This is a genomic window from Kribbella sp. CA-245084, assembly GCF_050942355.1.
Lineage (GTDB): Bacteria > Actinomycetota > Actinomycetes > Propionibacteriales > Kribbellaceae > Kribbella.
In genome coordinates, this window is sequence record NZ_CP192053.1 from 4,009,156 (window position 1) to 4,066,022 (window position 56,867).

The window sequence follows — 56,867 nt, forward strand, 5'->3', positions numbered from 1 at the left end:
GGTCTGCCCGGGGATCGCCAGCGGGACGAGTTCGTGTCCCGAAGGGCCGGCCATCTCCTGGAAGGCGACCGCACGGTTCGCGGCACCGAGCAAGGACTCCAGTGTCGTCTGGTGCATCCGGACACCGGCGCTCCGCAACAGGTCAGGTCGGCCGAGACGTGCGACGGCCGCGTCGAACAGAGCGTTCTCGGGCGGCGCATCGGGCTGGTGGGGGAGCGTGCCGTCGACGAGATAGTTGTCTGGCAGCCTGACGGCCCGATGGTCGGCGACCTCTGGACCGTCCTGTGCAGGGGCCGAGTGGAGTACGGACGCCGGCACCGACAGGCTGATGCGCCCGGAGGCTTCCCGTCGAGTCACGGCCCTCGGTCGGCCGCCGGGCTCCGCGGAATCCTCGACCTCGATGACGACCTGGTAGTCGCGCTCGATCCGGACCGTCGACAGCGACAGACCGGTGCTGATGCGCGTGTTCAGCTCGCTGCTCGACGACGTCGTCGACGTAGCGAGCTCCGCGCCGGCCCCGATGGTCGCGGACGCCCCTTCGGTGGCCGAGACACCGACCTGACCGCTGTACGACGTACCTTCCGTCACGCTCCGGGTGCGATCTCGCAGGCTCCACAGCTGCTGCAGGCCGTACCCGTTGCCGCTCTGCCCTTCCGTCCCGCCCGCCTCGGTGGTCACCGGGCCGACGAACCGCACCTTCACCCGGACCCGGAGGTTGCGAGTGCCGGCACCGTCGCGGACCGGCAACTCCCGGACGAAACCACGCGGGTCGAGCATCTCGTCTAGCTGGTTACGCCATCGCGTACCGCTCAGATCACCGCGCAACGCATTGGTCAGTACGGCGTCGTCCAGCGCCTGCGGCGAATGCTCCGCGACCGTGGCGCAGACCTCGCGGAACATGTCGCTGTCGTTGCCGTCCTTGTCCTGCAGCGACGATCGGTCGACCTGGGCGGCACCCAGCATCTGCTCGTAGTTGCGCGGCATCGGCACCTCGACCCGCAACCGCGCCAGGACCTCCGCCTCCACGAGCGCGGCGTCCAGCCCGGTCCCGCGCGGAGTCGAGAGACCCGTTGCCTCGCGCAACTTCTTCGCGAGCCGCTCGTCGGTGTGCGTTGCCGCCAGCCCGCCGGCTCCGGCCTTCTCGAGGCGATACCGACGCAGTAACGCGGTCGTCGTACGGCGGGGGAGATCGAGGTTGTCGTCGAGCAACCGCTCGACCGCATCCGACACCTGGTGCAGAGGAAGGTCCAGCTCGTTCCGCCCGTACGCCCGGAGCGCGTCGCCCTCAGGAAGTGTGAGTACGACGGCACCTGTGTCCAGCGGGATCGTGCGAACCGCGGCACTGCCGGACCGGAGCTGAGCTTCCAGGACCAGGTCGCCCCAGAACTGGTAGTGCTGCCCGTCCCGCATCAGCGTCCGCTCGACGCCGCTGGTGGACGTCTCCGAGCCCGACGAGGAGACGGTGCTCGACCGGTTCAGCCCGATCGATCCGCTGTGTCCATGCCCGTCGGCCGACACCGAGCCGGTGCCTGCACTCACGCCGGCCGTTGCGCCGGTGGAGACACCCGATGTACTGCCGGTGCTCGCCAGCGTCACGTTGAGCTCGGCGAGGATCGGGTGCCCGCTGCCGACGTACCTGAGGTTCTCCACGCGGGTGGTGACGCTGAGCGCAGTACGGCGTGGGCTCAGGCCGCGGCGTCGTATTGCCTCGAGCGCGTCGGAGGGCGCCGGGCTGACAGCCAGACCGGTGCGGTACTCCGTGGTGAGCAGCTCCGGCCGGGAGATGAGGTTCCGCGGCGCGAGGAAAGCGCTGAGGTGGTGCTGCGCAGAGCTGTCGCCCCGCCCGAGCTCCGGCACGGCCTCGATCAGTCGACCGATCGGATCACGTGCGTCGACATGCTGGACCGTTGCGGTCTGCAACAAACCCGGATCGACCCGATCGCGTACGGCGGGCGCCGGCTGCTCAGGCCCGGCGCAGAACTCGCTGTCGAGACAGACCCGCGCGCTGCCCTCCGACGTCACGATCGGCACCGACTCGCCGTCGTCGGTGATCTCGCTGATCGTGATCGTGTGCGGTACGTCGAACACCGCGACCTGGGCGCTCGACTCGGACACCGTCATCCGGTACACGCCCCGGCTCGACGACGAGGTGAGGGATCGGCCCATCGACGACCGGCCGACCGACGCCCGCGCCTGCGGCGTACTGCCCGACTGCCCAGCCGCCGGAGCGTTGCTGACCCCGAGGTTGGCCGACCACGGCAGGCTCCGCGACTGGCTGCTGGAGCGACCCGACGTACTCACGCCGATGTCCACGTTGACGACCATGTCGTCGTCCGCGACACCGATCGGCGTCGCACGATCGAAGTGCTGTTCGATGGCGATGCGATAGGACCGGACCCGAGGCGGGTGGCCGGTGCGGTGCTCGGTGAGCTGGAACGTCAACCGGTCCTGCGCCGCATGGTCGTACCCGGTCTCGAGGCGATGCCTGGCCAGCTGCTGGCAGGCGCGCTCCCAGTTCTCCGTCCGGCTGAGCAGGACAGCCGGATCCTCACCTGCAAGGCCCTGGGGCAACGGGTGGCCGTCGGCCAGCGGTGGAACCATCGACTGTCGGGACAGGTGCGCGAGGAAGCCTTGCAGGGCCTCGTCCGCTCCGGTCAGCTCCCGGATCATCGCAGGCCCCGCGCCACGCAGCTGGCCTGGTCCGTTGCCGAGCCACGCCGGCAGGTGGAGCGGGGTGTCCGTCGGGTGTGGGTCTCCGCGCAGCAACAGCCGGCCGTCGGCGCTGCGGCGCAGGCGACCGTCTTCGCGGACGAGCGCCGCTGCGGGCACCGGCAGGCCGTACCGGAAGGCGTCTCGCTCCGCCATCCGCAGGTACGCGTCCCCCTCGCCCTCGGTGGTGAACGACTCTGCGCGGTCGAGGCGGTGCACGGTGACCTTGTGCCGCAGTCGCAGCTTCACGCCGACGGTCGGCGCTACTCGTTGGGTGCTCCAACGACTGCCGAGATCGGCAGTGGACGCGGTGTCCTCCTGACCGGTGTTCCGGCCGGCGCGGACACCCGGGGCAACGTCGACGGTCGACGAGCCGACATCGGACAACGCGGTCGTCGCCGTGGCGCTGAGCGTGCGGGAGTTGCTGAAGCCCTGTGTACCGGACGTGCCGGAGTTGCCGACCCGCCAGATCTCGAGCTTGTGATCGGGGGAGCTGTCACTGACCAGCTCCGCGGTCTCCAGCTCGGCGACGGTCTCCAACTGCGCCCAGGCGACCGGCCGCCCGCCGTTCGTGATCAGTCGCCAGACACCGCCGGGCCGGGTCGTCTCGTCCAGCCGGGTCATCGCGTCCTCGGCGACCAGGCTGCGGATCCGGTCGTGGCCGACGCGGTCCAGCGATCCGAGGCGCCGACGCAGGTCCGCCACCGTCCGGTCGCACAGGTCATTGAGCCCGTCGACGCGGGTCGCCATGTGCTCGGGCATCGCCGTACTGCGTTCCGCCGACAGGCCGAGCGTCTCGAGGTCGGTCTGGTCGGCCGGCGGCGGCACTGTGTAGGTGTGGATGTATCCGAGGTCGAGGGTGGCGGTGTCGTGCTCAGCGCCGGAGTCGACGACGTGGACAGGGGACCAGTCGCCGGCCGCCGACTCACGGATCCGCCAGCTCCAGCGTGGCTGCGTCGACCGGTACCGGAGGATCTCGCCGCGGAGCGCCTCGACCGCACCGCTCTGCGCGTACTCCGTGGCCCCGCCGCTGACCGTGAGGCCGCGCCCGGTCGCTGACTCCACGCCGGGCGAGACGACCTTCGCGACCGCCTTGAGCTTGCTGGTGTCCGGCAGCGCCTCGGTCATGACACGCAGATCGGCGCCGAGCGTCGTACCGGAGGTCTGGATCGCCGAGGTGGCGACGTTGTACCCGCCCTGGACCACCTGCCCGACCTGGGCCTCGTCGATGGTGAGCGGACTGTCCAGGACCTCCTGCAGCTCACCGGGATCGAGCTTCAGGTGGAACTGGATGAGCCCGTCGACGTCGGCGCGGGGCTCGTTGCCGATGGTCAGCACGAAGCCGTCCGGCGAGAGGATCCGGCGACTCTCCGCCCGCAGCGTCCGATGCAGAACATCCGGGGTGAAGCTGTACGGCGACTTGCGGTCGGCCAGGGCCTGGTTGAGCTCCCGGCACAGCCTGGTCAGATGCGGCAGCCGACCGGACGGAAGCCCGTTGTGCAGCACGCCCTCCGCCGGGAGCGTTGCCGCCGTCGCCTTCTGGTAGGCCTCGACCTGCGAGGCGGCCGCCTGCGTAGCGGTCTGCAGGTCGTCCGACTCCAGCAGGTTTCGGTAGGCGTCGGCAGCTGCACGCGCCTGGTCGGCGGCGGTGGTGCAGTACTGCGCGATCTGGGCGTGGCGTTCGGCGACGCGCAGCCGGCGTACGCCCTGGGCGCGGATCCGGCGGGCGCGCTCGTGGGCGGACGCATCCTGGCTCGCGGCTTGGCGGTCTGCCGCCGCGAACAGGTCGGTGGCCTGGTCACCCGCGGTCGCTGCGCTACGAGTGCGTACGTCGGCACGGTGGGCCTGATCCGCGGCGGCGGAGTCGAGGTCAGCGATCTGCCGGCGTACGTGCGCTCGGAAGCTGTCGTCCGGTCCGTGCTGGACATCAGGGACAACCACCTGCACCCCAGCCGACGGAAGGCGCGGCGCGGGATGACCGTTACGCCGGATCGCCTGCGACAGGGTCTCCAGGTCTCGCTCGATGTCTTCGAGCGGACGGCTACCGGACCGCTCACTCCACTCGCGGCTGAGCTGCCGAAACTCCTCGTACTGCGCTTCGGCCCGGCGATCACGCGTCTCGCGATATCCGTCGGCCGCCGTACGACTCTCTTGCACAAGCCGGCGGAAGAATCCGCGCGACGGGGTGTCTGGGCTGCTTGCAACTGGGACGGTCGGCGTTGGTGTTCGCAGGAGGCGTTCGGCGTCGCGGGTCAGGGACTGCGACTCGGCGATGAGGTCCGCCGCCAGGGGGCGGCCGGGGGAGTGGCGGCGGGCGCAGACGTTGGTCAGGCGGCGCAGGTCGGCGTCGGTAGTGAGCTGGTTCCCGTCGAGGACGTCCTGGAGCAGCGCCTGCGTCTCCGCCCGCTGGGACTCGGGCAGCCCGGGCAGGTCGAGCAGTGCGTCCAGCGCTCGCGTCGCGCCGTCCGCGCGGGACCCACCGCGAACGCGATCGACCTCGGCACCGACGAGCGCCACCGCCTCGGCGATGAGCCGGTCGTCGGTGATCTCACCCGCGCGGCGGGCCAGCCTGCGTTCGAGCCGGCGCAGCATCTTCCGGGCGAACCGCTCCCGGGAGTGCCGCAGCCGGAAGGTGCCGTCACGAAGGGCGATCGCCTCCGGAGCCGCGATACCGAACGCCACCCCGAGCGCCTGACGCGCACGACCCTGCGGGTCGTCCACGGTGATCGCGGCAGACGTCAACCCAGCACTCCCCGTTCAACGTGCCGGTATTTTCACCAGCTGTGAGCGGGGACATTAGCAACCTGATGTTCAGGTTTTCGCCATGTTTCTCACCAGTAGAGTAACTTTCTGCCGGTGGCCTTCGTCACATCAGGATCGCTTGTACAGCGCGCGGAAATCCTCCAGCGTGCCGCGGTAGTACTCGAGATCGTCGACGAGCTTCGCGCGGCTGACCAGATGCGGGTGCCGAGCCTTCGCCGCAGTGCCGTATTCCGACCAGATGTCGGCGTCGGGAACCTCGTCCGCATCGTCGGGCAGGAACTTGATCGCCTCGCTGACCGCGTCGGCGGCGAACTCCCAGTTGAGCTCGACGATGGTGCGGTCCTGATCCGGCGCGCCTGTGTAGGCCATGTCGGCGTCCAGCGCGCGGCGGGCGAACGACGCCGAGACGATCGCCCACTGCGCCGCGTCGATCAGCTGCGACTTGCCCAGGCCGAACCGCGCGCCGACCGCGGTGGCCGCACGCTCGGAGGCGTACGGGATGGTGATCTCGCCGGCCTGCGACGCGAAGACCCACGCGTCCGTGCCTTCGGTGACATTGACTCCCGGCTCGGGCCTGGCCGGCACGAGCGCAGGCGCCTCGGGGTCGGCCGCGGTCACCAGGCTTACGTAGATCTGCGCCTCGGTCAGGGTCCTAGCGGTCAGCATCGGTTATCTCGCTCCTAGCTCTCGGCCAAGCTCGTCGTACGTGTCACGCGCTATCAGCAACCGCTCCAGCCGGAACCGCCCCGGCTCCGCGTCCCGGACCGCACGACCTTCCCGCGTCCAGAACCCGTCCTGCGGTACGGCGTCCGCGCCGGGCGGCACGAACTTGATCACCTCGTCCACGGCTGCCCGCGCGACGGCCAGCACCTTACCGGCCTCGGCGGGGTCCGCGGGGACTTCCGAGGCGGCGGCGTCGGCGACGTCCAGCCACTGGCCCGCATCCAGCACCTCCGACGGCTCCGGTCCGCCGAACGTGGGCCAGCCACGCACCGGCGTCTCCCGAACCGGTAGACCGAACAGGTACTCGCGTTGCGCGTTACAGCCGGGACAGCTCGCGGCGTAGCTGGACGTCAGCTCACCGTCGACCTCGATCAGCGCCTGTTCCCAGGGCGCGTCGATCGACCCGCAGTCCGGGCAGGGATGCAGCTCCAGGTACAGCTGCGCCTCGTCCCGGGTCCGCGCCACCGCGAATGCCATACCGCCCCTCTCGCTCTCCGGAAATCATCGCCTTCAAGGTCCGCTCATCGTCTGGCCGTGGCCGGTCGGTGCAATGGTTCGGCCACCCGACGGATGGTGCACGGTCGGAGCGGCCGCCGGCGTCATCGTGCGCGCGGCGGTGGTGTAGTCGAGCGCTTTGAGCACATCCCGCGGTACGCCGGACTTCTCCAGCTCGGCCGCGACCTTGCCGCTGAAGCTGCCGTCCGGCGACGACGTGTTGTAGAGCTCGCGCAGGTCGACCCGGCCCTCGGCCATCCGCGCCAGCTGACGATTCAGCGTCGCGAACGCGGAGGCGAAACCGCCGTCGTTCACCCCGAGCAGGGTCGCAGGTCTGTTCCGGGCGGGATCGCCCGGCAGGGCCTGGTACTTCCGCTCTGTGCCGTTGGCCTCCTTGACCAGCAGGACGACGGGCTTCTGTGTCGCCTGCGCCTTGTCGATCGCCGCCAGCAGCGGCCGGTACGGCTGGTAGAGCGCCGCGTCCTGTCCCTCGCCGTACTCGGTCATGGTGATGTCCGGCCGTCCCAGCTTCTCCGGCACGGCCTGCAGCCGCGAATCCGCGAGGACGGAGTCCAGCGCCGCGCCCTGCTCGAGCTGCCGGAGGCCCTCGAGGTACCGGTGAGCGAGCATCCGCACGAACATCTGACCGTTCGCGAGGTTCGGCACATGGGCGGTCTTCTTCGTGACCTGCTCGCCGCGGCCGTTGTCGGTGCTGGTGCGGATCGTGGCGTCGTACACGACCGGGATCCGGACCGTGACCATCTGGCCCTCGAGGAAGCGGCTGAGCTCGAGCCGGCTGCCGTTCGCGTCGCCGGTCTGCTCCTTGACCTGCTCACCCATCGAGCCGCTGACCGACGCGATCCCGCCGTCCAGCCCGCCGGTCGCGGTCAGCGGCGTACGACGGTTGCGCGCGCTGCCGGAGCGGGCCACCCGCTGACTACGCCAGACGTGGCCCTCCTGACCCGGTGACGGGTCGCCGTCCAGCTCCCAGCCGACCGGGACGGCGTTGACCGTCACGTTGATCATCGTCTTCCCGTTGCCCGGCTTGGCCATCGGCACCAGGTCGATGCCGCCGTCGAGCAGCCGCCCGATCTTCGCCTTCAGCGCGCTCGGCTTGAGCGTCGCCCGGATCAGGTGCCGGAAGTCGGCCAGACCACGCCGGCCGAGGAACTGCGGCTGCCGCAGTACGGCGCTGAGGTTGTCGAACAGCTGGTCCTGCTTCTTCTGACCCCGGCCGAACGGCACCGAGCGCAGCGGCATCGCGCCCTCCGGGAGCCGGACCGTGCGGTGGTCGGGTCGGTCCTCGGCCAGCTCCGCGGTCTGCGGCGTCGGGCCGTCCTTCAGTTCGCCTTCCGGCATCATCGTGTACAGCGTCGCGGTCAGCTCGCGCGGCGCGGACCGGGTGACGTTGGCGTCCGGGTCGAGTCGGCGCAACTTCGCGCTGGTGCTGCTCATGGCCGCCGCGCCGGCGTTGTGCAGCCGGACCACCTGGGTGGTGAAGACGACCTTCCGCTCGGCCAGGTTGCGGACGAAGTTGCCGTGCCGGCGCAGGATGGTGTTCTGGTGCCCGTCGCCGAGGGTGTCGGTCGTGGTCAGGTCCGTCGCGACACCGGCCGTGGGGCTGACGCCGCCCGCCCCGGGAACACCGCCGTCGGCGCCTACCGAGATCGACTTGGTCCGGCTCACGGACCGGTCGCGCTGCTCGTAGTCGTACGCCTGCTCGGCACCGCCGGCCTGTTCCGGCGCGAGCTTCGGCCGGCCGTGCTCGTCGGTGAGGATGTTGCCGTCCTTGTCGGTCAGCACCGTTCGGACGATCACATCGCCCTCGAAGCGTGCCTGCACCACGCCGAGCATGACGTCGGGATGCTCCCGGCCGTCGAGCGGGGCCTCGAGCGGGATCTCGATTCCGGCCGGGCCGAGCATGTCGTCCAGCTGGCCGCCGAGGTTCTCGGGTTTGAAGCCGATCTCCAGCCCGGCTTGCAGCACCGGACTGGCGTTCCGCAGGCCGGGGGCGATCTCGTCGATCTGGGCCGCGATCTGCGGAGCGAGGTCGGCAGGCCGGGTCAGCTGTCCCGAGACCACCACGAGCTTCTCGACCTCCGCCGCGCCCAGGCTGTCCTTGTACGGCCCGGTGGCGTGCATGGTGCGGCCGGTCTTCGCCAGCTCGTCGGACTGGTCGATGCTCGCGGTGAGCTTCTCGTCCTCGGTCTGGTACTGGTCGGCTGCGGTGAGCCCTTCCGCACGGAGCTTCGCAGCGAATCGGTCGGTCGTGTGCGTCGCCGCGAGACCAGTGGTGACGCCCTGCTTCTCCAGCGTGTAGCGCCGGACGAAACCGCCGCGGACGCGCGGACTGAGCGGAAGCTTGTCGTTGAGATACCGCTCGGCCGCGTCGCTGACCGCGCTGAGCGGCAGGTCGAGCTTGCCGGACGCGTAGAGCTCCAAAGCCCGGCGCTCGGCCATCAGCTTCTGCACGGTCGCGTCGGGCAGCGGCACAGTCTTGACGACCTGCCCGTTGTGCACGATGTCCGCGAACATCCGGTACTGCTCGAGGAACTGGTGGTGCGTTCCGGCATTGATCAGCAGACGCTCTTCGCCTGACGTCTCGCTGACCGTGGTCGATTGCGCCGTACCGCCGGTCCGTCCGAGCGACAGGCCTCCGGAGTACGCCGAACCGTCCGCGGCGACCGGACCGCCGCCGGCCCTACCGCTCACGCCGCCAGAAGTGGACGTCCCCGACGTGTAGCCGACATCGCTCATCGTGAAGTTGATGTCGACGCTGTTCTGCTGCGTTATCGCGACATGGGTGAGGCTGACCGCCTCGCCGCGGATCTGCACCTGGTACTGCTGCGGGAGGATCGTGCCGTCCCGGAGGGCTTGGACCGGGTTGCCCGGCGCCTGGACCACCATGAACGTCGGCTTGTACGTCCCGTTCATCCAGTCGCGGTTCGCGACCAGGCTGGTCGGGGCCAACGCCGCATGCAGCGCCGGCAGCGCGGTGGAGTCGGCGCGGATCGCCGGGATCGCGTCGACCAGCGCATCGGCTGCGTTGCCCGCGTCGACCGCGACGGGCATGGCCTGCTCGACGGCCTCCGCGGTCGGCACCTGAGCCTGCCCGAGCATCGGCGTACCGGCTCGGGCCAGCGGGCTGTCGTAGGCGAGCTCCATGCTGCCGAGGACATCGGCCAGCGGTGTGGCATCGCCGTTGTCGGTGATCTCCGCGAACTTGATCCGGATGTTCTGCCTGACCCGGTCCAGCGGTTCGGTGCTCTCGCTCAGCGTGACCCGGTTGATCCGGAGTCCCGCCGTCCAGCTCATGTTCCGCATGAACGCGGACCGGCTGGCCTTCACCCCGAGCTTGGCGGCCCAGCCGCGGACGCCCTTCGCCGGTGCGATCCCCGCTTCGATCCCGGCCGAGACCGGGACCGAGCTGCTCCGCCCGATCGTCCGGCTGGAAGCCACCGAGCTGATGCCGAGCGGCACCTGGTTCTCGTTCGTGCTCGTGCCGCGGCCCTCGGAGATGAAGGCCCCGGTGTTCTTGTCGTACTCCTGGTCGACGGTCAACCGGTACGGACGCCAGCGCGGTGTGCCGGCGAAGCCCTCGTCCTCCAGTACGACGATCAGGCCGCCCTGGCAGGCCTCGTTGATCCCCGCTCCGAGCCGCGCCGCATTGATCGCCTGTACGACGCGCTCGTGGTTGGCCAGCTGGGATCGCGTCGCGGGCCGGTCGCCGCGCGGGCGGTCGTACTCGTCGAGCTCCGGCACCAGGCCCTGCGCCCTGAGCCCGACCAGCGCGTCGTGGCAGGCGACGTCGGCGCCGACGATGTTCTGGACCAGGCCCTGGCCGACTCCGCGGATCTGGCCCGGGCCGCGACCCATCCATGGCGGCGCGGTCTGCGGACCGGTCGGCGGCTCCGGGTCGGTGCGCAGCAACGCCCGGCCGTCCTTGTCCGTCCGGATCGCGTCGTGCTCGTCCCGCTGGACCGCCTTCGCATCCGCGCGTCCACCGGCCCGCAGCAGGTCGCCCTCGGCGACACGCATGTGCGCCGTACATGCGCCGTCGGCGACGATCGGCGGTTTCCGATCGCCGACCCGGCGCAGTGTCGCCGTCGCCCGCAGCGGGACCTTGACGCCCTGCGTCCCCATGAACCGGTGGACGACGGGCGAGATCGTGGTGTTGCTGATGTTCTGGCCGCCCTGGCGGGACACGTTGCGCCCGGCCGAGACGCTGGGCGAGAGGTTCACGCCGGAGCCGCCGACATTGTTCAGCGCCGTCGCCGCGCCCAGCGGGTGGGCCGCGTCCCGTACGCCGGGGAAGGAGAGCGATCCGGTGCCGGTGAGCGACGCGCCGTACGTCTGGCTCGCGTTGCCGCCGAGGAAGCCGACCGGAACGTCTTCCATGCCCATCTCGAAGCTGAACTCGCCGACGAGCTCGGCCTTGCTCCAGTCCGGGGTGAGTTCCCAGGTGAGCTCGTACTCGTTGTTGTCGGCCGCCCGGAAGCTCCGCGTGACACCGCCCGGCCGGCTCATGTCGTGGATCAGCCGGGGGGTGTCGGTCACGATCAGGCCGGAGATGTGGCTGGCGGTGACCTCGTCCAGGTCGCCGTACCGCTCGTGTGCCTTGCGCAGGACGTCCGTGGCGACGCCGCGCAGACCGTCGACGCTGTCCATCGTGTAGCGCGGGAACTCGCCGGTGACGTCCTGGGCGCGGCCGAGGCCCGCGAGTGTGACCGTCTTGGCCGCAGACTTCACGGTGTACGGACTGGCCACCCAGGTCTGCTGAGGGCCCGCGTCGATGCTCCGGACCGGGGACCACGGCTCGGTGGGGGAGTTGCGAACCTCCACCTCGAGGACGCCGTCCCACTCCACCAGCAGCGACTCGCCCCGGTGGACGGCAACCCTGCCGCGCATGTGATAGCCGGACTCGCCGGCGTTGTCCGCGAGGGTGTGGCCGTGGGTGACCTCGAGCTTCGGCTTGGTCAGCTGGGCGGCCGCGTGCAACGGCGTACCCGGTGCGGACAGCGCGATGATCGGCTGCAGGTTCAACCCGACGGTGGTGCTGCCGGAGTGCGTGTTCGTGGTGCCTGCGCTGATACCGCCTTCGCCGAGTGTGCCGGACATCTGCTCGGCCATCTCGAAGTCGCGGCGGGTGATCTCCCGGATGTTGCGGGCGCGCATCCGGACCCGGACCTCGGGCATCTCCGAGATGCTGCTGTCGCCGTCACCCGGGACCGGGAACACCATGCCGTCCTGCGAGAGCAGCAGGCGGTACTCCGCACTCTCCAACGGCAGCGGCCCGGTCCGGGGCAGCTGACGGGAGGCGCCGCTCGCGGCCAGTTCCTCGTTGATGACGTCGACGGGCAGCTCGACCGGAGCACCCTCCGGCGTGCCGGTCATCAGCACATCGGCGACCGGCATCGCGGCGTTGCAGCTCTGCTCGTACTTGGTGACCTGACTGCGCGCAGCGTCGGCCAGCGCCTTGAGTTGGCCTTGCGACCCGCCCGAGTCGATCCCGTCGAGCAGCGTCCGGTAGGCCGTCAGCGCCTGCCGTCCCTCGGCCGCGGCATCGCCGTACGCGGCGCTGATCTCCTTGTGCCGGGTGGACTTGTTCTCAGCGGCCGTGGCTGTGACCCGGAGCATCCGGGCGCGTTCGCCGGCGCCGACGTCGAGGCCTTGCTCCTCCTCGTCAGCCTTCAGCTTGGTCTCTTCGGCCGACTCCGCAGCGGTCCGCGCAGTGTCGGCCTTGGTGGCCGACTGCGACTGGAGCTCGGTGACTGACGCCTCGAGCGACTGGATCTGAGCGAGGACCTCTTCGCGGAGGTGCGCGACCGAGTGCGGCGCAGGCCGCTCGTTGGCGCGTGCTGCGGCGACGCCGAACGCGGTCGCCTCAGGTCCTGCGATCGCCTCTGCCGACCAGGGGAGGACAGGCTCCGCGCCGCCGTGACGGCGGATGGTCCTGGCCAAGCCGTTGAGGTCGCGTTCCAGCTCCGGCAGGCTGCGCGGCCCGCTCGGAGCGCCGTTGGCGAGCGTCTCGGCGCGAGCCTGCTGCCAGTCCCGCACCATGACTTGGTACGCGGCGTGGTCGGCGTGGAGCCGGCGGTCGCGCCGCTCGTGGCCGAAGACCGACTTCAGCCGGCGAAGTACGCCGCGCGGCCGGTCCGCCTGCGCGGCCGCGATCTCCTGTGTCATCAGGGAGAGCTGGTGGGTCCACACGTGACGCAACTGCTCGTCGGCGAGCCGCGGCGAGATCTGCAGGATGTGCGGGTCGTCCGCCGTACCGGATCGGATGATGCCCTGCGCCATCGCGCCGAGCGTGGTCTTCCCGATCTCGACCCGGACATGCTGCGGTACGTCGGTGGCCGTCGTCCGCAGGATCGCCTGGTCCCTCTGGAGGTCGACGGTCGGCTGGTCGGTCACCGACGCAGCCAGATCGACCTGGTTCATCGCGGCAAGAGCCGTCAGCGCATCAGATCCGGTCAGGTCGGTCTGGCCACTCGGTCGTCCGCCGGCACCGGTCACCAGGCCCGTGCCGCGAACTTGCGAGGTCCAGACCCGCCGACCTTCGGCACGTCTGTGGTTGCTGCCGACCGGAGCGCGATGTCGCCGGCCAGCTGAGTGGTTCGGTGGCCCGTTCACCGGTCCGTTCACGCCGAGAACGAGGGCATCGCGGCTGATCGTCGCCGAGGCCGACACGATCGTCGACAGCGCGACGGGTCGCGTTGATCCGGGCAGGCGGTCCAGCCTGGCTGCGGCCTCCGGGTCGTCGGGGGCGGCACTGGTCAGCGCGTATCTGAGCAGCGCCTCAGCCTCGGCACGGCGGGACTGGTCCAGTCCCGGGCCGTGCAAATACTGGTCGAGCGCTCCGACCGCACCGCGAGCCGGCACCTGACCGCGGGCCCGGGCCACCTCGGCCCCGAGTACGCAGATGGCCTCGGCCAGCAGACGGTCGTCGGCGGCACGATCCGCGGCCCGGCGAACAAGTTGCGCCTCCAGGGCCCGCATCACGTTCGCCGGGACCATGTCGTCGCGACCGGTCAGCCAGACCCTGCCGTTACGCAGCGGAACGGCGGACGGGTGAAGGATCCCGAGCGCGGTTCCTACTGCCCACCGGGCGCGAGTCGTCGGATCGGCGGCGGACGAAATGGGTGTGGTCAGCCGACTCACCCCCTCCCGTTGGGTGTCCAAGTGCTCACCAGTTGTCACTAGGACGTCCTAGTTCCGGAATCTAGCAAACAATCGGTTACTCGCCAGCAACTCGAATCACCCGAACTGTTAACGATTTACGCCTGGCAGCCCACCTAGGATCGAATCCATGGTCGAACGGCTGGGTACATCGCAGTGGAGCGTCTCCGAGGCGCGCAGCATGGTCGCCCGGCTGCGGCACGTGGCCGGCGACGGACCGGAGTACGACGGCATCGAGTTGTTCACCGCGCTGTGTTCGTACCTCGATCAGCTGCACGGGAAGTTCGGATTCGACTACGTCTTCACCGGAGCCGAGCGGCAGGCGCTGGCCGATGCGGTCCGGGAGGTCCGCGGGCCGAGCGGCGTGGGGGATCCGGAAAGCGATCGACTGGTCCAGCCGGTCAACGCGGCGGTCACGCTCGTCGAGGGACGGGAACTGGTGACCTGGCTGGAGGAGCAGAGCGGGTGGCAGCAGGACCTCGGCAAGGCGCTGCGCGCGCTGTACACCTATCTAGACCAATTGTATGGCGGTCCGGGTGCCTTCAACGAGCTGCTGACCACCTTCGAACGCAAGCGGGTCGCGGCGCGGTAACGGCACCGGCCTGCTGGCGTGAGTGGTACCTCGCTGCCATTACGGTAGGCGCGTGAGTCTCTCGTCCTCCACGCGAACCCCTTCCCAAGGCGCCCGGGCAGCGGGCCGATCGTCGGGTGGTGGTCCGAACCGCCTCCCGAGCAGCCGGGAGCGGCGTCCGGCGCTGGCCGCGCTCGCAGTGATCCTGATCCTGCTCGGTGCCGCCGGGTCCGCGCTGATCGCGCTGAACAGCGGCAACCGTTCCGACTTCGTCGCGATCTCCGCCGACAGCCTCCCGCCCGGGCACAAGCTCGAGCCCAAGGACCTGTCCCGCGGCGACCTGGCCGGTGCGACCGGTGGTCTCATCCCGTGGTCCCAGGCGACCAAGTACCTGGGCCGCTACACCACCACCTGGCTGTACAAGGACCAGTTCGTCACGCCCGAGAACTTCACCAAGGACGGGCAGCAGCCGATCCCGGCCGGCGCCGGCCTGGTCGGTATCAGCCTCGAGGCCGGACGCGCGCCGTCCGACGGGCTCGACGTCGGCGACATCGTCTCGATCACCCGCGTACCCACGGCCAACCAGGACGGCGGGTCGCCGGTCACGCTGGTCAAGGCGGCCCAGGTGACCTCGAGCGCAGGCGCCATTACAGACTCGAAGACCAGCGCGAACAGCACGCTGAACGTGACCGTGCTGGTCCCGGCCGACCAGATCACCACGGTCGGCGCGGCCGCGGCCTCCAAGTCGCTGATGGTGGCGAAGCTCGCGCCGGGAACCAAGACGGACGTGGAGCGCAACGGCGGGGGCAACTGATGGCCCTGGTGGCATTCGCGAGCGCGAAGGGTTCACCGGGAGTCACCACAGCCAGTCTGGTCATCGGTGCGCTCTGGCCGCGGCAGGTGCTGCTGGCCGAGTGCGACCCGGCCGGCAGCGACGTGGCGATCCGGATGACCGGGCCGGGTGGTTCGGCGCTCAACTCCGACCGCGGGCTCGTCAGCCTGGCCGCTGCGAGCCGGAAGGGCCTGGGCGACGAGGTGATCCTCGCGCACAGCCAGCAGCTCGACGGCGGTCTCGACGTACTGCTCGGTGTGCGTTCTCCGGAGCAGGTCGGCGGCATGGGCGGTCTGTGGCATCCGCTGGGCATCTCGTTCAACCAGATGCAGAACAGCGACGTACTGGCGGACTGCGGGCGGATCGGTGCGTCCTCGCCGCAGCTGCCGGTCATCCAGTCCGCACGTCTCGTCGTGATGGTCTGTACGGCGACTGGCTCGTCGGTTGCGCATTTGCGCGAGCGGCTGTCCACGCTGGTGCACCATGTCGACGCGCAGCTCGGCGTGATCGTGGTGGCCGACCCGAAGCGGCGCGACGGCGTGAAGCAGGTCTGGACCGTGCTGGACGCCATGTCCGTGCCGGTGCGGCACCGCTGGCACCTGGCGTACGACCCGGCCGGTGCGGCGTTCTTCGACGGGCGTGGCCACGGCCGGCTCGACAAGACTCCGCTGATCCGGACCGCGACCGACATCACCGCGGAGATGGCGTCCCTGGTGTCCGCACCGCCGCCGCAGGACTTCGACATGGCCAACGCGGCGTTCCCGCCGGGTGATTATCGGTGAGCGCTGACCAGGAGCTGGTCCGGAAGCTCCGCGTCCAGGTTGCGGAGCGGCTGAACGAGCAGCGTCGCCGCGACCAGGTGAACGGCGTACCTCCGATGAGCGCGGAGGACGAGCGGGAGTACGCGCGGTCGCTGATCGTGCAGGTGCTCGAGGACCACGCCCGGTACGAGTTGGCCGAGGGCCGGACGCCGCCGACCCCGGACGACGACGCGCAGATCGCCGGCGCGATCCACTCCGCGCTGTTCGGCGTCGGCCGGCTGCAGCCGCTGATCGACGACGCCGAGGTCGAGAACATCGACATCAACGGCTACGACCAGGTCTTCGTGCAGTACGGCGACGGCCGCGAGGAGACGCCCGGTCCGGTGGCCGAGAGCGACGACGAGCTGGTCGAGCTGATCCAGGTGCTGGCCGCGCACGCGGGTCTGACCAGCCGCCCGTTCGACTCGGCCAACCCGCAGCTGGACCTGCGCCTGCCGGACGGCTCCCGGCTGTCCGCGGTGATGGGCGTGACGTCGCGCCCGGCGGTGTCGATCCGGCGCGCCCGCCTGGGCAAGGTGTACCTCCGCGACCTGGTGGCCAACGGAACGATCTCCGACGACATCGGCTCGTTCCTGCGGGCCGCGGTCGCGGCGCGGAAGAACATCATGATCGCGGGCGCCACGAACTCCGGGAAGACCACGCTGCTGCGCGCGCTGGCCAACGAGATCCCGCCGCACGAGCGCCTGATCACGGTCGAGCGCTCGCTCGAGCTCGGCCTGGGGGAGTTCAAGGACCTGCATCCCAACGTGGTCGCGTTCGAGGAACGGCTGCCGAACTCCGAGGGCGTCGGCGAGGTCACGATGGCCGATCTGGTCCGCCGCTCGCTGCGCATGAACCCTTCGAGGGTCATCGTGGGTGAGGTGCTGGGCGACGAGATCGTGACGATGCTGAACGCGATGAGCCAGGGGAACGACGGCTCACTGTCGACGATCCACTCCAACAGCTCGATGGAGGTGTTCAACCGGATCAGCACCTACGCGATCCAGGCGATGGAGCGGCTGCCGATGGACGCCACCCAGATGCTGATCGCCGGTGCGCTCGACTTCGTCGTGTTCATCCGCAAGCACAACGACTACCAGCGCGGCGGCGGTCTGAGCCGGTACGTCGAGAGCATCCGCGAGGTGACAGGCTGGGACGGCCGGGTGCTCTCCGGCGAGGTGTTCGCCGCCGGGCCGGACGGTCGCGCTGCGGCGCACGCGCCGATCGCCTGCATGGACGAGCTCGAGCACTTCGGGTACCAGCCCCTCGTCCACGGAACGTGGGCGTGACGCGATGAATGACCGGACCCTGCTTGCGCTGCTGTGCGGTGCGGTGGTCGGCGGCGCGGTACTGCTGCTGATCGTCGCGATCCGCGGCACCGAGCCGAAGGACGAGACGCCGTCGCTGTTCCGCAACCGCAGCGCCGACAACCGCCGGAACCTGATCCGTCTCGGCGCCGGCATCGCAGTCGGCCTGGTCGTGCTGGTGGTGACCCGCTGGCTGGTGCTCGCCATCGCGCTCGGTCTGCTGGCCGGTATGGCCGACCGCTTCTTCGGCGGCACCGGTGAGGAACGTCGCGCGATCGACCGGCTGGACGCGCTGGCCACCTGGACCGAAGCGCTGCGCGACACGATCGCCGGCGCGGTCGGTCTGGAACAGGCGATCCCGGCAACCGCGGTCAACGCGGCGCCCGCGATCAAGCCCAGCCTGAACCTGCTCGTCGACCGCCTGCGTATCCGCGAACCGTTGCCCTCGGCCCTTATGCGGTTCGCCGACGACCTCAACGATCCATCCGCCGATCTGATCGTCGCGGCTCTGGTACTCAACGCCCGGCTGCGCGGACCCGGTCTGCGTGAGGTGCTGAGCGCGCTGGCGGACTCTGCGCGCGAGGAGCTCGACGTACGGCGGAAGGTCGCGGCGGAACGGCGATCCACGCGGCGCAGCGTGCAGGTGGTCGTAGCGATCACACTGATCATGGCCGCGGGCCTGGTGTTGTTCAACCCGACGTACATGGCGCCGTACCGGAGCTTCATCGGGCAGGCCGTGCTGACCGTCGTGATCGGGCTGTACGCGCTCGGCCTGCTGTGGCTGCGGCGACTGGCGAAGATCGAGGTGCCGGAGCGGTTCCTGATCGGCATGAGCACCGACGGCCGGTTGAACCGATCGGGTAACGACCGGATGGAAACGGTGAGCGGATGACCTGGGCCTTCATCACCGGCGGGCTGGCGGGCCTCGGCGTGTACGTCGCGATCCGGATCTTCATCAAGCCGCGCACCAACGTGCTGTCGACGATCGCGCGGATCGACGCCGGGCGCGGCGGGTACACCAGCGGTGCGACGGCGAGCGCGGCCGGCGAGCGCGTGCTCGGCGGCGTCGACCGGGCCCGGGAGACGCTGGGCCGGCGGCTCGAGGCCGAGGCGAACGCGCGCGGCTGGGCGTTCGGCAAGCTCCGCCGCGACCTCGCGGTGATGAACCAGCCGTTCGCCGCAATGCTTGCCACCAAGGTGTTCTTCGCCCTCGGCGCGCTGATCCTGATCCCGATCGTGCTGTTCCTGTTCTCCGCGATCGGGTTCGCCGCACCGGGCGCGGCGCCGGCGATCGTGACGCTGGCTTTCATGGCGCTGGGGTTCTTCCTGCCGGATCTGGCCTTGCGGCAGGAGGCGGAGAAGCGGCGGCGCGACTTCCGGCACGTGGTCGGCAGCTTCCTCGACCTGGTCGCGATGAACCTGGCCGGCGGCCGCGGCCTGCCCGAGGCGTTGATGACCGCGTCCACGATCGGCGAGCACTGGGCGATGGCCCGGATCCGTCAGGCGCTCGCGAACGCGCGCCTGATCGGGATCACGCCGTGGGACGCGATGGCGTTGCTCGGCGAGGATCTCGGCGTCGAGGAACTGCGGGACCTCGCGTCGGCGCTCGCACTGGCCGGCGACGAGGGCGCGAAGATCCGTTCGTCGTTGCTCGCGCGGGCGGCATCGCTGCGTCGTAAGGAGCTGGCGGACGTGGAAGGTAAGGCGGGTGAGCGCTCTCAGTCGATGCTGGTTGCGCAGCTGGTCATGATCTCGGCATTCTTCCTGTTCCTGGCTTTCCCGGCCGGTGTGGCCATCCTCGGAAGTTAGGGAAAACAGTGGCCAGGGCACGGGATCCGCGGGACCGCGTAGCCCGTCGTACAGGGCATACTGAGGCCTGCTTCGGCCTCACGATCTGGAAGGCAATCGGATGACCTCGGAGTTGATGTTCTGGCGGACCATGGCCCGCTACGCGTTCGCACGGGCGCAGGCCCAACGGGCCCGGGCGCGGCAGGGGCACACCGAGCTGGGCGCCTCCGCACTCGAGTGGGCGATCATCTCGGGCATCCTGGTCGTCGCCGCACTGGCGATCGGCGTCGTGGTGAAGCGCGTGATCAGCAAGCACACCGCCGATATCGACACGGGCAGCTGACGGTCGCAGCTATGCGTTCGGGCTGGAAGAAGCTGCGTCTGCGCCTGAGGCGGTCGGAGCGGGGTGTCAGCACGCTCGAGCTGGCCATCCTCGCGCCGGCGATCCTGACGCTGATCTTCCTGTCCATCCAGACGGCTCTGTGGCTGTACGGGCGTTCCGTCGCGCTGAACGCCGCGGAAGAAGGCGTGTCCCGGCTCCGGCTGGTGCAGCCGACCGTCTACACCACAGCGGTGGGGGAGAAGGTCCGCTCGGACATCCAGTCGTACGCGGCGCAGCTCGGCGGCACGACGTTGCAGCACACCGACGTCCCGTTCCCCGCGTACAACAGCCCGGAGGGCACTGTCTCGTTCACCGTCACCGGGGACTCCGTCTCGCTGGTTCCCGGCCTGAAGCTGAAGGTGAGCCGGACCGCCACCGGCCAGATCGAACAGTTCGAAGCCGACAAGTGAGCGTGAGGATGAAACTGGGGAAGCGCGGGCAGCTCGGACGGCCCGGGCAGCGCGGCACGATGGCGCTGGAGATGGTGATCCTTGCGCCGGTGCTGCTTCTGCTGTTCATGTTCCTGCTTGCCTGCGGGCGGTACTTCCAGACGTCGTCGCTGCTGGAGAGCGCGGCCCGGGACGGCGCCCGCAGCGCGAGCCAGGCGCGGTCGTTGCCCGAGGCCCAGAGCCGTGTCGACCAGGCCGTGAGTACGACGATGAACCAGGCGATCAAGTCCTGCAAGACGACCGCTTCGGGCTCGATCACCACCGGGTTCGTCGCCGGATCGCCGTTGTCGGTCGAGGTCACCTGCACGATCAACTACCGCGACCTCGGGCTACTCGGCCTAGGCGGCGACACCACGATCACCAAGCGGTTCACCTCGTCCCTCGACCCGTACCGGGGGGTGCGAGGTGACGGCTCCTGAGCGCCAGCGGTCGCGGGTAGTTGAATTCTTCCGGATCGATGCTCCCGGCAACCATCGGCTCTTCTCGCGCGGTGCGTTGAGCCCCGCGGTCGCGATCCTCGCGGTGATGATCTTCACGCTGGCCGGCCTGGTGATCGACGGCGGGCGTCAGCTCGGCGCACGGTCCCGCGCGGTCGGGTACGCCCAGGAGGCCGCCCGCGTCGGCGCCGCGGCGATTCAGTTGAACGTCGCCGAGGCGAAGATCGACACGACGAAGGCCGCCGCCGCGATCTCCGGGTTCTGCGCCCAGGTGCGCAACAACGACCCGGCCGTCACCTCCTGCGGTCCGACCACGCTGACCGACAAAGAGGTCGACATCCAGGTCGACATCGCCAACAAGACCACGTTCCTCGGCTTGATCGGCAAGACCTCGTTGAAGGCCAGCGGCACCGGCCAGGCGCACGCCGAGCAAGGCATCGAGAAGGCCGACGACAGCCCGACGATCCCGCCGATCGTGGTGAACCCGACGACCGACGGCCCCGGCGCGCCGACCTCCGTCGCCCACCCGCCGACGATCGACCTGCCCTGCCCGACCTGGACCGTCGGCTCACCGACCCCGATCTGGACCCTGTCACCGTTCCCCTTCCCGGCCACCTGCTCGCCGAACGTGACACCCACCCCGGACCCGTCCGGCACACCCCCGACCGGGACGCCGCCGACCGGCCCCACCAGCACGCCGCCGCCGAGCGGCTAGACATCGGAGGATTGTTCTTCGTGCGTAGGTATGCCCTCCCCGTCTTCCTGGCCGGCGCCCTGCTGCTGACCGCCTGCAGCAAAAACTCCAACGACGGCACGCTCCCAGTCCCTGCCGGTGGCTCAGACACAAGCTCCTCCAACACCCCGTCCACCGAGCCCACGCAGCCGACCAGCGCCCCGACCCAGCCCGCCACCACGGTCGCCAAGCCGACCACGGCGCCCAGTGGCCAAATCATCATCAAGGCAGGGAACTTCGCCTCGAACCCCGCCGTCCAAGGCCTCGTGACCAGCTACCCGCTCTACTTCCAGGCGCTGGTGTCGAAGGACGACACCGTGCTGAAGAAGAAGTTCCCGTCGTTCTTCTACTCCGACGTGTCCGAAGGCATCTTCGACGCGCAGCGCAACGGCTGGATCATGAAGCCCCCGGGCAGCGTGGTCATCGTCGGCGCCAAGCGGACGGCCGACGGCACGGTCGCCGTACAGACGTGCCGCTCCCAGACCACGCAGTACTGGGACCCGAAGGCGAAGAAGTGGACGGTCGTGACGCCGAACGGTTCGCCCGAAGTGATCGAGATGATCCAGACCGGCATCGGCTGGCTCCCGTACCGCCTGGCCACAACGACCGGCGTGAAGTGCACCGGAGTCCACTATCCAGCCTAGACCGGAACCGGGAAATTCACATTCCGAATAGGTGACGGGGCACTGGGCAACGGGCATGATGCCCCTGGTCGAAGATAATCTGCGGGAAGCCGAGTCTGGGGAGTGAGGATGCACAACCGAGTAGGCCGCGGACTGCTGGTCCTGAGCGCCGTGCTCGCACTACTCATGGCCGGCCCGGTCACCACGGCCGCCGCGGACACCATCCAGACCGGCAACACGGTCTGCAGCATGTACGTCAACTCCGTAGGCTTCGGCTCCTACTGCAGCTCGGGCTCGGCCTACCTGGGCGACGGGCAGCCGCCGCCCACCTGGCGAACGCGGCTGGCCGGCCGTCCGTTCGTACCGTGTCGCGACTTCCCGATCCCGGAAGGGATCCGGCTGCCGCAGGCTCCGGAGGGCAAGAAGTGGGTGATGCGTGTGACGATCACCGACTACGAACTCGATACCTACAACGGTGGCCGGAACGCACACCTGGAACGTGCCTACGTGCCGGTGGATGCGGCCGACGAAGCGCAGTGCCCGTTCCCGAACTACATGGAGCAGTTCTGGCGGCACTTCCAGACGAACTATCCGCCGCCGGCGCTGGTGGTCAAGCCGACGTTCACTCCGCGAGTCAACGTACCCGCCTTCTTCTCCCTCACCGTGGAGAGCTCGCAGGCCTACGAACTCGATGGACGGCAGAGCAGTTACTACAGCCCGGGGCACAACCTGACGATGCGCGGCATGGTCGAAAAAATGACGGTGGATCCCGGCGACGGAACACCGCCGTTCGACTGTCTGATGGGGACGACCCCGGTCGATGACCCTGATGGATACGACGAGACCCAGGACCCGTTCCATCAGATCAACACCTGCAAGCACACGTACACGAGGTCCAGTGCCAACCAGCCTGATGGCATGTACACGGTGAAGCTGACCATCACCTGGAATGTTGCCTACTGGATCGGCAGGGATCAGGACGGCTGGCGCTCGATCGGCAAAGCGAACGTGACCGCAGTACAGCGTTTGCCTGTGCAGGAAGTTCAGGCCATTGGTGGCTGATGGTGGGGGTATGGAGGAGCGATGGTAAGGACGAATGAGCCGGTGCGTGCGGCGCGGTTGCCGCAGCGGCGGGCGGGGAGTCCGGGCGCGGACCGGTTGAAGGGGTTCGTCGCGCTGCTCGCGATCCTGGCGATCGTGGGCGGTGTGCCGTACGTCCTGCTGCGGTTCTTCGGGACGCCGTGGCCTGACAAGATGCCGACCAGCAGCATGCTGTTCGACGAGTTGAGCATCCGGACCGTCCTCGGCATCATCGCGTTCTTCATCTGGGTCGCGTGGCTGCACTTCGTCATCTGCCTGATCGCGGAGGCGGTCGCCGAGATCCGCGGGCACGGGTTGTCGCCGCGGATCCCGTTCGGCGGCGGTTCGCAGACGATCGCCCGCCGGCTGATCGGCACCGTCGTACTGATCGCCGCCGGCGCGGGCGTGAGCCTGCCGGTCGCGAGCGCGGTCACCACGGCCGGCCCGGCTGCTCCGACCTCGGTGTCCGCACGGCACGGCAGCGAGCAGTCCTCGACGTCGCAGTTCCGTCAGACCGAGGCCGCCAGCAAGATCCTCGCCGGCAACCAGAAGACGACGACCGGCGTACGGACGAACCACGACCACCAGGGTCAGGTCATCAAGTACACCGAGGTCCGTCCGCCGCAGGGGCGCAACTACGACTGCCTGTGGGACATCGCGGAGCGGTACCTGGGCGAGGGTCGCCGGTACAAGGAGATCTACGACCTCAACAAGAACAAGCTCCAGCCCGACGGCCGCAGGCTGACCAACCCGGATCTGATCCTGCCGGGCTGGCAGGTGCGCCTGCCGAGCGACGCCAAGGGCCCGGGTGTGCACACGGTGCGCGTCAGCATCGACGACCGCACCGGCAAGACCACGGTCAGCACGAAGACCACCACCGAGACCCGGACGGCCGTCAAGCCCACCGTCAAGGCGAAGACCGAGACCAAGGCCGGCGGCAAGACCGAGACGAAGACCGAGGCCAAGACGGGCGGTCCGACGCGGTACTCCGAGCAGGGCATCGAGCCGGGTTCGTCGATCGTCATCGGCACCAGCCAGAGCGACCCGGGCGCGAAGAACGTCAAGCCGGGGGAGCCGGGTGTCTCCGTCGAGCCGCACGTTCCGGGGACCGGACAGTCCGAGCACGGCGAGCCCGCCGGTGGCGGGGTCCAGGTGCCCGAGGCGACGCCGGTTGCGACCGACGACGGCATCAACCTGCAGCAGGCCGGTATCTACGGCTTCGGTGCGGCGTTGCTCGCGGCCGGTCTCGCGCTGGCGCTGAAGCGGCGCCGCGGGTGGGCGCAGGGTCCGGGTCCGAAGGCCGCCGGCCACCGGCAGACCGAGATCGGCCTGCGGCTCGCGTCGGATGTCCCGACCGCGCAGTTCGTGGACAACGCGCTGCGCAAGCTCGGCGCGGACATGACGCAGTTGGAGCGGTCGATGCCGAAGGTGGTCGCCGCGCTGGTGACCGACCGCGCGCTGACGCTGGTGCTCGACCCGTACGAGGCTCAGCCCGAGCCGCCCGGTCCTTGGCAGGCGATTGCCGAAGGCACCCGGTGGACGCTGCGCCGGGCGTACGGTCCGAGCGGCGAGGTGAACGCGCCCGCGCCGTACCCGACGCTGGTCACGGTCGGCCAGAACGCCGACGGCGCCACGGTGCTGATCGACCTCGACACGGCAAACGGGATCGTCTCGTTCGGCGGCGTGACCAACGCGTCCCGCGACGTGGTCGGTTCGCTCGCCGTCGAGCTGGCGACCAACCTGTGGTCCGAGGGTGCGCATATCAGCATGGTCGGATTCGGCGACGACCTGTCGTCGCTGGCGCCGTCACGGCTGAGCTACTGGATTCGTCTCGACGACGCGATGGGCGAGGTTGCCCGGCGTACCGAGGCGCAGGTGCAGGCGTGCCAGCGGCGCAACGTCGACTCGGTCGCGGATGCACGGATGACGCACCCGGACGCGGCGTTGTGGGGCTCGGAGATCATCTTCGTGTCCGCGCCGCCGTCGCCGGAGGAGCAGGACCAGCTGAACCGGCTGGCCGCGGACGCCCAGCGCAGCATCGCGGTCGTCGTGGTCGGCGACGTGATCAACTCACCGTGGCGGTTCGTCGTCGACGAGAAGAACCAGGCCGTCTGCCGGCTGCTCGGCCTCGAGGTCGACGCACACAGCGTCAACCCGGAGCAGTTCGCCGACCTGGTCGCGCTGTTCGACGCGGCCGAGGTGGATGCGCGTGACAAGCGGCGCGCGGAGCAGGACATGCCGGCGTACGAGTTCTCGACGACCGATCTCAGCCAGCCGGCTCCGGTCGAGGTCGACCTGCTCGGCCCGGTCGAGGTCGACGCCCGCGGTGTCATCGACGAGGGCCGGGTCTCGCTGTCGACGGAGATCATCGCGTTCCTCGCGAGCCAGGACTACGGCGTACACCCGAACGTGCTCGCCGGTGCGATCTGGCCGCGCGGCATCAGCGAGGAACTGCGTGACGCCGCGCTGGAGCACACCCGCCGCTGGGTCGGGGTGGACGCGATGTACGCCGACGAGTCGGGCCGCTGGATGCTGAACCGCAGCGTGGTCCGGGTCGACTGGGACGTGTTCCGGACCTTGGCGAAGCAGGCGACGATGGTGGACGACCCGCGCGGTGCGCTGTCGACGGCGCTCAGCCTGGTCCACGGTCCCGCCTGGTCGAACCTGCCCGGCGGCCGCTACTCGTGGCTCGCCGCGTCCGGGATCGAGCGCCGGATGGTCGAAGCTGTCGTCGACGCCGCCCTGCGGCTCGCCGAGGCCTCGCTCAGCCACAACGACGGCAACCTGGCCCGCACGGCCCTCCAGACCGGTCTCAGCTTCTCGCCGGCCTCAGAGGATCTGTGGCGAGCCACCCTCCGCCTGGCATCCCACTTCGGTACGACGGCCGACGTCACCAACGTCGCCGCCCAGATGTATGCCGCCCTCACCAAACACGGCGCCCCCCGAGGCCCGGAAGCCGAAACCGACGCCCTCGTCGACGAACTCCTCCCCGGCTACCACCGCCCCGCCCAGGTCGCCTGAGCCGCAGCAAAACAAGAACCGCCCCGCGTCAACGCGGGGCGGTTCTTGTGGGTTAGAGGGGGTTGGCGGACCAGGTGTCGCAGGCGGTCATGTCGCCGGAGTCCATGCCCTTCTGGAACCACTTCATGCGTTGGGCGGCGGTGCCGTGGCTGAAGGATTCGGGGGTGACCTGGCCCTGGGTCTTCTGCTGGATGCGGTCGTCGCCGACGGAGGCGGCGGCGTCGAGGCCGCGGGCGATGTCGTCGTCGGAGAGTTCGGTGATGAGCGGCTGGCCGCTCTTGTTCGGGACCGTGGTGGCGTGGTTGGTCCAGATGCCGGCCAGGCAGTCGGCCTGGAGCTCGGAGCGGACCGAGTCCGAGGACGGGCCGTTGCGGGTCTTGATCCGGTCGAGGATGCCGTACAGGTTCTGGATGTGGTGCCCGTACTCGTGCGCGACGACGTACGCCTCGGCGAATTCGCCGCCGCGGGCGCCGAGGTCGGTCTGCAGCGTCTCGAAGAAGCCGAGGTCCAGGTACACGCGCATGTCCGGCGGGCAGTAGAACGGGCCGACGGCGCTGGTGGCCGGGCCGCAGCCGGTGTTCACCGAGCCGTCGAAGACGCGCATCGGCGCCCGGGTGTACTTCTTCCCGCGCCGGGGGAGCTCGGCGGCCCAGAAGCCCTCGATCGAGTTCTGGTAGAAGACGAAACGGCAGTTCGAGTTCGCCTGCAGGTCGGTGCCCTTCTTGCAGGAGCTCAGGTTGCCGGTCGCCGTGTTCTGCGTGACCGGTTCGTCGGCGCTGCCACCTCCGCCTGGCAGGCCGCCGGTCAGCAGCAGGATCACGACCAGCAGGATGATGCCGCCGATGCCGCCGCCGACCGGGATCATCCCGCCGGGCAGGCCGCCACCGCGCCCGCCGCCGCTACCGCGGGTGTCCTCGACACCGCTGGTGTCGAGATCCGCGTCCGGATTGAATTTCATGCCACTTACACTAGAGCAGCAAACTCTGCTGAAGCTCTAGCGTAAGGACGCCTGCGAACCCCGATGATCACTGTCTCCAATCTCGAGGTTCGCGTCGGTGCCCGGCAGTTGCTGGCGCCTGCTTCGTTCCGGGTCGGCCCCGGCGACAAGGTCGGGCTGGTCGGCCGCAACGGCGCCGGCAAGACGACACTGACCAAGATCCTGGCCGGTGAAGGCCTGCCGGCCAGCGGCTCGGTGACCAAGTCGGGCGAGATCGGCTACCTGCCGCAGGACCCGCGCACCGGCGACCTCGAAGTACTCGCCCGGGACCGGATCCTGGCCGCGCGCGGCCTCGACGACGTCGTACGCCGTCTGCGCAGCGCCGAGAAGTCGATGGCCAGCGCCGACGAGAAGACCCGCGCCAAGGGCATGAGGCGGTACGAGCGAGCCGAGGCCGACCTGCACGCCGCGGGCGGGTACGCCGCGGAGTCCGAGGCGGCCCGGATCGCAGCCAACCTCGGCCTCCCGGACCGTGTCCTCGGGCAGCCGCTGGCGACCCTGTCCGGCGGTCAGCGCCGCCGCGTCGAGCTGGCCCGGATCCTGTTCGCGCAGGCCGAGACGCTGCTGCTCGACGAGCCGACCAACCACCTGGATGCCGACTCGATCATCTGGCTGCGCGACTTCCTCAAGTCGTACGCCGGTGGCGTGATCATGATCAGCCACGACGTGAACCTGCTGGAGGAGACCGTCACCCGCGTCTTCCACCTGGATGCGAACCGGGCCGAGATCGACGTCTACAACGTCGGCTGGAAGGCGTACCTGAACCAGCGCGAGACCGACGAACGGCGCCGCAAGCGCGAGCGGTCGAACACGGAGAAGAAGGCCACCCAGCTGGTCGACCAGGCGAACAAGATGCGGGCCAAGGCGACCAAGGCGGCCGCCGCGCAGCAGATGCTCCGCCGTGCCGAGCGGATGATGGCCTCGCTCGAGGACGAGCGACAGGCGGACCGCGTCGCGAAGATCTCGTTCCCGACCCCGGCCCCGTGCGGGAAGACGCCGTTGATGGCGCGCGAGCTGTCGAAGTCGTACGGCTCGCTGGAGATCTTCACCGACGTCGACCTCGCGATCGACAAGGGCTCGCGCGTCGTCGTCCTCGGGCTCAACGGCGCCGGCAAGACGACCCTGCTGCGGATCCTCGGCGGGATCGAGAAGGCCGACACCGGCGAGATCATCGACGGCCACGGCCTGAAGCTCGGGTACTACGCCCAGGAGCACGAGACGCTCGACGTCAACCGGACCGTGCTCGAGAACATGAAGTCCGCCGCCCCGGACCTGAACGAGACGCAGGCGCGCAGCGTGCTCGGCTCGTTCCTGTTCACCGGCGACGACTCGGACAAGCCGGCCAGCGTGCTGTCCGGCGGCGAGAAGACCCGGCTCGCCCTCGCGACCCTGGTCGTGTCGGCGGCGAACGTCCTGCTCCTCGACGAGCCGACCAACAACCTGGACCCGGCCTCCCGGGCCGAGGTGCTGAACGCGATCCGGTCGTACGCCGGCGCGATCGTCCTCGTCACCCACGACGAGGGCGCCGTCGAGGCCCTCGAGCCGGAGCGCGTCGTACTGCTGCCGGACGGCGTCGAGGACCTCTGGTCGAACGACTACGCCGACCTGGTCTCGCTCGCCTGATTACTCCGGAGTAATATCCGGTGGCATGACGGATCTCGGACTGCGGTTCTCGGTGGACGGCCCGGTTGCGCGCGTGGTGCTGGACCGGCCGGAGGTCCGCAACGCGCAGACCCCGGCGATGTGGAGTGCCTTGGCCGACTTCGGTACGTCGTTGCCGCCCGAGGTCCGCGTCGTCGTCGTGTCGGGGGAGGGCCCGTCGTTCTCGGCTGGCCTCGACCGACGACTGATGATGGGCGATCCCGTCGACGGCCAAGAGCCGCTGCTGACGCTGGGTGCGAAGCCGGAGCCTGAGCTGCTGGAGCTGATCGCCGCGTTCCAGGCCGGGTTCTCCTGGCTGCGACGCCCGGACATCATCAGCATCGCGGCGGTCCAGGGTCACGCGGTCGGCGCCGGGTTCCAGTTGGCGCTGGCCTGCGACTTGCGAGTGGTGACCCCGGACGCCCGCTTCAGCATGCGGGAGCCGGCTCTCGGCCTGGTCCCGGACCTGGGCGGCACCCAGCCGCTGGTCCAGCTCGTCGGCTACTCGCGGGCGCTCGAGTTGTGCGCGACAAGCCGCTGGGTCGAGGCGGCCGAGGCCAAGGAGATCGGTCTGGCCAACATCGTCGTACCGGCCGATGAGCTGGCGGCGACGGTGAAGGACCTGACCGACGCGCTGCTCGGCCCGCTGCCGGGTGCGATCCGCGAGACCAAGGCCTTGCTGCTCGGTGCCGCGGACCGCACCTACACCGAGCAGCTCGAGGCCGAGCGTCAGGCTCAGTCCCGGCGGCTGAAGGAACTGATCGCCGCTCTCGGCTAGTGCCAGTTGCTGACGAGTACGTCGTTCGGTGCGGGCTCGCCCTTGCCGGTCTCGACGTACTGCTTGAGGCTCATCAGGAACGTGGCCCACTTGGTGCTGCAGTGGTACATGAACTCGACGGGCTCGCGCCATCCCTTCTGCTTGAACAGCACGATCGTGTACTCGTCGGTCTGGGAAAGGTCGAAGCTGACGTGGGTGCCGATCCATTCGTCGGGTCCACCAACGACCTCCCAGCGGACCAGCTTGCCGGGCGTGGTTTCGAGAACCTTCATGTCGAAGCCGTCGCCGCCGGCGGTCGCGAAGCGGAACGCGATGACGCCGTCGACGTCGCCGGTGGTGTCCTCGGTCCACCAGCCGGCCAGGCCGTCGATGGTGGTGAGTGCTGCGAACACGTCCTCGGGGGACGCGATGATGCCAACGCGGTGCAGGATGTCTGACATGGTGATGCCTTTCAGTTGTCTCGGGTTTTCTGGATCGTCTCGGCGATCCGCTTGATGCGCTGCAGCCGCCGGTCCCAGGCGTCGGTGACGTCGGTCAGCTGGTTGATCGCGCGGGCGAGCTGCGATTCGTCCACGGTGTAGCGACGTTCGCGTCCGGACGGTGCGGAGTGCGCCAGCCCGGCCCGGTCGAGTACGGCGAGGTGCTTGGCGACCGCCTGGCGGGTGACGGGCAGCTGGTCGCTGAGGCTGGTCGACGTACCGCCGCCGGCGGCGAGCAGCAGGTCGAGCATCCGTCGCCGGGTGGGATCACCGATCGCCGACCAGAGCTCGTCGTCGATCACGGCCGGTTCGCCAGCCCCTCGGCGTACGGCGTGATGCGCGGGATGAAGTAGTCCCAGCCGCTGGTGTGGTCCGCGAGCAGCTCGTCGGACTTGGCGGCCTCGTCGAACCCGGTCTCGGCGAACCGGAGCAGCGTTCCGCCGTCGCTCGGGATCAGGTCGAAGGTGACCAGCACCGAGTTCTCCGCGGTGGCGGGCTCGTCGGTGTAGGCCCAGCGGAACGAGAAGCGCCGCGGCGGGTCGGCCTCGACGACCGTCAGCGGCTCGACCATGTTGCCGTTGTCCTGCCGGAACGTGACCGTGCCGGTCGCGCCGGGCTTCGGGTCGAGGTCGACCTCGTCCGGCCACCACTCGCGCAGGTGCTCCGGCGAGCTGACCACCTCGTAGACCACCTCCGGGGTAGCCTCCACCCGAATCTCCCGCTCGATGCTCCTGGTCATTACCCTCATCCTTTCGCAACCTTTTGTTGCACATGACTGTAGACCACGACAGCTCGGATGCGCAACCAAAAGTTGCGGGAAGTCTCGGGCGGCGTGAGGTGTTAGAAGATCTATCGAAGGGGAGGGGACTGAATGTCGTCACCGATGATGCGGCCCGGCATGGGCGCGATGGGCTGGCGGCGGCAGGACGCGTCCGTCGCCGGGCAGAAGCTGGCGAAGGGCACGCTGCCGCGGATCGCGCGGTTCGCGAGGCCGTTCCGCTGGCACATCGCGGCGTTCCTGCTGCTGGTGGTCGTGTCCGCGGTGCTGGTGATCGCGTCGCCGCTGCTGTTCAAGAAGATCGTCGACGACGGGATCTCGAAGGGCAACGCCGGCCTGGTGACCGCGCTGGCCCTGGTGGTCGCCGTACTCGCGGTCTTCGAGGCGCTGCTCGGTCTGGTCCAGCGCTGGTTCTCGGCGCGGATCGGGGAGGGGCTGATCTTCGACCTGCGGACCAAGGTGTTCTCGCACGTCCAGCAGATGCCGGTCGCGTTCTTCACCCGCACGCAGACCGGTGCACTGGTCTCCCGACTCAACAACGACGTGATCGGCGCGCAGCAGGCCTTCACCTCCACGCTGTCCGGCGTCGTCTCGAACGTGATCAGTCTGATCCTGGTCGTCGGCGCGATGCTCGCACTCAGCTGGCAGCTGACCGTGGTCGCGATCCTGATGTTGCCGATCTTCCTCATCCCGGCGCGCGTCCTCGGTCGTCGCCTCGCCGCGATGACGCGCGAACAAATGAACCTGAACGCCGAGATGTCCAGCGCGATGACCGAGCGGTTCAGCGTCGGCGGCGCGCTACTCGTCACACTGTTCGGCAAGCCGCAGCTGGAGACCGCGGACTTCGGCGAGCGCGCCGGCCGCGTCCGCGACCTGGGCATCCGGATCGCGATGCTCGGTCGCGTGTTCTTCACGGCGTTGACCTTGGTTGCCGCGCTCGCGACGGCTTTGGTGTACGGCGTCGGCGGCAACCTCGCCGTACGGCAGACCCTGACCATCGGGACGCTGCTTGCACTCGTCGCACTGCTCGGCCGGCTTTACGGGCCGCTGACTGCGCTCTCCAACATCCGGGTCGACGTGATGACCGCGCTGATCTCGTTCGAGCGGGTCTTCGAGGTGCTCGATCTCGAGCCGATGATCAAGGACGCGCCGGACGCGGTCGACCTGCCCGACGATGCGGCCAGCGTCGAGTTCGAGCATGTGGCATTTGCTTATCCGACCGCGGAGCAGGTCTCATTGGCCAGCCTCGAGGCCGTCGCCGTACTGGACAAGCGCGTCTCGGCCCAGGTCCTCGAAGACGTCAGCTTCGCCATCCGCCCCGGCCAGATGGTCGCGCTCGTCGGCCCGTCCGGCGCAGGCAAGACCACGATCACCAACCTGGTGGCACGTCTGTACGACGTGACCGGGGGAGCGGTCCACGTCGGCGGCAAGGACGTTCGCGACGTCACGCTGCAGTCTTTGCACGACACGATCGGGTACGTCACGCAGGACGCCCACATGTTCCACGACACGATCCGCGCCAACCTGCACTACGCCAAGCCGGACGCTACCGAGCAGGAGATGGTCGCCGCGCTCGAGTCCGCGCAGATCTGGCAGCTGGTGTCGTCATTGCCCGACGGTTTGGACACCGTGGTCGGCGATCGTGGTCACCGGCTGTCCGGTGGCGAGCGGCAACGACTCGCGATCGCCAGGTTGTTGCTGAAGGCCCCGAAGATCGTCGTCCTCGACGAAGCGACCGCACACCTGGACTCCGAGTCCGAGGTCGCCGTTCAGCGGGCGCTCGACACGGCACTGGAAGGACGTACGTCGCTGGTCATCGCGCACCGGCTGTCGACCGTCCGGGACGCCGACCTGATCCTGGTCGTTGACCACGGCAACATCGTCGAGCGCGGCACGCATGAGCAGCTGCTCGCGGCGGGCGGCGAGTACGCTGATCTTTACCGCACGCAATTCACGGAGTCTGGTACGGCGGCAGGTGTCTGATGATCAGGTTGGCGCTCGTTCTCGCAGCGGGGTACGCGGGTTTCAAGGTCGCGTACTACTCCGAGGACGGCCGCCACTACGGCCGCACGGGTGAGCGTGCGGTCAGGACGACGCTGTCATTGCTGATCGCGTGTCTCGCCGGCGGCGTCACCTACGCGGCCCTGCTCTCGCACTGAGGCGACCTTCTCCGCGTCGTGCTCGAGCAGATGCAGCACGGGTACGCCGAGATGCCGGCGCGCCGAGTTGGTCCAGTCGAGGTGGAAGAACTCCGCCACGATGTGCGGGCGGGTCAGGATGATGACCTCCTGGCCCTGGGCCTGCTTCACGGTCGCGACCAGGGCGTCGATCGGCCGCTCGTGCGAGATTCCGCCTTCGGCGTGGTGCCCGAGGTCGCGGAGCCGCTGCACGCTACGTCCGCTGCAGCCCTTGGCCTCGGTGTCGATCGCCTTCTGCGCCTCGGCGAGGTCCTCACGCTGACCGGCGAGTCCCGGCCCGTAGAGGTCCGCCGTACCGAGTGCGCTGATCGAGGCTTCGACGCCGGCTTCGGCGTTGTGGCACGGCACGAGCACGTGGTACGTGACCGGCTCCGGCATGTCGTTGTGCAGTTCGACGACGCGTTTCGCGTCGGGCTCGGACAGTTCCTGTTCGACGAGCAGTACGACGTCGTACATCGCGTAAACCTCCGATGCTTACCAGTCGGTATACCTCCATAGTGCCCCGAACCGGTCCGAAAGTATTCAACTGGATCGTTGCAGTCTCCGGCGGCCGTAGGTCCTGAGCGCGCGGAGCAGATCTACCTCGCGGAACGCAGGCCAGTAGACGTCGCAGAACTCGATCTCGGAGCGAGTTGCCTGCCACAACAGGAAGTCCGACATCCGCAGCTCGCCGCTCGTCCGGATCACCAGGTCGGTGTCCGGCAGGCCCGGCACGTAGAGATGCCGGCTGATCTCCTCTTCGGTGAGCTCGTCGGCGACCTGGGCGAGTGATCGCCCGTCGGCCGCCGCGGAGTCCAGCACGGAACGGACGGCGTCGACGACCTCGAGCCTGCCGCTGTAGGCGATCGCGATGGTCAGGTCGCCCGCATCGGGCCGGTCCCGGGTTTCCTCGACAGCTTCCTTCAACGCGCGAGCCGTTGAGTCAGGCAACAAATCCAGCTGGCCCGCGACGTGCAGCCGCCAGCGGTGGTCGCGTCGTACGTGGTCCGCGAGCACGGTCTCGGTCAGGTTCATCAGGTAGTCGACCTGCTCCGCGTCGCGCTTGCGCAGGTTGCTCGGCGACGCCACCCATGCGGTCACGCAGCGGATCCCGGCGTCGGCGCACCAGTTCAGGAAGAACTCGAGATGCTCGGCGCCGAAGCGGTGACCGATGCGTACGTCGTCGTACCCCTCGCCGCGAGCCCAGCGGCGGTTGCCGTCCATCGCGATCGCGACGTGCTCCGGCATCGGCAGGCCTCTGAGTTGGCGCCGGAGCAGGCCTGTGTAGAGGCGGTAGAGGGGTTTCATCGTTGGGCGCTGGAGAGTACGTCGGCCAGGTCGAACTTCACTGGCTCCTCCAACTGCTCGTACGTGCAGGACTCCGGCGTACGGTCCGGGCGCCAGCGGACGAACTGGGCAGTGTGGCGGAAGCGGATGCCTTCCATGTGGTCGTACCGGACCTCGACGACGAGCTCCGGCCGCAGCGGGACGAAGGACAGGTCCTTGCCGGCCTGCCAGCGGCTGCCTTCGGCGTTGCGCGGCGTACGGACGCCTTCCTCCTGCTTCGCCCACGCCCACGGGTGCTCGTCGAAGGTCGTGACGAGCGGCTGCATCTCCTGGAACAGCTCCTTGCGCCGCTCGAGCGGGAACGCGCCGATCACCCCGACGCTCGCGAGCGTTCCGTCCTCGTTGTACAGCCCGAGCAGCAGCGAGCCGATCCGGTCCTCGCCGCTCTTGTGCACGCGGTAGCCCGCGACGACGCAGTCCGCCGTACGCTCCGGCTTGATCTTGAACATCGTCCGCTTGTCCGGGATGTAGGTGCCGTCGAGCGGCTTCGCGATCAGGCCGTCCAGGCCGGCGCCCTCGAACTGCTCGAACCATTGCGCGGCGGTGTCGGGATCGGCGGTCGCGGGGGTGACGTGGATCGGCGCCTGCACGCCGGCGAGCGCGTCGATCAGCGCCGTACGGCGTTCGGCGAACGGTCGCTCCATGTAGTCGTCGTCACCGAGCGCGAGCAGATCGAAAGCGACGAAGCGCGCCGGGGTCTTCTCCGACAGCATGTTCACGCGGCTCGCGGCCGGGTGGATGCGCTGCTGCAGCACCTCGAAATCGAGCCGGTCGCCGGACTCGCCGATCACGATGATCTCGCCGTCGATCGCGCAGCGCTCGGGGAGATTCGCCTTCACCGCCTCGACCAGCTCGGGGAAATACCGCGTCATCGGCTTCTCGTTCCGGCTGCCGATCTCCACCTCGTCGCCGTCGCGGAAGATGATCGACCGGAACCCGTCCCACTTCGGCTCGTAGCTCAGCTCGCCGCGCGGGATCTCCTTCACCGGCTTGGCGAGCATCGGTTTGACCGGCGGCATGACAGGCAGTCGCATTCCTGCATTCTGTCCCACCGCACCGACAGTCTCCAGCAACGCCGCTGGTGGACAGTGAACCTGGCTCCCACGGACAATGCGGTGTATGACGTCGGTACCGGTGGAGGGGACGCGTCCGTCGGACGCAGAGCGCGACCGCGCCCTCGCCGTACTGCGCGACGGCGCCGGGACGGGCCGCCTGTCCCACGACACGTTCATCCGACGGATGAATTTCGTACTGCGCGCGCAGAGCCGCGGCGAACTGGCCGACGCGATCCGCGACCTCCCACGCGCAGAACCCCGCCGCCGCGCTTGGACCCGGGCGTTCCGCGCGCGGCTGCCCCGCCTGACGGTTCAGCGCTCCGCAACCCTGAACGCACCAACGAGCGCCCATCCGCACGACCCCGCCGCGTACAGGCCTGCCGCCCACGGCGGCGCGGCTGCGACGGCGCACCCCGAGCGGGTTGCGCCGCGCGGGTCGTCCCGTGGTGCGCGGTTTGATCCGGTTGGGGTTGTTGCCTCGTGGCTCGACCGGCTTCCGCAGGTGAGCTTGGTGCGGCCGGTGGCCGCCGTACCGCTGCCCGGTCTCGCGCTTCCTGCGCCCGGGTCGCCGACGGTGCGGATCGGGCGCGGCGCCGGTGCGACGCTGCGGATGGCTGACGAGTCCGTGTCGCGGTACCACGCCGAGTTGCGGCACATCGACGAAGGGTGGATGCTCCGCGACCTCGGCTCGATGAACGGCACCACGGTCAACGATCTCCGCATCACGACGACTGTGCGCGTCCGGCCTGGTGACCGGGTCAGCTTCGGCGCGGTCGCGTACATGCTGACGTGGACCGACTGACGGGCTTGCATCCGGTACTTGGGTACAGGTTTACCGTCGATCTCATGGACGATCTGACCTGGGCCCCCGACGCCTGCACCCTGCCGACCGCCGACCGGCCGCTCCGCGTCGCGGAGTTCGACCAACTGTTCGCCGTACACCTCCGCGGTTCCGATCGCGTGGACGCGCAGACCCTCGTGCTCACCCTCGATCCCGAGTCCCGCGCGACGGTCGAGGACCTCACCGCCCGCGAGTCCGAGTGCTGCTCGTTCTTCACCTTCACGCTGACGGAGTCCGCCGGCGACCTCCACCTCCGCATCGCGGTCCCGCCGACGCAAACCGCCGTACTCGACGGACTGCTGTGAGATCGAGCGAGCTCGCCGCCGCGGCCGGCGTCAACCTCCAGACCCTGCGGTACTACGAACGCCGCGGCCTGCTCGACGAACCCGCGCGAAGCCTCGGCGGGCACCGGATGTACCCGTCGGAGGCGGTCACGACTTTGCGCGTGATCAAGGCGGCGCAGCGGCTGGGGTTCACGCTGACCGAGGTATCCGAGCTGCTCGACACCGCGCGGCACCGACACGCCCACGGCGAAGGAGCCGGTCTCCAGGCCCGCGCCCGCGAGAAGCTGACCGATGTGGAAGCCAAGATCGCGGACCTGACGGTCATCGCCGAGACCCTGCGCGCCGGCATCGCGGCCGGCTGCGACGACCTCGAGACCTGCGCCGGCAATCCCGACTGCCCCCTCCCGTTCGCCGACCTCGGCAGCGGCCCCGACGCGCGGCGTGTTCCCGCCTCCCGTCCCGCACCGGCGCCGAGCGGGCGCCCGTGACCGTCCTGCGCTCCATCCTCCTCTTCGTCCTGGCCGCCATCGCCGAGATCGGCGGCGCCTGGCTCATCTGGCAAGGCTGGCGCGAACACCGAGGCGTGTTGTGGATAGCCGCCGGAATAGTTGCCCTAGGCGCCTACGGCTTCGTAGCCACCTTCCAACCCGACCCCAACTTCGGCCGCATCCTCGCCGCCTACGGCGGCATCTTCGTAGCCGGCTCCCTCACCTGGGGAGTAGTAGTAGACCGCTTCAAACCCGACCGCTACGACCTCCTAGGCGCCGCAATCTGCCTCCTCGGAGTAGTAGTCATCATGTACGCCCCACGGAGCTCATGAACACGCTGTATCCGAAGCCGCCGCACCTGACAGTCGCGGTCTGGTCAGGCGATGACGACCGGTCGACCTTCGCTCGCGCATGTGAAGTCGCGGCCGAGTTCGGTTGTACGCCGACCGGCGCGTCGGAGGATGGGCCGGGTGTGTCGAAAGTTGGGTATCGCGGCAAGGGTTTGGGAACGGTCATCGTCGAGCACTTGTTCGGTCCGGACACGGAGGCCCACCCGGTGGCGATCTCGTTGTCGGCCGCTGCATTGGGTTGGCCCGAGGGGATGTGGACGGCGAACGACCGTAAGGCGGCGTACAAGCTGGCCGGCTGGGCGACCGACGTACTGCGGGAGCTCACCGCCCGCACCGGGGCCCTCTACGGCTCCATCGCGGTAGAAGAAACCCTGCCCACCCCGAGTGCCCTTCGCGCAGGCACGCCGATCACCAGCCTGCCCTTCCTCTCCGCCAAGCTCCCACCCGCAGCCCTGCGTACCTTCCAAGCCGCCTTCCCCCAGACCCAACCAATCGCTTGGCACCACGGCACCTTCTTCCCCGGCTGGAGACCCTTCGCCCGAGCAAACCCATCTACAGTCGACCGCACTGCACTGCGCGCAGCCTCAACCGCCCTCGGTAACGCTCTTTCACGGAGGAACCATGAGTAGTTCGGGGTCGACTGTCGTGGGTGTTCATGAGGTGCTGGCGGCGGAGCTTGTTCCGCTGGGGTTCAGGCGTCACCGGCTGGTCGGGTTCAGTGGTGTTGGCGGCGGGCCGATCTTCTTCGATGAGTGACGTCGAGGAGTTGTGGACGCGGTTGGCGGCGGGTGGGGTTTCGGCGATGGTGAAGATTGATCATGAGCGGTTTGCGGAGGGTGGGCGGGCGTGGACTCTTCTGTTGTCCGGGCCTCCGTTGGGGGAGGGGTTTGTTCGGGCGGAGGAGAGCTCGCTCGAGAGGTGTCTGAAGGTTGGCCTCGAGCGGTTGATGAAGAGGGCGGACGGGGAGTGGGGATGGGTTTCGGAGTACCTGGGTGAGGGTTAGCGGGCGGCGATGTTCTGGCCGGATTTGAGGAAGGGGTCGAAGGAGCCGTGGGGGCCTGAGCCGTCCCTGGACGGGATGATTTCGCTTGAGTATTGGGCTAGGTAGACGCGGCGGTGGTGGTCGGTTTGGTTGGGGCCGCTGCGGTGGATTACTACGCTGGAGAAGACGACGATGGAGCCGGCGGGGGCGGTCATCGGGATGCCGGGGTCGGGGCCGAAGTAGCAGACCATGTCGTTCAGTTCTGGGTCCCGGATGTGCTTGATGTAGGACTTGATGCCCGACCTTGAGTACGGGAGCAGGTAGACGGAGCCGTTCTCCTCGGTCACGTCGTCGAGGGCGATCCAGCAGGTGAGGTACGGCGCGTGGTCCTCGTGGACGTAGCCGGAGTCCTGGTGCCAGGCGAAGGCTGTGTTCGGGTCGCCGGCCTTGATCACGTACTGCTCCCAGAACAGCCACGCGTCATCGCCCAGCGTCTTCTGGCAGATCTCCGCCATCGTGTCGCTGAACAGGAACTGCCGCAGCTCAGGCCGGTCCTGGTAGATCATGCTGCTGAAGTACCGCTTGCCGCGGTGGTTGATCCCGAGCGAGTCGGTGCCCGCCGCGTCCATCGCGGCGTCGAGTTTGTCGATCGAGTACTGCGCTCCGCCGCGCAGCAGCTCGAGCTGTTCGTCGGTGAGCACACCCTCGAGCACGAAGTACCCTTCGTCGCGGAACTGGGCCAAGTGCTCGGGCGTGACCAGGTCGTTCATAGCGTCCTCCGGTGAAATTCGGCTTACCGAAACGCTAGGTCGACCGCACCCGGCAAAGAATGTCTCGCCGCGACCCGGACATGAACATTTTGGCGTAGCGTGCACCCAATGAGCGAGCGCACGATCGTCACGATCGCCGAGGGTCCGGTGACCAGGCTCGGTCAGTTGGTGCTCGCCGGCGAGGTGATCGACTCCGAGCCGATCATGTCGCCCGCGCTCCGGGTGATGGACGCCTACGTGCTGTCGGTGCTGATCGATGGCGAGGGCAACTATCGCGACGCCGACGGTCGCGCCGAGCGGATCACGGCCGGTGCACACACGCTCGTCCCACCCAGTTTCCCGCACACGTACCACACGGATCCGGGGGAGCGATGGACCGAGCTGTTCGCGGTCTTCACCGGCCCGATCTTCGACGCACTCCCGCACCTGACGGGCGACGCCGGCCCGCGCTACCCGACCCCGCAACCCTCCGTCGAAGCACTAAGAACCGTACTGCGAGCCCCGCCCAAGACCCGTCGCGCCGCCGAGCATCAACTGATGGCGCTCGCCGACTGGCTCGTCGACGTCGAGGACACCACCACGGAAGACGTCAGCATGGAGATTGTGGACGCCATGACCCGCCTCGCCGACGACCTCACCGCAAGCACAGATCTCGCCGCAATCGCCGCCGAGACCGGCCTGAGCTACGACACCTTCCGCAGAAGATTCGCAGCCCAGGTCGGTCAGACACCCGCCGCCTTCCGGAACGTACGCCGGTTGCAGGCTGCGGCAACGCTGCTACGCCTAACCGACCTCACCCACCGTGAGATCGCCCGGACCCTCGGTTTCGCCGACGAGTTCCATCTGTCACGCCGATTCCGCTCGCAGTTCGGTGTCTCCCCCCGCGACTACCGGCGTACGTGAGGCACCGGGCCGGGGGATCGCCGCGAGCAGCTTGCGGGTGTACGGATCCTTGGCCTCACCAATGACCTGCAGTGTCGGACCGCGTTCCACCATCACGCCCTCGTTGAGCACCATCACCTCGTTGGCGAGCAACCGTGCGCTCAGCAGGTCGTGGGTGATGTACAACATGGCGATCCCACGGTCGCGAACCAGCTGGTCGAGCAACGCAATGATCTCCGCGCGGATCGACACGTCCAGCATCGAGATCGGCTCGTCCGCAATCACCACCTCGGGCTCGGGTGCGAGCGCCCGCGCGATCACCACCCGCTGACGCTGACCGCCAGACAGCTGATGCGGCAGCTTGTCCAGGTACTGCGCTGCAGGCGACAACCCAACCGTCTCGAGCAGCTCAGCCGCCCGGACCCGCGCATCGGCCCCGCTCAAACCGAGGTGATTGCGCAACGGCCGGGACAGCGCATACGCCACCGTCCGCGTCGGATTGAGCGCCGAGAACGGATCCTGGAACACCAGCTGCACATGCCGCCGGTACTTCCGCAGCGCCCGCCGTCGCAGCCGGTCGACCGGCGTATCCCCGAACCAGATCGATCCGCTCGTCGGACGCTCCACACCGGTCAGCATGCGCGCGATCGTGGTCTTGCCCGAACCGCTCTGCCCGACCAGCGCGGTGACCTGCCCCGGCCGCAGCCCGAACGACACGTCGTCGACGGCCGTGGTCACGGTCGTGTCCAGCCCACGCCTGGTCCGATACACCTTGCTGATCCCGTCCACCACAAGCACCGGCTCGACATCGGCCAGCGCGGACGGGCCGGCCGCGAACACCTGATCGCGCAGCGCGGCCGGGTTGTCGAGCGCTGCCCGGCCACCGACGGACTCCTCGACGAGGATGCACCGAGCCTGACCACGCCCCGCGGGCAGCAGATCGGGGTGCACGGTCCGGCACTTGTCGACGGCGACCGGGCAGCGCGGCTGGAAGAGGCAGCCGGCATGCGACTGCGACAGGTCCGGCGGACGTCCCGGAATGAACTCGACTTCGACGATCTCGTCGCGCGGATCGGCGTACGACCCGAGCAGGCCGGCGCTGTACGGATGCAGGTGGCGCGACACCATCTCCGCGGCCGGCTGGTCCTCGACGATCTCCCCGGCGTACATCACCATCACCCGGTCGGCCAGCTCGATCACCGTGCCGAGGTCGTGGCTGATGAACAGTACGGCGAACCCGAGCCGCGCCTGCAGCACGCGCAACCGGTCGAGAATGTCCCGCTGTACGACGACATCCAGCCCGGTCGTCGGCTCGTCGAGCAGCACGAACCGCGGCTCGAGCGCCAGCGCCAGGGCGAGCGCGACCCGCTGCTTCATCCCACCCGAGAGCTCGTGCGGGAATCGACTGAGCACCGACCGGTCCAGCGAGACCATCTCGAGCAGCTCGCCCGCGCGCGCCTCCACGTCGTCGCCGAAACCATGCGCCTCGAACGTGTCGGCGAACTGCCGCCGGATGGTGATCACCGGGTTCAGCGAGTTCATGCTCGACTGGAAGACCGTGGACAGGTCGACCCAGCGCAACGACCGCAGCTCGTCCTCGCTGGTCGTCGTGACGTCCTTCCCGTCGAACACGATCGACCCGCCGGTGATCGCGGCCGGCTTGTCCAGCAACCGCAGTACGGCGTTGCCGAGCGTCGACTTGCCGCACCCGGACTCGCCGAGCAGGCCGACGAACTCACCCTCGCGCACCTCGAAGCTGACCCCGTCGACGGCCCGTACTGCGGCCGAATCGCGCGGGCTGTAGGTGACGCTCAGGTCGCGAACCTCGAGCAACGCCATGTCAGTCCTCCCTCAGATGTGGGTTGCTCAAGGCATCGATCCCGAAGTTCATCAGCGTGAACGACGTGATCAGCAGCGCCAGCACCAGACCGGGCGCGACCAGCCACGCCCACTGCCCGGTGGTCAGCGCGCCGCCGAGGCTGGCCTGGTTGAGCATCGTTCCCCAGCTGACCGTCTGCGGATCGCCGAGCCCGAGGAACGCCAGGCCCGCCTCCGCGCCGATCGCACCGAGCGCCGCGCCCATGAAGCCGACCACGATCAGCGAGATCATGTTCGGCACGATCTCGAAGGCGATGATCCGCGTGGTGCTGTCACCGGCGAACTTGGCTGCGGTGATGTAGTCCCTCGTCCGCAGGGTGATGATCTGCGCGCGTTTGATCCGGGCGCCGTACGCCCATCCCGTCACGGTGATCACGACGATGATCAGGCCGAGGCCCTTGACCGGCGCGTATCCGGCCAGCACGACCATCAACGGCAGCACCGGCACGACGAGGCCGAGGTTGATGAAGAACGACAGCACCTCATCCACCGCGCCCCGCAGGTACCCGGCGGTCAGACCGACGGCCATCGCGATCAACGTGCTCAGTACGCCGGCCACCAGCCCGACGATGAGGGACGTACGAGCGCCGTACACGAGCTGCGAGAACACGTCCTCGCCACGTGCCGTCGTACCCAGCCAATGCGCGCCGGACGGACCCGCGGAGGCCGCGAAGTCGGAGACCCGCGGACCGTACGGCGCGATCACCGGAGCGAACACCGCGATCAGGATGAACGCGGCCAGCATGATCATCCCGGTGCGACACTTGCTGTTCCGCCACAGGATCGTCATGGCGCCTCCGCCCGTCGTACGCGCGGATCCAGGAAGCCGTACGTCACATCGGCGAGGAAGTTCGCGATCAGTACGCCGATCGTCGTGAACAGGAACAGCGCCTGCATCAGCGGATAGTCCTTGTTCGACACGGCTTCCAGCAGCAGTCGACCGAGCCCGGGATAGTTGAAGATCGTCTCCACCAGCACGGTCCCGCCCAGCAGCCCGCCGAGCGCGATCGCGAACCCGGTGACGTTCGGCAGGATGGCGATCCGCGCGCCGTACGTCAGCGCGATCCGCCGCCGTGGCAATCCCTTCGCCCGAGCCAGGCGCGCGTAGTCCTCGCCGAGCGTTTGCACCATGTTGTTGCGCATACCGATGATCCAGCCGACCGGCCCGGTGATCAACAATGCCAACGCCGGCAGCACGCTGTGCTGGAACGCGTCCGAGAAGAACAGCCACGTCCAGCTCGGACTGCTGCCGCCGCCGTACCCCCCGCCGTCGGGGAACCAGTTCAGCGTGATCGCGAACACGAAGATCAGCACCAGCGCGATCCAGAAGAACGGCAGCGTGCCGACGAACGTCGAGCCGAGCGTGATCACCGAGTCGACCCGCGAGTTACGCCGGTACGCCGCCCACGCGCCGAGCAGCGTGCCGATCACGAACGACGCGATCTGCGTGACGCCGACCAGGATCAACGTCCACGGCAAGGCGGTCGCGATCATCGCGGTCACGGAGTACGGGTAGTACGAGTACGAGACGCCGAACTGCCCGTGGACGACGGCACCCAGATAGTCCCAGTACTGCGACAGCAGGTTCCCGTCCTGGGTGCCGAGCATCTTGCGGATCGCGGCCAGCTGCACCGGATTGACCGCCTGCGTGTTGCCCTGGAGCCGCGACAGCAGCGCCTGGGCGGGATCCCCCGGCTGGAGCCGGGGGATCAGGAAGTTCAGCGTCACCGCGGCCCACAATGTGGCCACGAAGAAGCCGGTCCGCCGGAGGAAGTACAGCATCGCCTCAGCTCCCGGCCGGGACCAGGTGCGTCAGCACGACCTGTCCGTTACCGCCGTCGGCGTACGGATCGTCGGCGCTCGGCCAGCCCTCGGCCTTGGTCGTGTCGTACTGGAACCACTTGGCGCCGTACCAGATCGGGATCGTCGGCACCTGGTTCATCATGATGTCGACGAGCCCGGCGACGGCCTCCTTCTGGGCCTTCTCGTCCGGCGAGACCTGCAGCGTGTGCAGCAGCTCGTCGGTCTTCGGGTCCTGCCAGCGGATCTCGTTGCTGGCCGCCTTCTTGCCGACCGGCGCGGTCCGCGCGCTGTTGAGCGGGTCGGCGAAGTTCGCGTACATGTTGCACCCGCCGCCGAAGACGCCGAACGTCATGTCGTAGTTGCCCGTGGCACGGTCCTGGTTGTTCGCGTCCGGCGTCGGCGTGTCCTTGCGTACGTCGATACCGAGCGCCTCGAGGTTCTTGATCAGGATGTCCGCGGCGGCGACCCAGTCGACGTACGAGCCGGGAACCTTGAAGCTGAACGCGATCGGCTTGCCGTCCTTGCCCAGCCGACGGCCTTTGCTGTCCTTGGTGTAGCCCGCGTCGGTCAGCGCCTTGTCGGCCGCGGCAGCGTCGTACCCGATCCGGCCGTCGTCCGCGAGACCCTGCGGCAGCCAGTCCTTCTGACCTGGTACGACGAGTCCGCTCTGGCTGGCCTGCGTCACGTACCCGAGCTGGGCCTTGTCGATGACCTGCTTGTCGTCGAAGGCCGTCGTCAGTGCCTTGCGGAAGCCGACGTCGTTGAACGGCGCCTTGGTCAGGTTCATGTACACACTGATGACGCCACCAGGCGCGTACCAGTAGTGGTGGTGCTTCGGGTCGCGGTCGACGTACGCCTTCTTGATGTCCTGCACGAACATCGCGTTGGTGTCGTACTCGCCGCGGCTCAGCTTGAGCTGCTCGACCTGCCCGCCGGCGTCGGCCTTGTTGAACCGGAGCTCGTTGACCTTGATCTTGTCGGCCTGCCAGTAGTCCGGGTTGCGCTCGACGACGAGTTGACGCGGGTTGAACGACTTCAACTTCATCGGACCGGTGCCTACCGGCGCGGTCGCGTTCACGAACGTCGTCGGGTCGGCGACCTTCGACCAGACGTGCTCCGGCACGATCTTCACGCCGCTGACCTGCGTGAACGCCGAGGCGCCGGGCTGCTTGAACGAGAACGTCACCTTGTCGTCGCCGTCAGCCTTGACCGACGACAGGAACGTCCACACCCCTTGCGTGTCGAGGACGTCGAACTTCTTCAGCATGTTGAACGTGAACTCGACGTCCTTGGCCGTGAACGGCTGCCCGTCGTTCCACTTGACCCCGTTGCGGATCGTGTAGACCAGCGTCTTCGGGTCGGACCACTGGTACGCCGTCGCGAGCCAGGGGATCGCCTTGCAGCTGTACGTCTCGACGTACATCAGGCTTTCGTAGATGTAGTCCGACGCGGCGAGCTTGGTCGCGTCGAGGTACGGGTTGTAGTTGGCCTTCGGTGTGGTGCCGCCGCCGAAGTCGCCGTAGTTCAGGAAGTCGATCATCCCGGTATCGGCGGTGGACTTCTGGGTTCCTTCGGTGCCGGTGCATCCGGTGAGTACCAATGCCGCGCTTGCCGCTATCGCAACGAACGTCGTACGCCATGGTTGCCTGGTCATCCGGGAGTCCTCCATAGGGTTGGTGGCGGTTTCCCCCTCGATCCCCGTATCCCCTCGGTGTCGCTTCAGTTCCCCAGAATCAGCTCACACCCCCGCAGCCGCAGGAGCGGCGCAGTACCAGCTCGGTCGGCAGGATCAGGTCGCCGGCGGGCTGGTCGAGCTCTTCTGTCAGCAACCGCGCGGCGGTCGCTGCCAGTTCGCGGATCGGTTGCCTCACCGTCGTCAGCGCAGGCCGCGCGAGGGACGCCATCGGCATGTCGTCGAAGCCGGTGATCGCGATGTCCTCCGGCACGCGCAACCCCCTGCCGAGCGCACTCAGCAGCAGACCGAGTGCGGTCTCGTCGTTCGCGCAGACCACGGCATCCGGCCGATCTGTTGCATCGAGCAACTGTTCCGCGGCGATCGCGCCGTCGGACTGCTGCAGGCCGACGCGGATCGGCTCGGCCGGCGGTTTACGCCGGGCCGACTTGTGCGCCGCGAGGAACGCCTGCCAGCGGGCGGTCACGTCGGGCGAGCCGTCCGGCATACCGACGAAGGCGAGGCGGCGGTAACCGTGGTCGATGAGGAGGTGCCGGGTGAGAGCCTTCATGTTGTCGTTGGCAACACTGACCGAGGCTTGAGCGGCGCCTGCCTCGCTGGCCATCACCACCACGCGGATCTGCGCCGCGACCTTCGCGATCGTTTCTGCCGAGACTGTGCCGCCGTGGATCGCCATGCCGTCGACGCGGTCGGCCAGGTCGAGGACGGTCGCGTCGGTGTCTGCGCGCGAGTGCGACGCGAGCACGAGCACGCTGTCGCCGGTCTCGAGTGCCTCGGCTTCGAAGCCCTGGATCAGCTCGGAGAAGTACGGGCCGGAAAGTCCTGGAAACACAAGGCCTAGCGCGCCGTGGCGACGCTCGGCGAGTGCTCGGCCGAAGTGGCTGGGCTTGTACCCGTGCTCCTCGATCACCCGCAGCACGCGCTCGCGGAGCTCGGGGGAGACCGGCACCGTGCCCCGCGACACCCGCGACACGGTCGCAGGAGAGACGCCGGCCATCTCGGCGACCCGGCGGAGGGTGACGCGGCTGTTGCCCATCGGCTGAACTCCCGTTACGGTTGAAACCGGTTTCATGAGACCGGTTTCACGACCATAACCACGACCGTGCCGCAGAGGCAACAGCTCGCGGCGCGGCGCCCGACCCGCGCTCGAGTTGGTGAGGACGTGCTTGTGAGGAACCCCCGATCGATACGGCTGGAACGGCGCCGGCTCCTGGTGGACGGCGTACCGAGGATCCTGATGGCCGGCGAAGTGCACTACTTCAGGCTGCGTCGGGTGGACTGGGCGGATCGCCTCGACAAGCTTCTTGCGGCCGGGTGTGATGCGGTGGCCAGCTACATGCCGTGGATCGTGCACGAGACGGCCGACGGCTTCGACCTGACCGGCTCGACCAGCGAATATCGAGACCTGATCGGCTTCTTGGAGTTGGCTGCGGAGCGGGATCTGCTGGTGATCGCTCGGCCGGGTCCGTTCGTGATGGCCGAGTTGAAGAACGAAGGGCTGCCGTTCCGGATCTATCGCGAGCATCCGGACGCCGTGCCGCGGGGGTGGGACGGCAAGCCGGCTGAGACTGCGACGCTGGACTACCTGTCGCCCGGGTACCTCTCGGATGCCGAGCGGTGGTACGCCGCGATCATGCCCGTGCTGGCGGAACGCCTTGTTTCCAAGGGTGGACCGGTGGCCGCGGTGCAGCTCGACAACGAGGTCGGGATGCTCTCGTGGGTCACGAACACGCCGGAGTTGACCGACCGGACACTGGCCGACTTAGCGGTGTGGGCTTTCCAGACGTGGGGCCGCGAGGGCAGCGTCTCGCGGTACGGCGCTGACCCCGACGATCCAGCTGGCTGGGCTGCGCAGTGGCGGGCCGGCGGGACGATCGATCGCACGGCGGCGCAGCAGTTGGCGCTGCATCATGATCTTGGGGCGCATCACCGCGACCGCTATGCGCGGTATCTGCTGCGGTTGCGGGACGTTGCTGTCGCACACGGCGTTGACGACGTACCGTTCCTGGTCAACCTGCACGGGACGTACGCCGGGCGCGGGCGGCACTTCCCGATCGGCATCAGTCAGCTGTCCAAGTCGTACGCCGGGGTGCCCCAGATGACCTCGGGCTCCGACCACTACATCGGCGAGCTCACAGTCGAGAAGGTGCCGGATCTGTATGTGATGAATGCGTTCATGGCCGCCGTACACGATGCGGACCAGCCGATCACGTCGTTGGAGTTCGAGGCTGGGACGGGGGATTACGGCGAGGATCTGAGTTCGCTGACCAGTCCGGAGACAGCGGAGCTGAAGACCCGGCTTTGCGTTGCTCAGGGCAATCGGTTGGTCAACTACTACTTGTTTGCCGGTGGCCACAATCCTCCGCTGGACGTACCCGTTGGTGATGGCAACGATCGGATCGCGTTCACCGGCGAGCGGCACGGGTTCGCGGCGCCGGTCGATCCTGAAGGGCGGTTGAGTACGACGTACGCCGGGACTGCTTCGGCTGTGCGCGCCGTGAGGGGTGTCGAGCATCTGCTCGCGGGGATGGACGAGGAGTACGACGACATCGTTCTCGGCTACGTGCCGGACCATTACCTGACGGAGTACTGCCATCCGTCTGCGGCGGTACGGCGGGACCAGGTCGGCGAGCTGGAGCGATACCGGGGGATGGGGCCGCGGGACATCCTCGCTCGTGCGCTGCTGCTCGGCGGGTACTCGTTCCGGGCGGTCGACTTGTCCGGGGCGGCGACCTCGGCCGGTGCCTCGTTGGATCCGGCCGGTCCGGTGGTCGCGCTCGCGACACCGCCGGCGCTCGGCCGGGCGATCCAAGAGCGGTTGGCTGCATTTGTCCGGGCCGGTGGCCGGTTGCTGTTGCACGGCCGCGTGCCGGTCGCAGACGACGACGGTACGCCGTGCACGGTGCTCGCGGATGAGCTCGGGGTGAAGGTCGACGACACGGTCGAGGGCACGCCGCACTACTTCCCGTCGGTACGCGCGACCAGCTGGGCCGGCGACCAGCCCGAGGTACGGGTGGGCATGCTGGAACACCTGTCCGGCAACGGTGAGGCGCTCGCGGTGGATGTTGCGGGTGGAGCGCCGGTTGCCGTGGACGTGACGGTCGCCGGGCGCGGGCGAGCTGTCATGCTGGCCTGCGACTACCCGTGTCACCTCGACTTCTGGCGGCTCCTGCTGGAGCGGCTGGGCGTGCACCGACGGATAGTTGCTGAGGGCAACACGCCTGGCTTGGTCGTCACGAGCACGGCCGACGCCGACGGTCAGCGTTTGGTGCACCTGATCAACGTCGCACCTGTCGCGCAGTCGTTCACGCTGACGGTGGGCGAGGTTGTGTTGGAGCTCCAGCTCGACGCCCGCGAGGGGCGCATCCTGCCGCTGGACGTGCACCTCGACGACGCAGTACTGCGCTGGTCGACTGCAGAACTCGACGGCCGCGGCGACGGCTCGACCGTGCTGCTCCGGCGCTCCTCGGATGCAGGGAGCGCACTGATCGAAACCACCCGGGATGTGGTTGTGGACGACGATGCGACAGCCACTCGCAGCGAGCAGGGCTGGCTCGTCACCTGGCCCTCCGACGGGGCTACCGACCGTTTGACTGTGAGGCTTTCATGACCCTGAACATCGGCGTACTCGGACTCGGCAGTGTCTTCTCCGGCCCGTACGCGAGCCTGATCACCAAACTCGAGCAGGAGGGACGCGTCCGCCTGACCGCCGGCTACGACCCCGATCCGGCCAAGCGCTCGGCGGCCGCGGAGCGGTTCGGCATCGACACGTCGTACGGCGCTCCCTCGCAGCTGCTCGCGCGTGACGACCTCGACATCGTGCTGGTCCTCACGAGCATGAACCAGCACGGCTCGCTCGCCCGCGCGGCGCTCGAAGCCGGCAAGCACGTACTCGTCGAGAAGCCGATGTCCACCTCGCTGGAGGAAGCCCGCGCGCTGCTCGACACGGCCGCGGAGGCGCCTGGGCTGCTCGTGTGCGCGCCGCACATCGTGCTGTCGCCGACGTACCAGGAGCTGCACCGGCGGGTCAGCGCCGGCGAGATCGGCGACCTCCACCTGGCCCGCGCCCGGTATGGCTGGTCCGGTCCGTGGTGGGGGCGCTGGTTCTACGAGTCCGGGGGAGGGGCGCTGTTCGACCTCGGCGTCTACAACCTCACCAGCCTGTGCGGGTTCTTCGGTCCGGTGCGGCGGGTCACCGCGATGGTCGGCACCGCCGTACCCAAGCGCGAGGTCAACGGCGAACTGGTCCCGTCCCACGCCGACGACAACGCCCACATCATCCTCGACTTCGGCCAGGCACGCTTCGCGTCGATCGCGACCGGCTTCACCATGCAGCAGTACCGCTCACCCGCGATCGAGCTGTACGGCGCAACCGGCGTACTCCAACTCCTCGGCGACGACTGGGCACCCAACGGCTTCGAGCAGTGGTCGAACGCCCGAGGCTCCTGGGAACTCTTCGGCGAACGATCCCCCCAGTGGCCCTGGACGGACGGCCTACGCCACCTCGTCGACTCCATCGAATCAGCCACCCCAACCATCACCCGCCCCGAACACGCCTACCACGCCCTAGAAGTAATGCTCGCCGCCAAACAATCCTCCACCGAAGGCCGAGTAGTAAACGTAACCAGCCCCTTCCCACCCCTCACCTACGGCCTCCCCGCCAACCGCACGCCCACTCCCAACACCCGCCCCACCCACGACCCCCGCACGCCCTGACCGGCCGGTCCCGCCCTCGCACGCCCTGACCCCGCCGGTCCGGCCCGCCAAGCTCTAAGCCGCCGGTCCCGCCCCGAACGCGTGCCGGCATACCTCCCACCCGCCCGACCGCGTGTGCAGGGTGAGTCCGGCGCAGCACCAGCGTCCACGCCCGCGTGCACCCGCGGACCCTCCGACGTCCACCGCCGCACCGCGCCTGTGCACCGGAGCAGCCGGCGTACTGCGTGTGCCCGGCGTACTGCGTGTGCCCGGCGTACTGCGTGTGCCCGGCGTACTGCGTGTGCCCGGCGTACTGCGTGTGCCCGGCGTACTGCGTGTGCCCGGCGTACTGCGTGTGCCCGGCGTACTGCGTGTGCCCGGCGTACTGCGTGTGCCCGGCGTACTGCGTGTGCCCGGCGTACTGCGTGTGCCCGGCGTACTGCGTGTGCCCGGCGTACTGCGTGTGCCCGGCGTACTGCGTGTGCCCGGCGTACTGCGTGTGCCCGGCGTACTGCGTGTGCCCGGCGTACTGCGTGTGCCCGGCGTACTGCGTGTGCCCGGCGTACTGCGTGTGCCCGAGGGGTCGACGTGCTGCGTGCGTGGGCGCGCCGGGCCGAGGCTGCCTAGGGGAGGAGGATGACTTTGCCTGTGGTTGCGCGGTCTTCTAGAGCCTGGTGGGCTGTGGCTGCCTCGGAGAGGGGGAAGGTTGTTGTTAGGGCTTTCCAGCGGCCGGAGGCTGTTTCCTCCAGAGCTGCGGACTCGAGCTCGCGGAGGTGGCGGGCTAGCTTGGCGCCTATGGCCCAGCCGACTGTTAGGCCGCGGGACATCAGGTCCTGGTGGGTGAACTGGATAGGCCCGCCGCCGGACCAGCCGAACATGAAGGCGCGGCCGCCGACTCCGAGCAACTCGAATGCCTTCTGGCCGTTAGGGCCGCCGACGCCGTCGAGTAGCACCGTGATCTCGGCTTCCAAAAGGGCCGGCCAGTCGGGATCCCGGTAGTCCACCGCGTACTGTGCCCCCAGCGACCGCACGAGCTCCACCTTCGCCGCACCGCCCGCCAACCCGACAACAGTCGCCCCAACGTTACGAGCAGCCTGCACGAGGTAACTACCGATCCCACCCGCAGCGGCAGTCACCAGTACGACGTCGTCCGCGGTCAGACGCGCCTGCCGCAGGATGCCGGCTGTCGTCCGCCCCGTCCCGATCGCCGCGACCGCCTGCGCCGCGTCCACATGAGCGGGAATCTCGTACAGCGACTCGACCTTCGCCACCGCGCGTTCGGCGTACCCGCCTGGCACCATGCCGAGATGGACCACGACCCGTTTGCCGACCCACGACGAGGAAACGTCCGGCCCGACCGCGCTCACCCGGCCGGCGACCTCGCGCCCCGGGATCGTCGGCAGCTCCGGCACCGGGATCGGGCTGCCGCCGGTCGTGCCCGCCCGGATCATCGTGTCGACGAGATGGACCCCGGCGGCCTCCACCTCGACGAGCACCATGCCGTCGGTGGGAACCGGGTCCGGCACCTCTTCGTAGAGCAGGTTCTCGGCCGGACCGAACGCATGCAATCTGATCGCCTTCATGACGGGCAACGCTAGAACCTCAACAATGATTGAGGTCAACCACTGCCACTTCCTTACGTTGTGTACTAAAGTGCGATCCGAGGGAGGGTGACGTGGCGAAGATTCTGAGAGGTGCGACCGCGCAGGAGACCCACAGCGCGATCCTGGACCTGATCCGCTCGAGCGGCACGGTCACCCGCGTCGACCTGGCCGACCGGTCCGGGCTGACCGGCGCGTCGATCTCCCGCGTGGTCAAGCGACTACTCGCCGACGGCCTCATCATCGAGACCGGGTACGGCGATCCCACCGGCGGCAAACGCGCCACGCTGCTGCAGTTCAACCCCCGCGCCCGGCACGCGATCGGCATCGCGGTCGACACACCGAGCACGACGTACGTCGTCACCGACATGAGCGGGCGCGTGATCGAGCAGATGTCGTCGCGCGGGATCGGGAAGGACGCGCCGGCGACGGCCGTGCAGCGGATCACGGCCGAGCTCGAAGATCTGATCGTGAAGGCGGAGATCGAGCCGTCGACACTAGTCGGCGTCGGGGTCGCACTGGCCGGCCGGCAAGGGCGTGGAGGCACCCGGCTGCTGCGGACGGACTCGGAGAAGTACGCCTGGGAGCCCTTCGCCGTGCGGGACACGCTCAAGGACGCGATCGACCACCCGATCGTGGTCGAGAACGACTCCACCTGCGCGGCGATCGGCGAGTTCTGGGCGGGCAAGATCCCGTCGGTCAACGACTTCGCCACCGTCTACATGGCCGCCGGATTCGGCCTCGGCCTCGTGACGAACGGCGACGTGTACCGCGGCTCGTCGTCCAACGTCGGCGAGATCGGCCACATGGTGCTCGACGTGAACGGCCCGCAGTGCTGGTGCGGCGGCCAGGGCTGTCTGGAGAGCCTGGCCGCACCCGCCGCGGTGGTCGCCCGCGCCGGCCAGGACGAGCAGCTCGCGGACAAGCTCGGCCTCCGCGGCCGCCGCCTGTCCACCCGCTCGGACTTCGCCAAGATCGCCCGCCTGGCCGCGGCTGGGGACCCAAGATGTGTCGAGCTGATCGAGGAGTCCGCCCTCTACCTGGCCAAGGCTCTGCTCTCGATCACCAACCTGCTCGACCTCAACCAGATCATCCTCGCCGGCCCCGGGTTCAGCGAGGCCGGCGATATCTATGTCCGCGTGGCCGCGACCGAACTCAACCGCCTGTCGTTCGTCCGCGCCATGCACCCCACCAGGGTCGAGCTCTCCAAACTAGGCCCGAGCGCCGCCGCCCTCGGCGCTGCCTCCCTGGTCCTCCACACCCAACTGACCCCACACCAGAACGCCCGCGGCTAGCGGTCCCGGATCCCCAGGCCATCACAATCGCGGGGTCGACGCGGCCGCCCGCGGCGAGCAGCGTGGACCCCGCGATTGTGATGGCCTGGCGATCCGGGCTACTGGCTCAGGTGGTCCTTCAGCCAGTGGGCGCTCTTCTTGAGGGTGCGGGCTTGGGTCGCGTAGTCGACGTACACGATGCCGAAGCGGCGGCTGTAGCCCCACGACCATTCGTAGTTGTCCATCAGCGACCAGACGAAGTACCCCTTGAGCGGGAAGCCCTCGGCGACCAGGTCCTCGCACACGGCGATGTGCTGCTTGATGTAGTCGAGCCGTTCGTGGTCGTCGACGGCGCCGTCGGCGGTCACCGAGTCCGGGTACGCCGCGCCGTTCTCCGTCACGTACAACGGCAGCTCGGGCGCGAGCTTGTTGATCGTGACCAGGATGTCGCGCAACCCGGTCGCCTGGATCGGCCAGCCCATCTGCGTGCGGGGGAGACCGGTGTCCACGGCAACGACATTCTCGCTCCCGGGCTGTGTCGACGCGACCGGCGACGAGATCGGCCCGTCCGGCGCGGCGACTGTGGTCGGGCAGTAGTAGTTGACGCCGATGAAGTCGAGCGGTGCCGCGATCAGCGGCAGATCCGCTTCCTGCGAGGCGAACCACGAGGTCATGCCGGTGTCTTCGAGTACGTCGGCCGGGTACCGTCCGGACAGCAGCGGCTCGAGGAACATCCGGTTCCGCAGTCCGTCGACCCGGCGTGCGGCGTCGCGGTCGGCGGGGGAGTCGGTCGCGGCGTGGATCGGCGCCGGGTTGAGCGCGATCCCGTACGACGAACCCTCGGAGCGGATCGCATCCAGCGTCAGCCCGTGCCCGAGCAGCAGGTGGTGCACGGCCTTCAACGCGTCAGCGCCCTCGGTCCGACCCGGGGCGTGCTCACCGTTCCCGTAGCCGAGGAACGCGGAGCACCACGGCTCGTTCAGCGTCATCCAGTGCTTGATGACATCGGACAGCCCGTCATGCGCCACAACCGCGTAGTCGCGGAAGCGCTCGGCCGTGTCGCGGTTCAGCCAACCGCCGGCGTCCTCCAGCGGCTGCGGCAGATCCCAGTGATAAAGCGTCGCGTACGGCGTGACGCCGTTCTCCAGGCACGCCTCGGCCAACCGCCGGTAGAAATCGAGCCCCGCGGCATTAAATGCACCCGACCCACCCGGCACGATCCGCGGCCAAGCGATCGAGAACCGGTATGCGTTCAGCCCGAGGTCCGCCAGCATCCGGATGTCCTCGCCGAACCGGTGGTAATGCTCGTCGGCCACGTCACCGTTGGTGCCGTCCGCGATCTTGCCCGGGGTGTGCGCGAACGTGTCCCAGATGCTCGGGCCGCGTCCGTCGGTGGAGACCGCGCCCTCGACCTGGTACGACGCAGTCGCCGCGCCCCACGTGAATCCGCTCGTCACGTCGTCTCCTTCTCAACCCAGTACTGCCTGTCCGGGAGTAGGCTACCTAACCGGTTAAGCAAGTCGTGCGGGAGGTCCACGGCCAGCGCGGTCTCGAGCGCGTCGACCCGGGCCGGCTTGGTGATCCCGACGACCGTGCCGGCGATCCCCGGGTCGTCCACCGAGTGCCGCAGCGCCGCGGTCGCGAGGTCGAGGCCATACTCCTGGCACGCCTTCTCCATCTGAGCCACCGCGTCCAGGACCGCCGGTGCAGCCTCGCGATACGCGTACTTCGTCGCGCCCGCGGGATTCGCGAGGATCCCGCCGCCGTAGATGGCTGCGTTCACCACAGCGATGCCTTCGGAACGAGCTCGCTCGAAGATTCCGAGAGCCGAGTGATCCACCAGGCTCCACCGGTTGTGCACGAGCAGCACCTCGAAGCCGCCGAGATCCAGGTAGCGAGAGAGCTCGCGAGTGTCCCCGCCCGCCAGCCCGACGTGCCCAATCTCCCCGTCTGCGCGCAGCTGCATCAACGTGTCGACCGCATCCCGCATCGAGTCGAAGTCGTGGAACTCCGGATCATGCAGATAGACCAACGGCAGCTCGTCCAGCCCGAGCCGCTCCTTGCTCTCGGCGACGCTGGCCCGGACCCGCGCGCCCGAGTAGTCCCCGTCGCGAGCATCGACCTTCGTCGCGACCAAGAACCCGTCGGGCAGACCGCCGTGCTCACGAATCGCCAGCCCGATGCGCAGTTCGCTCTCGCCGTCGCTGTACCCGTTCGACGTGTCGATCCAGGTCAGCGGGCTGTCGAACACACGCAGTACCAGATCGATCGCTTCCTGCCGCGTCACGTCGTATCCGAACACGGCGGGCATGCTTCCGAGCCCGCTGCCGCCGGCGCAGACGGCGGACACGGTCAGGCCGGTGGAACCGAGGGGTCGCAGCCAGTTTTCTGTCATGCCTCGGAGCCTACGGCGAATGCGAACCCGTCGCCGTCGACGTAGACCTTCGTTCCGTCCGGAGCGGTCTCGGCCGGAAGGTCCGCCGGGTCGCCCACGAGCTCGGCGTACGCGAACCCGGCGACGTCGAGCTGAGGTGCGCGGGCGCTCTTGTCCACCTCGTAGGTGAACACCTCGAGGACGGTGTCCCCGCCCTTCAAATAACCGATGTGGAAGCCGCGCTTGTCGTGCGGTTGCTCGATCGTGCCGATGAACGAGAAGCCGTAGTTCCGGTCGTAGTACGCGCTGGTGGCCTCCCGGTCCTCGATCGTCACCGCGACGTGGTCGAACCGCGGCCGCGCCGGTACGCCGAGCGCCCGCTCGCGCGCGACACCGTCCGCGTCGAGGATCTCGGCGTACTGCAGGTCGCCCTGGATCATCTCGAGCAGCGTGCCGTCCGGGTCGTAGAAGAAGCAGATCCGGACGTTGCCCTCGGCATCGAGCGGATCGAGCTTGAACTCGACGCCGGCGTCCTTGAGCACGGCAGCCCGCTGGTCGATCAGGTCGACCTTGAAACCGATGTGCCGGAACCCCTTCTGCAAATCATCCGGCGACCACGTGCTCTGCTCCCGGCCGTTGCCCACGGCCCGCAGCTCGATCGTCGCGGTAACGGCGTCCAGCACGGCGCGCTCGGGCGTGGCCTCGCCGACAACGGAGAGCTCTAGGAACCTGGTGTAGAACTCCACCGAGCGGGCGACATCGGTGCAGTTGACGACGACGTTCTTGATCGGCATATGACCTCTCTTAGTTCTTGACGGCGCCGAGCATCATCCCGGCGACGAACTGCCGCTGCATCCGGACGTAGACGATCACGACCGGTACGACGGACAGCGTGAGGCCGGCGGTGAGGGCCGGCCAGTTCGTGGAGTACTGGCCCATCAGCGTGAACAGCACCGGCTGCAAGGGGAGTGCGTCGGTGTTGCGCAGCACCGTGTTGGCGATCAGGAACTCGTTCCAGGTGGACAGGAACTGGAAGATCACCACGGTCGCGATCCCAGGCCGGGTCAGTGGCAGGATCACCCGCCGGAAGATGGTCAGCTCGCTGCCGCCGTCGACCCGGGCCGCCTCGATCAGCTCGTCCGGCAGCGTCTGGAAGAACGCCCGCATCAGGAACATCGCGAACGGCGCCGACCCGGAGATGTACAGCACGAGCAGCCCGGCCTGGCTATCGAGCAGACCGAGTGATTTGAGCTCGAGGTACAGCGGGATGATCAGCGCCGTCGACGGCATCATCAGCGTGGTCAGCAGCAGGACGAAGAGCGTGTTCCGGAACGGGAAGTCCAGCTTCGCGAACGCGTAACCGCTGAGCGTCGCGAAGATCAGCACTCCGATCACGGTGACGGAGGTGATCCAGACGCTGTTCCAGAAATGCAGCGGGAAGTCGATCGACGTCCACGCATCCTTGTAGGCGACGCCGGTGAACTTCCGCGGGATGATCGGCCCGTTGAAGATCGTGTTCTGCTCGCGCAGCGACGTCAGCAGCATCCACACGAACGGGAATGCCATCAACAGGCAGAACGGCAGCAGGACGAACGTCGCGAACGACTTCCCGATCCACTTGTTCCTCATCGGTCCGCCCTCCGCGTCAGCCAGAGCTGGGCGATGACCGCGAGCGTGCAGAGCACCATCGTCACCACACTGAACGCGCTCGCGTACCCGAGCTGCGGGATCGAGCCGGACGTCGACCCGAAGGCCAATGAGTACAAGTAGGTGCCGAGTACTTCGCTGGCGTGGTTGGGTCCGCCGCC

Annotated in this window: 51 protein-coding genes (2 of these 51 only partly in view); 28 read left to right on the top strand and 23 right to left on the bottom strand. The window is 68.7% G+C overall.

What is annotated here, in order from left to right:
• The 4 genes from ACQPYH_RS19255 to ACQPYH_RS19270 form a co-directional block, all read right to left on the bottom strand.
• On the bottom strand, positions 1 to 5,451 hold the 5' portion of the coding sequence (locus tag ACQPYH_RS19255) for a hypothetical protein (protein ID WP_432893129.1). 966 nt of this gene lie to the left of the window's left edge; only the first 5,451 of its 6,417 coding nucleotides appear in the window; it begins with the start codon at positions 5,449 to 5,451; its stop codon lies off the left edge, out of view.
• Positions 5,452 to 5,580: 129 nt separating this feature from the next.
• On the bottom strand, positions 5,581 to 6,138 hold the full coding sequence (locus ACQPYH_RS19260; RefSeq protein ID WP_432893131.1) for a hypothetical protein: 558 nt from the start codon (positions 6,136 to 6,138) through the stop codon (positions 5,581 to 5,583).
• Between the two features lie 3 nt (positions 6,139 to 6,141).
• Positions 6,142 to 6,672, bottom strand: a complete 531-nt coding sequence (locus ACQPYH_RS19265) for a hypothetical protein (RefSeq protein WP_432893133.1) — start codon at positions 6,670 to 6,672, stop codon at positions 6,142 to 6,144.
• A 33-nt stretch (positions 6,673 to 6,705) separates the two neighbouring features.
• Positions 6,706 to 13,851 carry a hypothetical protein gene (locus ACQPYH_RS19270; RefSeq protein WP_432893135.1) on the bottom strand — a complete coding sequence of 2,382 codons (7,146 nt, stop codon included), beginning with the start codon at positions 13,849 to 13,851 and terminating at the stop codon, positions 6,706 to 6,708.
• Between the two features lie 148 nt (positions 13,852 to 13,999).
• Between ACQPYH_RS19270 and ACQPYH_RS19275 the strand changes: the two genes are divergently transcribed.
• The 13 genes from ACQPYH_RS19275 (at position 14,000) to ACQPYH_RS19335 (ending at position 25,892) form a co-directional block, all read left to right on the top strand.
• Entirely contained in the window at positions 14,000 to 14,461 is a 462-nt protein-coding gene (locus ACQPYH_RS19275; RefSeq protein ID WP_432893137.1) for a hypothetical protein, read from the top strand.
• A gap of 52 nt (positions 14,462 to 14,513) precedes the next feature.
• On the top strand, positions 14,514 to 15,254 hold the full coding sequence (locus ACQPYH_RS19280; protein WP_432893138.1) for a hypothetical protein: 741 nt from the start codon (positions 14,514 to 14,516) through the stop codon (positions 15,252 to 15,254).
• A complete protein-coding gene (locus ACQPYH_RS19285) occupies positions 15,254 to 16,054 on the top strand; it encodes a hypothetical protein (RefSeq protein ID WP_432893140.1) in 801 nt (266 codons plus the stop codon). Before ACQPYH_RS19280 ends, ACQPYH_RS19285 begins: the two co-directional genes overlap by 1 nt.
• Complete coding sequence (locus tag ACQPYH_RS19290) at positions 16,051 to 17,361, top strand: CpaF family protein (RefSeq protein ID WP_432893142.1); 1,311 nt, start codon at positions 16,051 to 16,053, stop codon at positions 17,359 to 17,361. The genes ACQPYH_RS19285 and ACQPYH_RS19290 overlap by 4 nt, the downstream gene beginning before the upstream one ends.
• A 4-nt stretch (positions 17,362 to 17,365) precedes the next feature.
• Positions 17,366 to 18,271 carry a type II secretion system F family protein gene (locus ACQPYH_RS19295; protein WP_432893144.1) on the top strand — a complete coding sequence of 302 codons (906 nt, stop codon included), beginning with the start codon at positions 17,366 to 17,368 and terminating at the stop codon, positions 18,269 to 18,271.
• Positions 18,268 to 19,188, top strand: a complete 921-nt coding sequence (locus ACQPYH_RS19300) for a type II secretion system F family protein (protein WP_432893146.1) — start codon at positions 18,268 to 18,270, stop codon at positions 19,186 to 19,188. The genes ACQPYH_RS19295 and ACQPYH_RS19300 overlap by 4 nt, the downstream gene beginning before the upstream one ends.
• 100 nt (positions 19,189 to 19,288) lie before the next feature.
• A complete protein-coding gene (locus ACQPYH_RS19305) occupies positions 19,289 to 19,510 on the top strand; it encodes a hypothetical protein (protein WP_130438578.1) in 222 nt (73 codons plus the stop codon).
• 11 nt (positions 19,511 to 19,521) lie between these two features.
• Positions 19,522 to 19,959, top strand: a complete 438-nt coding sequence (locus tag ACQPYH_RS19310; RefSeq protein ID WP_432893148.1) for a TadE family protein — start codon at positions 19,522 to 19,524, stop codon at positions 19,957 to 19,959.
• A gap of 8 nt (positions 19,960 to 19,967) precedes the next feature.
• Entirely contained in the window at positions 19,968 to 20,417 is a 450-nt protein-coding gene (locus ACQPYH_RS19315; RefSeq protein ID WP_432893149.1) for a TadE/TadG family type IV pilus assembly protein, read from the top strand.
• Positions 20,404 to 21,150 (top strand): TadE/TadG family type IV pilus assembly protein, encoded by a 747-nt coding sequence (locus ACQPYH_RS19320; RefSeq protein WP_432893150.1) that lies wholly within the window; start codon positions 20,404 to 20,406, stop codon positions 21,148 to 21,150. Before ACQPYH_RS19315 ends, ACQPYH_RS19320 begins: the two co-directional genes overlap by 14 nt.
• Before the next feature lie 20 nt (positions 21,151 to 21,170).
• Positions 21,171 to 21,812 (top strand): hypothetical protein, encoded by a 642-nt coding sequence (locus ACQPYH_RS19325; protein WP_432893152.1) that lies wholly within the window; start codon positions 21,171 to 21,173, stop codon positions 21,810 to 21,812.
• A 108-nt stretch (positions 21,813 to 21,920) separates the two neighbouring features.
• Complete coding sequence (locus ACQPYH_RS19330) at positions 21,921 to 22,853, top strand: hypothetical protein (protein ID WP_432893154.1); 933 nt, start codon at positions 21,921 to 21,923, stop codon at positions 22,851 to 22,853.
• A gap of 21 nt (positions 22,854 to 22,874) precedes the next feature.
• The gene (locus ACQPYH_RS19335; RefSeq protein WP_432893156.1) at positions 22,875 to 25,892 is read left to right on the top strand and encodes a hypothetical protein; all 3,018 of its coding nucleotides are present in this window, start codon (positions 22,875 to 22,877) and stop codon (positions 25,890 to 25,892) included.
• Between the two features lie 52 nt (positions 25,893 to 25,944).
• Here the strand turns inward: ACQPYH_RS19335 and ypfJ are convergent, their stop codons facing one another.
• Positions 25,945 to 26,850, bottom strand: a complete 906-nt coding sequence (ypfJ, locus tag ACQPYH_RS19340) for a KPN_02809 family neutral zinc metallopeptidase (RefSeq protein WP_432893158.1) — start codon at positions 26,848 to 26,850, stop codon at positions 25,945 to 25,947.
• Positions 26,851 to 26,913: 63 nt separating this feature from the next.
• Between ypfJ and ACQPYH_RS19345 the strand changes: the two genes are divergently transcribed.
• Both ACQPYH_RS19345 and ACQPYH_RS19350 read left to right on the top strand, forming a co-directional pair.
• Entirely contained in the window at positions 26,914 to 28,512 is a 1,599-nt protein-coding gene (locus tag ACQPYH_RS19345) for an ABC-F family ATP-binding cassette domain-containing protein (protein ID WP_432893159.1), read from the top strand.
• A 25-nt stretch (positions 28,513 to 28,537) separates the two neighbouring features.
• Positions 28,538 to 29,308 (top strand): enoyl-CoA hydratase/isomerase family protein, encoded by a 771-nt coding sequence (locus tag ACQPYH_RS19350; RefSeq protein ID WP_432893160.1) that lies wholly within the window; start codon positions 28,538 to 28,540, stop codon positions 29,306 to 29,308.
• On the opposite strand, the gene ACQPYH_RS19355 is transcribed toward ACQPYH_RS19350, so the two are convergent.
• The 3 genes from ACQPYH_RS19355 to ACQPYH_RS19365 are packed head-to-tail and all read right to left on the bottom strand — an operon-like array spanning position 29,305 to position 30,526.
• On the bottom strand, positions 29,305 to 29,748 hold the full coding sequence (locus ACQPYH_RS19355; RefSeq protein WP_432893162.1) for an SRPBCC family protein: 444 nt from the start codon (positions 29,746 to 29,748) through the stop codon (positions 29,305 to 29,307). The two genes, ACQPYH_RS19350 and ACQPYH_RS19355, sit on opposite strands and share 4 nt — an antisense overlap.
• Before the next feature lie 11 nt (positions 29,749 to 29,759).
• On the bottom strand, positions 29,760 to 30,089 hold the full coding sequence (locus ACQPYH_RS19360; protein WP_432893164.1) for an ArsR/SmtB family transcription factor: 330 nt from the start codon (positions 30,087 to 30,089) through the stop codon (positions 29,760 to 29,762).
• The gene (locus tag ACQPYH_RS19365) at positions 30,086 to 30,526 is read right to left on the bottom strand and encodes an SRPBCC domain-containing protein (protein ID WP_432893166.1); all 441 of its coding nucleotides are present in this window, start codon (positions 30,524 to 30,526) and stop codon (positions 30,086 to 30,088) included. The genes ACQPYH_RS19360 and ACQPYH_RS19365 overlap by 4 nt, the downstream gene beginning before the upstream one ends.
• Positions 30,527 to 30,658: 132 nt before the next feature.
• On the opposite strand from ACQPYH_RS19365, the gene ACQPYH_RS19370 reads away from it, so the two are divergent.
• Positions 30,659 to 32,548 carry an ABC transporter ATP-binding protein gene (locus tag ACQPYH_RS19370; protein ID WP_432893168.1) on the top strand — a complete coding sequence of 630 codons (1,890 nt, stop codon included), beginning with the start codon at positions 30,659 to 30,661 and terminating at the stop codon, positions 32,546 to 32,548.
• On the top strand, positions 32,548 to 32,724 hold the full coding sequence (locus ACQPYH_RS19375) for a hypothetical protein (RefSeq protein WP_432893170.1): 177 nt from the start codon (positions 32,548 to 32,550) through the stop codon (positions 32,722 to 32,724). Before ACQPYH_RS19370 ends, ACQPYH_RS19375 begins: the two co-directional genes overlap by 1 nt.
• Here the strand turns inward: ACQPYH_RS19375 and ACQPYH_RS19380 are convergent.
• The 3 genes from ACQPYH_RS19380 to ACQPYH_RS19390 all read right to left on the bottom strand — a co-directional run bounded on the left by ACQPYH_RS19380 (position 32,665) and on the right by ACQPYH_RS19390 (position 35,123).
• Positions 32,665 to 33,219 (bottom strand): hypothetical protein, encoded by a 555-nt coding sequence (locus tag ACQPYH_RS19380; protein WP_432893172.1) that lies wholly within the window; start codon positions 33,217 to 33,219, stop codon positions 32,665 to 32,667. The genes ACQPYH_RS19375 and ACQPYH_RS19380 overlap by 60 nt on opposite strands.
• 66 nt (positions 33,220 to 33,285) lie before the next feature.
• On the bottom strand, positions 33,286 to 34,050 hold the full coding sequence (gene uppS / locus ACQPYH_RS19385; RefSeq protein ID WP_432893173.1) for a polyprenyl diphosphate synthase: 765 nt from the start codon (positions 34,048 to 34,050) through the stop codon (positions 33,286 to 33,288).
• On the bottom strand, positions 34,047 to 35,123 hold the full coding sequence (locus ACQPYH_RS19390) for an ATP-dependent DNA ligase (protein WP_432893175.1): 1,077 nt from the start codon (positions 35,121 to 35,123) through the stop codon (positions 34,047 to 34,049). The genes uppS and ACQPYH_RS19390 overlap by 4 nt, the downstream gene beginning before the upstream one ends.
• 85 nt (positions 35,124 to 35,208) lie before the next feature.
• On the opposite strand from ACQPYH_RS19390, the gene ACQPYH_RS19395 reads away from it, so the two are divergent.
• From ACQPYH_RS19395 to ACQPYH_RS19420, 6 genes are all read left to right on the top strand, one after another.
• Positions 35,209 to 35,946 carry an FHA domain-containing protein gene (locus ACQPYH_RS19395; RefSeq protein WP_432893176.1) on the top strand — a complete coding sequence of 246 codons (738 nt, stop codon included), beginning with the start codon at positions 35,209 to 35,211 and terminating at the stop codon, positions 35,944 to 35,946.
• 44 nt (positions 35,947 to 35,990) lie between these two features.
• Positions 35,991 to 36,290: a hypothetical protein gene (locus tag ACQPYH_RS19400; RefSeq protein ID WP_432893178.1), complete on the top strand. Its 300-nt coding sequence runs from the start codon at positions 35,991 to 35,993 to the stop codon at positions 36,288 to 36,290.
• Positions 36,287 to 36,757: a MerR family transcriptional regulator gene (locus ACQPYH_RS19405; protein ID WP_432893180.1), complete on the top strand. Its 471-nt coding sequence runs from the start codon at positions 36,287 to 36,289 to the stop codon at positions 36,755 to 36,757. The genes ACQPYH_RS19400 and ACQPYH_RS19405 overlap by 4 nt, the downstream gene beginning before the upstream one ends.
• Positions 36,754 to 37,089, top strand: coding sequence for a YnfA family protein (locus tag ACQPYH_RS19410; RefSeq protein WP_432893181.1), 336 nt, complete (start codon positions 36,754 to 36,756; stop codon positions 37,087 to 37,089). The genes ACQPYH_RS19405 and ACQPYH_RS19410 overlap by 4 nt, the downstream gene beginning before the upstream one ends.
• On the top strand, positions 37,086 to 37,736 hold the full coding sequence (locus tag ACQPYH_RS19415; RefSeq protein WP_432893183.1) for a hypothetical protein: 651 nt from the start codon (positions 37,086 to 37,088) through the stop codon (positions 37,734 to 37,736). Before ACQPYH_RS19410 ends, ACQPYH_RS19415 begins: the two co-directional genes overlap by 4 nt.
• Positions 37,737 to 37,855: 119 nt before the next feature.
• On the top strand, positions 37,856 to 38,110 hold the full coding sequence (locus tag ACQPYH_RS19420; protein WP_432893184.1) for a hypothetical protein: 255 nt from the start codon (positions 37,856 to 37,858) through the stop codon (positions 38,108 to 38,110).
• Here ACQPYH_RS19420 and ACQPYH_RS19425 read toward each other — a convergent pair.
• Positions 38,107 to 38,859, bottom strand: coding sequence for a phytanoyl-CoA dioxygenase family protein (locus tag ACQPYH_RS19425; protein WP_432893185.1), 753 nt, complete (start codon positions 38,857 to 38,859; stop codon positions 38,107 to 38,109). The genes ACQPYH_RS19420 and ACQPYH_RS19425 overlap by 4 nt on opposite strands.
• A 108-nt stretch (positions 38,860 to 38,967) precedes the next feature.
• On the opposite strand from ACQPYH_RS19425, the gene ACQPYH_RS19430 reads away from it, so the two are divergent.
• On the top strand, positions 38,968 to 39,762 hold the full coding sequence (locus tag ACQPYH_RS19430) for an AraC family transcriptional regulator (RefSeq protein ID WP_432893188.1): 795 nt from the start codon (positions 38,968 to 38,970) through the stop codon (positions 39,760 to 39,762).
• Here ACQPYH_RS19430 and ACQPYH_RS19435 read toward each other — a convergent pair.
• The 5 genes from ACQPYH_RS19435 to ACQPYH_RS19455 form a co-directional block, all read right to left on the bottom strand.
• Entirely contained in the window at positions 39,706 to 41,580 is a 1,875-nt protein-coding gene (locus tag ACQPYH_RS19435) for an ABC transporter ATP-binding protein (RefSeq protein ID WP_432893190.1), read from the bottom strand. The genes ACQPYH_RS19430 and ACQPYH_RS19435 overlap by 57 nt on opposite strands.
• A 1-nt stretch (position 41,581) precedes the next feature.
• Entirely contained in the window at positions 41,582 to 42,409 is an 828-nt protein-coding gene (locus ACQPYH_RS19440; protein WP_432893191.1) for an ABC transporter permease, read from the bottom strand.
• A complete protein-coding gene (locus ACQPYH_RS19445) occupies positions 42,406 to 43,401 on the bottom strand; it encodes an ABC transporter permease (RefSeq protein WP_432893193.1) in 996 nt (331 codons plus the stop codon). Before ACQPYH_RS19445 ends, ACQPYH_RS19440 begins: the two co-directional genes overlap by 4 nt.
• Positions 43,402 to 43,405: 4 nt before the next feature.
• Entirely contained in the window at positions 43,406 to 45,076 is a 1,671-nt protein-coding gene (locus tag ACQPYH_RS19450) for an ABC transporter substrate-binding protein (protein ID WP_432893195.1), read from the bottom strand.
• A gap of 79 nt (positions 45,077 to 45,155) precedes the next feature.
• Entirely contained in the window at positions 45,156 to 46,151 is a 996-nt protein-coding gene (locus tag ACQPYH_RS19455; protein WP_432893197.1) for a LacI family DNA-binding transcriptional regulator, read from the bottom strand.
• 132 nt (positions 46,152 to 46,283) lie between these two features.
• On the opposite strand from ACQPYH_RS19455, the gene ACQPYH_RS19460 reads away from it, so the two are divergent.
• From ACQPYH_RS19460 to ACQPYH_RS19470, 3 genes are all read left to right on the top strand, one after another.
• Complete coding sequence (locus ACQPYH_RS19460) at positions 46,284 to 48,725, top strand: beta-galactosidase (protein WP_432893198.1); 2,442 nt, start codon at positions 46,284 to 46,286, stop codon at positions 48,723 to 48,725.
• Entirely contained in the window at positions 48,722 to 49,831 is a 1,110-nt protein-coding gene (locus tag ACQPYH_RS19465; protein WP_432893200.1) for a Gfo/Idh/MocA family protein, read from the top strand. The genes ACQPYH_RS19460 and ACQPYH_RS19465 overlap by 4 nt, the downstream gene beginning before the upstream one ends.
• A 121-nt stretch (positions 49,832 to 49,952) precedes the next feature.
• Positions 49,953 to 50,450, top strand: coding sequence for a hypothetical protein (locus ACQPYH_RS19470; protein ID WP_432893202.1), 498 nt, complete (start codon positions 49,953 to 49,955; stop codon positions 50,448 to 50,450).
• Here ACQPYH_RS19470 and ACQPYH_RS19475 read toward each other — a convergent pair.
• The gene (locus tag ACQPYH_RS19475; protein ID WP_432893204.1) at positions 50,434 to 51,393 is read right to left on the bottom strand and encodes a zinc-binding dehydrogenase; all 960 of its coding nucleotides are present in this window, start codon (positions 51,391 to 51,393) and stop codon (positions 50,434 to 50,436) included. The genes ACQPYH_RS19470 and ACQPYH_RS19475 overlap by 17 nt on opposite strands.
• Positions 51,394 to 51,485: 92 nt before the next feature.
• Between ACQPYH_RS19475 and ACQPYH_RS19480 the strand changes: the two genes are divergently transcribed.
• The gene (locus ACQPYH_RS19480) at positions 51,486 to 52,706 is read left to right on the top strand and encodes an ROK family protein (RefSeq protein WP_432893206.1); all 1,221 of its coding nucleotides are present in this window, start codon (positions 51,486 to 51,488) and stop codon (positions 52,704 to 52,706) included.
• A gap of 98 nt (positions 52,707 to 52,804) precedes the next feature.
• On the opposite strand, the gene ACQPYH_RS19485 is transcribed toward ACQPYH_RS19480, so the two are convergent.
• The 5 genes in view from ACQPYH_RS19485 to ACQPYH_RS19505 are tightly spaced (at most 10 nt apart) and all read right to left on the bottom strand, a layout consistent with a single transcriptional unit that may run on beyond the window.
• Entirely contained in the window at positions 52,805 to 54,142 is a 1,338-nt protein-coding gene (locus ACQPYH_RS19485; protein WP_432893208.1) for a GH1 family beta-glucosidase, read from the bottom strand.
• On the bottom strand, positions 54,139 to 55,080 hold the full coding sequence (locus tag ACQPYH_RS19490) for an aldo/keto reductase (RefSeq protein ID WP_432893210.1): 942 nt from the start codon (positions 55,078 to 55,080) through the stop codon (positions 54,139 to 54,141). Before ACQPYH_RS19490 ends, ACQPYH_RS19485 begins: the two co-directional genes overlap by 4 nt.
• Positions 55,077 to 55,853, bottom strand: a complete 777-nt coding sequence (locus ACQPYH_RS19495; protein WP_432893212.1) for a VOC family protein — start codon at positions 55,851 to 55,853, stop codon at positions 55,077 to 55,079. Before ACQPYH_RS19495 ends, ACQPYH_RS19490 begins: the two co-directional genes overlap by 4 nt.
• Positions 55,854 to 55,863: 10 nt before the next feature.
• Positions 55,864 to 56,688, bottom strand: coding sequence for a carbohydrate ABC transporter permease (locus ACQPYH_RS19500; RefSeq protein WP_130438529.1), 825 nt, complete (start codon positions 56,686 to 56,688; stop codon positions 55,864 to 55,866).
• Positions 56,685 to 56,867 carry the 3' end of a carbohydrate ABC transporter permease gene (locus tag ACQPYH_RS19505; RefSeq protein ID WP_432893214.1) on the bottom strand. Its footprint extends 780 nt past the window's final position, so 183 of the gene's 963 nt are visible here — the last part of the coding sequence; its start codon lies beyond the right edge, outside the window; it ends in the stop codon at positions 56,685 to 56,687. The genes ACQPYH_RS19500 and ACQPYH_RS19505 overlap by 4 nt, the downstream gene beginning before the upstream one ends.

Bases quoted from the DNA above. Each gene is read 5' to 3' on its own strand.
- ACQPYH_RS19260 (WP_432893131.1), bottom strand. From the start codon at position 6,138: ATGCTGACCGCTAGGACCCTGACCGAGGCGCAGATCTACGTAAGCCTG.
- ACQPYH_RS19265 (WP_432893133.1), bottom strand. From the start codon at position 6,672: ATGGCATTCGCGGTGGCGCGGACCCGGGACGAGGCGCAGCTGTACCTG.
- ACQPYH_RS19275 (WP_432893137.1), top strand. From the start codon at position 14,000: ATGGTCGAACGGCTGGGTACATCGCAGTGGAGCGTCTCCGAGGCGCGC.
- ACQPYH_RS19285 (WP_432893140.1), top strand. From the start codon at position 15,254: ATGGCCCTGGTGGCATTCGCGAGCGCGAAGGGTTCACCGGGAGTCACC.
- ACQPYH_RS19295 (WP_432893144.1), top strand. From the start codon at position 17,366: ATGAATGACCGGACCCTGCTTGCGCTGCTGTGCGGTGCGGTGGTCGGC.
- ACQPYH_RS19300 (WP_432893146.1), top strand. From the start codon at position 18,268: ATGACCTGGGCCTTCATCACCGGCGGGCTGGCGGGCCTCGGCGTGTAC.
- ACQPYH_RS19305 (WP_130438578.1), top strand. From the start codon at position 19,289: ATGACCTCGGAGTTGATGTTCTGGCGGACCATGGCCCGCTACGCGTTC.
- ACQPYH_RS19310 (WP_432893148.1), top strand. From the start codon at position 19,522: ATGCGTTCGGGCTGGAAGAAGCTGCGTCTGCGCCTGAGGCGGTCGGAG.
- ACQPYH_RS19315 (WP_432893149.1), top strand. From the start codon at position 19,968: ATGAAACTGGGGAAGCGCGGGCAGCTCGGACGGCCCGGGCAGCGCGGC.
- ACQPYH_RS19330 (WP_432893154.1), top strand. From the start codon at position 21,921: ATGCACAACCGAGTAGGCCGCGGACTGCTGGTCCTGAGCGCCGTGCTC.
- ACQPYH_RS19335 (WP_432893156.1), top strand. From the start codon at position 22,875: ATGGTAAGGACGAATGAGCCGGTGCGTGCGGCGCGGTTGCCGCAGCGG.
- ypfJ (WP_432893158.1), bottom strand. From the start codon at position 26,850: ATGAAATTCAATCCGGACGCGGATCTCGACACCAGCGGTGTCGAGGAC.
- ACQPYH_RS19345 (WP_432893159.1), top strand. From the start codon at position 26,914: ATGATCACTGTCTCCAATCTCGAGGTTCGCGTCGGTGCCCGGCAGTTG.
- ACQPYH_RS19350 (WP_432893160.1), top strand. From the start codon at position 28,538: ATGACGGATCTCGGACTGCGGTTCTCGGTGGACGGCCCGGTTGCGCGC.
- ACQPYH_RS19355 (WP_432893162.1), bottom strand. From the start codon at position 29,748: ATGTCAGACATCCTGCACCGCGTTGGCATCATCGCGTCCCCCGAGGAC.
- ACQPYH_RS19365 (WP_432893166.1), bottom strand. From the start codon at position 30,526: ATGACCAGGAGCATCGAGCGGGAGATTCGGGTGGAGGCTACCCCGGAG.
- ACQPYH_RS19370 (WP_432893168.1), top strand. From the start codon at position 30,659: ATGTCGTCACCGATGATGCGGCCCGGCATGGGCGCGATGGGCTGGCGG.
- ACQPYH_RS19375 (WP_432893170.1), top strand. From the start codon at position 32,548: ATGATCAGGTTGGCGCTCGTTCTCGCAGCGGGGTACGCGGGTTTCAAG.
- ACQPYH_RS19380 (WP_432893172.1), bottom strand. From the start codon at position 33,219: ATGTACGACGTCGTACTGCTCGTCGAACAGGAACTGTCCGAGCCCGAC.
- uppS (WP_432893173.1), bottom strand. From the start codon at position 34,050: ATGAAACCCCTCTACCGCCTCTACACAGGCCTGCTCCGGCGCCAACTC.
- ACQPYH_RS19390 (WP_432893175.1), bottom strand. From the start codon at position 35,123: ATGCGACTGCCTGTCATGCCGCCGGTCAAACCGATGCTCGCCAAGCCG.
- ACQPYH_RS19395 (WP_432893176.1), top strand. From the start codon at position 35,209: ATGACGTCGGTACCGGTGGAGGGGACGCGTCCGTCGGACGCAGAGCGC.
- ACQPYH_RS19400 (WP_432893178.1), top strand. From the start codon at position 35,991: ATGGACGATCTGACCTGGGCCCCCGACGCCTGCACCCTGCCGACCGCC.
- ACQPYH_RS19415 (WP_432893183.1), top strand. From the start codon at position 37,086: ATGAACACGCTGTATCCGAAGCCGCCGCACCTGACAGTCGCGGTCTGG.
- ACQPYH_RS19420 (WP_432893184.1), top strand. From the start codon at position 37,856: ATGAGTGACGTCGAGGAGTTGTGGACGCGGTTGGCGGCGGGTGGGGTT.
- ACQPYH_RS19425 (WP_432893185.1), bottom strand. From the start codon at position 38,859: ATGAACGACCTGGTCACGCCCGAGCACTTGGCCCAGTTCCGCGACGAA.
- ACQPYH_RS19430 (WP_432893188.1), top strand. From the start codon at position 38,968: ATGAGCGAGCGCACGATCGTCACGATCGCCGAGGGTCCGGTGACCAGG.
- ACQPYH_RS19435 (WP_432893190.1), bottom strand. From the start codon at position 41,580: ATGGCGTTGCTCGAGGTTCGCGACCTGAGCGTCACCTACAGCCCGCGC.
- ACQPYH_RS19440 (WP_432893191.1), bottom strand. From the start codon at position 42,409: ATGACGATCCTGTGGCGGAACAGCAAGTGTCGCACCGGGATGATCATG.
- ACQPYH_RS19445 (WP_432893193.1), bottom strand. From the start codon at position 43,401: ATGCTGTACTTCCTCCGGCGGACCGGCTTCTTCGTGGCCACATTGTGG.
- ACQPYH_RS19450 (WP_432893195.1), bottom strand. From the start codon at position 45,076: ATGACCAGGCAACCATGGCGTACGACGTTCGTTGCGATAGCGGCAAGC.
- ACQPYH_RS19455 (WP_432893197.1), bottom strand. From the start codon at position 46,151: ATGGGCAACAGCCGCGTCACCCTCCGCCGGGTCGCCGAGATGGCCGGC.
- ACQPYH_RS19465 (WP_432893200.1), top strand. From the start codon at position 48,722: ATGACCCTGAACATCGGCGTACTCGGACTCGGCAGTGTCTTCTCCGGC.
- ACQPYH_RS19475 (WP_432893204.1), bottom strand. From the start codon at position 51,393: ATGAAGGCGATCAGATTGCATGCGTTCGGTCCGGCCGAGAACCTGCTC.
- ACQPYH_RS19490 (WP_432893210.1), bottom strand. From the start codon at position 55,080: ATGACAGAAAACTGGCTGCGACCCCTCGGTTCCACCGGCCTGACCGTG.
- ACQPYH_RS19495 (WP_432893212.1), bottom strand. From the start codon at position 55,853: ATGCCGATCAAGAACGTCGTCGTCAACTGCACCGATGTCGCCCGCTCG.
- ACQPYH_RS19500 (WP_130438529.1), bottom strand. From the start codon at position 56,688: ATGAGGAACAAGTGGATCGGGAAGTCGTTCGCGACGTTCGTCCTGCTG.